General features: G+C 67.8%; 44 protein-coding genes and 1 tRNA gene (2 of these 45 running past the window's edge). 18 read left to right on the top strand and 27 right to left on the bottom strand.

Annotated elements, in window-relative coordinates:
- From ACI1V7_RS08220 to ACI1V7_RS08205, 4 genes are all read right to left on the bottom strand, one after another.
- On the bottom strand, nucleotides 1–287 hold the 5' portion of the coding sequence (locus ACI1V7_RS08220; RefSeq protein ID WP_404531262.1) for a hypothetical protein. Its footprint begins 2,023 nt before the window's first position; only the first 287 of its 2,310 coding nucleotides appear in the window; its start codon is at nucleotides 285–287; the stop codon falls past the left edge of the window.
- A 371-nt stretch (nucleotides 288–658) separates the two neighbouring features.
- Complete coding sequence (locus tag ACI1V7_RS08215) at nucleotides 659–1,993, bottom strand: sigma-54 dependent transcriptional regulator (RefSeq protein WP_404531261.1); 1,335 nt, start codon at nucleotides 1,991–1,993, stop codon at nucleotides 659–661.
- Between the two features lie 390 nt (nucleotides 1,994–2,383).
- On the bottom strand, nucleotides 2,384–2,848 hold the full coding sequence (locus ACI1V7_RS08210; RefSeq protein WP_404531260.1) for a hypothetical protein: 465 nt from the start codon (nucleotides 2,846–2,848) through the stop codon (nucleotides 2,384–2,386).
- Between the two features lie 69 nt (nucleotides 2,849–2,917).
- The gene (locus ACI1V7_RS08205) at nucleotides 2,918–4,888 is read right to left on the bottom strand and encodes a peptidase U32 family protein (RefSeq protein WP_404531259.1); all 1,971 of its coding nucleotides are present in this window, start codon (nucleotides 4,886–4,888) and stop codon (nucleotides 2,918–2,920) included.
- Nucleotides 4,889–5,404: 516 nt separating this feature from the next.
- Between ACI1V7_RS08205 and ACI1V7_RS08200 the strand changes: the two genes are divergently transcribed.
- Nucleotides 5,405–7,714: a sensor histidine kinase gene (locus ACI1V7_RS08200; RefSeq protein ID WP_404531258.1), complete on the top strand. Its 2,310-nt coding sequence runs from the start codon at nucleotides 5,405–5,407 to the stop codon at nucleotides 7,712–7,714.
- Here ACI1V7_RS08200 and ACI1V7_RS08195 read toward each other — a convergent pair.
- The gene (locus ACI1V7_RS08195) at nucleotides 7,711–8,499 is read right to left on the bottom strand and encodes a helix-turn-helix domain-containing protein (RefSeq protein ID WP_404531257.1); all 789 of its coding nucleotides are present in this window, start codon (nucleotides 8,497–8,499) and stop codon (nucleotides 7,711–7,713) included. The two genes, ACI1V7_RS08200 and ACI1V7_RS08195, sit on opposite strands and share 4 nt — an antisense overlap.
- Nucleotides 8,500–8,669: 170 nt before the next feature.
- Here ACI1V7_RS08195 and ACI1V7_RS08190 point away from each other — a divergent pair, with 170 nt between their 5' ends.
- The 4 genes from ACI1V7_RS08190 to ACI1V7_RS08175 are packed head-to-tail and all read left to right on the top strand — an operon-like array spanning nucleotide 8,670 to nucleotide 13,275.
- Nucleotides 8,670–9,185, top strand: a complete 516-nt coding sequence (locus ACI1V7_RS08190; protein WP_404531256.1) for a Csu type fimbrial protein — start codon at nucleotides 8,670–8,672, stop codon at nucleotides 9,183–9,185.
- Nucleotides 9,185–9,931, top strand: a complete 747-nt coding sequence (locus ACI1V7_RS08185; RefSeq protein ID WP_404531255.1) for a fimbrial biogenesis chaperone — start codon at nucleotides 9,185–9,187, stop codon at nucleotides 9,929–9,931. Before ACI1V7_RS08190 ends, ACI1V7_RS08185 begins: the two co-directional genes overlap by 1 nt.
- A gap of 15 nt (nucleotides 9,932–9,946) precedes the next feature.
- Entirely contained in the window at nucleotides 9,947–12,283 is a 2,337-nt protein-coding gene (locus tag ACI1V7_RS08180) for a fimbria/pilus outer membrane usher protein (protein ID WP_404531254.1), read from the top strand.
- Nucleotides 12,280–13,275, top strand: coding sequence for a Csu type fimbrial protein (locus ACI1V7_RS08175; RefSeq protein WP_404531253.1), 996 nt, complete (start codon nucleotides 12,280–12,282; stop codon nucleotides 13,273–13,275). Before ACI1V7_RS08180 ends, ACI1V7_RS08175 begins: the two co-directional genes overlap by 4 nt.
- Before the next feature lie 45 nt (nucleotides 13,276–13,320).
- Here the strand turns inward: ACI1V7_RS08175 and ACI1V7_RS08170 are convergent, their stop codons facing one another.
- The 8 genes from ACI1V7_RS08170 to ACI1V7_RS08135 form a co-directional block, all read right to left on the bottom strand.
- Entirely contained in the window at nucleotides 13,321–13,644 is a 324-nt protein-coding gene (locus ACI1V7_RS08170) for a hypothetical protein (protein WP_404531252.1), read from the bottom strand.
- A 260-nt stretch (nucleotides 13,645–13,904) separates the two neighbouring features.
- Nucleotides 13,905–14,279: a response regulator gene (locus ACI1V7_RS08165; protein WP_404531251.1), complete on the bottom strand. Its 375-nt coding sequence runs from the start codon at nucleotides 14,277–14,279 to the stop codon at nucleotides 13,905–13,907.
- Nucleotides 14,272–15,846 carry a GAF domain-containing sensor histidine kinase gene (locus tag ACI1V7_RS08160; RefSeq protein WP_404531250.1) on the bottom strand — a complete coding sequence of 525 codons (1,575 nt, stop codon included), beginning with the start codon at nucleotides 15,844–15,846 and terminating at the stop codon, nucleotides 14,272–14,274. The genes ACI1V7_RS08165 and ACI1V7_RS08160 overlap by 8 nt, the downstream gene beginning before the upstream one ends.
- Before the next feature lie 47 nt (nucleotides 15,847–15,893).
- Nucleotides 15,894–16,520: a response regulator gene (locus ACI1V7_RS08155; RefSeq protein WP_404531249.1), complete on the bottom strand. Its 627-nt coding sequence runs from the start codon at nucleotides 16,518–16,520 to the stop codon at nucleotides 15,894–15,896.
- Between the two features lie 392 nt (nucleotides 16,521–16,912).
- The gene (locus ACI1V7_RS08150) at nucleotides 16,913–18,583 is read right to left on the bottom strand and encodes a DUF7507 domain-containing protein (RefSeq protein ID WP_404531248.1); all 1,671 of its coding nucleotides are present in this window, start codon (nucleotides 18,581–18,583) and stop codon (nucleotides 16,913–16,915) included.
- 17 nt (nucleotides 18,584–18,600) lie between these two features.
- Nucleotides 18,601–23,550: a hypothetical protein gene (locus tag ACI1V7_RS08145; RefSeq protein ID WP_404531247.1), complete on the bottom strand. Its 4,950-nt coding sequence runs from the start codon at nucleotides 23,548–23,550 to the stop codon at nucleotides 18,601–18,603.
- 82 nt (nucleotides 23,551–23,632) lie between these two features.
- Complete coding sequence (locus ACI1V7_RS08140) at nucleotides 23,633–24,937, bottom strand: hypothetical protein (RefSeq protein ID WP_404531246.1); 1,305 nt, start codon at nucleotides 24,935–24,937, stop codon at nucleotides 23,633–23,635.
- 39 nt (nucleotides 24,938–24,976) lie between these two features.
- Nucleotides 24,977–25,471 (bottom strand): hypothetical protein, encoded by a 495-nt coding sequence (locus ACI1V7_RS08135; protein WP_404531245.1) that lies wholly within the window; start codon nucleotides 25,469–25,471, stop codon nucleotides 24,977–24,979.
- A 429-nt stretch (nucleotides 25,472–25,900) separates the two neighbouring features.
- Between ACI1V7_RS08135 and ACI1V7_RS08130 the strand changes: the two genes are divergently transcribed.
- From ACI1V7_RS08130 to ACI1V7_RS08115, 4 genes are read left to right on the top strand one after another with little or no spacing between them, the layout of a single operon-like run.
- Nucleotides 25,901–27,598, top strand: coding sequence for a methyl-accepting chemotaxis protein (locus ACI1V7_RS08130; RefSeq protein WP_404531244.1), 1,698 nt, complete (start codon nucleotides 25,901–25,903; stop codon nucleotides 27,596–27,598).
- A gap of 8 nt (nucleotides 27,599–27,606) precedes the next feature.
- The gene (locus tag ACI1V7_RS08125) at nucleotides 27,607–28,425 is read left to right on the top strand and encodes a CheR family methyltransferase (protein WP_404531243.1); all 819 of its coding nucleotides are present in this window, start codon (nucleotides 27,607–27,609) and stop codon (nucleotides 28,423–28,425) included.
- Nucleotides 28,422–28,988 (top strand): chemotaxis protein CheD, encoded by a 567-nt coding sequence (locus tag ACI1V7_RS08120; protein ID WP_404531242.1) that lies wholly within the window; start codon nucleotides 28,422–28,424, stop codon nucleotides 28,986–28,988. Before ACI1V7_RS08125 ends, ACI1V7_RS08120 begins: the two co-directional genes overlap by 4 nt.
- Nucleotides 28,985–30,604, top strand: coding sequence for a chemotaxis protein CheW (locus tag ACI1V7_RS08115; RefSeq protein WP_404531241.1), 1,620 nt, complete (start codon nucleotides 28,985–28,987; stop codon nucleotides 30,602–30,604). Before ACI1V7_RS08120 ends, ACI1V7_RS08115 begins: the two co-directional genes overlap by 4 nt.
- Nucleotides 30,605–30,696: 92 nt before the next feature.
- Here the strand turns inward: ACI1V7_RS08115 and ACI1V7_RS08110 are convergent, their stop codons facing one another.
- Both ACI1V7_RS08110 and ACI1V7_RS08105 read right to left on the bottom strand, forming a co-directional pair.
- Nucleotides 30,697–31,131, bottom strand: a complete 435-nt coding sequence (locus ACI1V7_RS08110) for a PPC domain-containing DNA-binding protein (RefSeq protein WP_404531240.1) — start codon at nucleotides 31,129–31,131, stop codon at nucleotides 30,697–30,699.
- Between the two features lies 1 nt (nucleotide 31,132).
- Nucleotides 31,133–33,442, bottom strand: a complete 2,310-nt coding sequence (locus ACI1V7_RS08105) for an FdhF/YdeP family oxidoreductase (RefSeq protein WP_404531562.1) — start codon at nucleotides 33,440–33,442, stop codon at nucleotides 31,133–31,135.
- Between the two features lie 189 nt (nucleotides 33,443–33,631).
- Between ACI1V7_RS08105 and ACI1V7_RS08100 the strand changes: the two genes are divergently transcribed.
- Entirely contained in the window at nucleotides 33,632–34,741 is a 1,110-nt protein-coding gene (locus tag ACI1V7_RS08100) for a catalase family protein (protein WP_404531239.1), read from the top strand.
- A 17-nt stretch (nucleotides 34,742–34,758) separates the two neighbouring features.
- Nucleotides 34,759–35,145, top strand: a complete 387-nt coding sequence (locus ACI1V7_RS08095; protein ID WP_404531238.1) for a hypothetical protein — start codon at nucleotides 34,759–34,761, stop codon at nucleotides 35,143–35,145.
- A gap of 15 nt (nucleotides 35,146–35,160) precedes the next feature.
- Here ACI1V7_RS08095 and ACI1V7_RS08090 read toward each other — a convergent pair.
- The 7 genes from ACI1V7_RS08090 to fdnG all read right to left on the bottom strand — a co-directional run bounded on the left by ACI1V7_RS08090 (nucleotide 35,161) and on the right by fdnG (nucleotide 44,409).
- Nucleotides 35,161–35,253 (bottom strand) — tRNA-Sec (locus tag ACI1V7_RS08090).
- Between the two features lie 60 nt (nucleotides 35,254–35,313).
- A complete protein-coding gene (selB, locus tag ACI1V7_RS08085) occupies nucleotides 35,314–37,203 on the bottom strand; it encodes a selenocysteine-specific translation elongation factor (RefSeq protein WP_404531237.1) in 1,890 nt (629 codons plus the stop codon).
- A complete protein-coding gene (gene selA / locus ACI1V7_RS08080; protein ID WP_404531236.1) occupies nucleotides 37,200–38,657 on the bottom strand; it encodes an L-seryl-tRNA(Sec) selenium transferase in 1,458 nt (485 codons plus the stop codon). Before selA ends, selB begins: the two co-directional genes overlap by 4 nt.
- Entirely contained in the window at nucleotides 38,654–39,682 is a 1,029-nt protein-coding gene (gene fdhE, locus ACI1V7_RS08075) for a formate dehydrogenase accessory protein FdhE (RefSeq protein ID WP_404531235.1), read from the bottom strand. The genes selA and fdhE overlap by 4 nt, the downstream gene beginning before the upstream one ends.
- Before the next feature lie 75 nt (nucleotides 39,683–39,757).
- Nucleotides 39,758–40,411 carry a formate dehydrogenase subunit gamma gene (locus ACI1V7_RS08070; protein ID WP_404531234.1) on the bottom strand — a complete coding sequence of 218 codons (654 nt, stop codon included), beginning with the start codon at nucleotides 40,409–40,411 and terminating at the stop codon, nucleotides 39,758–39,760.
- Complete coding sequence (gene fdxH / locus ACI1V7_RS08065) at nucleotides 40,401–41,321, bottom strand: formate dehydrogenase subunit beta (RefSeq protein ID WP_404531233.1); 921 nt, start codon at nucleotides 41,319–41,321, stop codon at nucleotides 40,401–40,403. The genes ACI1V7_RS08070 and fdxH overlap by 11 nt, the downstream gene beginning before the upstream one ends.
- Before the next feature lie 16 nt (nucleotides 41,322–41,337).
- Nucleotides 41,338–44,409: a formate dehydrogenase-N subunit alpha gene (gene fdnG, locus ACI1V7_RS08060; protein ID WP_404531232.1), complete on the bottom strand. Its 3,072-nt coding sequence runs from the start codon at nucleotides 44,407–44,409 to the stop codon at nucleotides 41,338–41,340.
- Between the two features lie 245 nt (nucleotides 44,410–44,654).
- On the opposite strand from fdnG, the gene fdhD reads away from it, so the two are divergent.
- The 3 genes from fdhD to ACI1V7_RS08045 all read left to right on the top strand — a co-directional run bounded on the left by fdhD (nucleotide 44,655) and on the right by ACI1V7_RS08045 (nucleotide 47,691).
- Nucleotides 44,655–45,428, top strand: coding sequence for a formate dehydrogenase accessory sulfurtransferase FdhD (gene fdhD, locus ACI1V7_RS08055; protein WP_404531231.1), 774 nt, complete (start codon nucleotides 44,655–44,657; stop codon nucleotides 45,426–45,428).
- Between the two features lie 270 nt (nucleotides 45,429–45,698).
- Nucleotides 45,699–46,772, top strand: a complete 1,074-nt coding sequence (locus ACI1V7_RS08050) for an AI-2E family transporter (protein WP_404531230.1) — start codon at nucleotides 45,699–45,701, stop codon at nucleotides 46,770–46,772.
- A 118-nt stretch (nucleotides 46,773–46,890) separates the two neighbouring features.
- A complete protein-coding gene (locus ACI1V7_RS08045; protein ID WP_404531229.1) occupies nucleotides 46,891–47,691 on the top strand; it encodes an N-acetylmuramidase domain-containing protein in 801 nt (266 codons plus the stop codon).
- A gap of 109 nt (nucleotides 47,692–47,800) precedes the next feature.
- On the opposite strand, the gene ACI1V7_RS08040 is transcribed toward ACI1V7_RS08045, so the two are convergent.
- Nucleotides 47,801–51,007, bottom strand: a complete 3,207-nt coding sequence (locus ACI1V7_RS08040; protein WP_404531228.1) for a di-heme oxidoredictase family protein — start codon at nucleotides 51,005–51,007, stop codon at nucleotides 47,801–47,803.
- 107 nt (nucleotides 51,008–51,114) lie between these two features.
- On the opposite strand from ACI1V7_RS08040, the gene ACI1V7_RS08035 reads away from it, so the two are divergent.
- Nucleotides 51,115–51,294, top strand: coding sequence for a hypothetical protein (locus ACI1V7_RS08035; RefSeq protein ID WP_404531227.1), 180 nt, complete (start codon nucleotides 51,115–51,117; stop codon nucleotides 51,292–51,294).
- A 133-nt stretch (nucleotides 51,295–51,427) separates the two neighbouring features.
- On the opposite strand, the gene ACI1V7_RS08030 is transcribed toward ACI1V7_RS08035, so the two are convergent.
- A complete protein-coding gene (locus tag ACI1V7_RS08030) occupies nucleotides 51,428–52,564 on the bottom strand; it encodes a GGDEF domain-containing protein (RefSeq protein ID WP_404531226.1) in 1,137 nt (378 codons plus the stop codon).
- A 117-nt stretch (nucleotides 52,565–52,681) separates the two neighbouring features.
- Nucleotides 52,682–53,032, bottom strand: a complete 351-nt coding sequence (locus ACI1V7_RS08025; protein WP_404531225.1) for a hypothetical protein — start codon at nucleotides 53,030–53,032, stop codon at nucleotides 52,682–52,684.
- Between the two features lie 183 nt (nucleotides 53,033–53,215).
- Between ACI1V7_RS08025 and ACI1V7_RS08020 the strand changes: the two genes are divergently transcribed.
- The 3 genes from ACI1V7_RS08020 (at nucleotide 53,216) to ACI1V7_RS08010 (ending at nucleotide 55,232) form a co-directional block, all read left to right on the top strand.
- On the top strand, nucleotides 53,216–53,623 hold the full coding sequence (locus ACI1V7_RS08020; protein ID WP_404531224.1) for a patatin-like phospholipase domain-containing protein: 408 nt from the start codon (nucleotides 53,216–53,218) through the stop codon (nucleotides 53,621–53,623).
- Between the two features lie 104 nt (nucleotides 53,624–53,727).
- Nucleotides 53,728–54,804 carry a serine hydrolase domain-containing protein gene (locus ACI1V7_RS08015; RefSeq protein WP_404531223.1) on the top strand — a complete coding sequence of 359 codons (1,077 nt, stop codon included), beginning with the start codon at nucleotides 53,728–53,730 and terminating at the stop codon, nucleotides 54,802–54,804.
- The gene (locus tag ACI1V7_RS08010; protein ID WP_404531222.1) at nucleotides 54,801–55,232 is read left to right on the top strand and encodes a GNAT family N-acetyltransferase; all 432 of its coding nucleotides are present in this window, start codon (nucleotides 54,801–54,803) and stop codon (nucleotides 55,230–55,232) included. The genes ACI1V7_RS08015 and ACI1V7_RS08010 overlap by 4 nt, the downstream gene beginning before the upstream one ends.
- Nucleotides 55,233–55,360: 128 nt before the next feature.
- On the opposite strand, the gene ACI1V7_RS08005 is transcribed toward ACI1V7_RS08010, so the two are convergent.
- Nucleotides 55,361–56,533, bottom strand: coding sequence for a zinc-dependent alcohol dehydrogenase (locus ACI1V7_RS08005; RefSeq protein WP_404531221.1), 1,173 nt, complete (start codon nucleotides 56,531–56,533; stop codon nucleotides 55,361–55,363).
- Between the two features lie 10 nt (nucleotides 56,534–56,543).
- Nucleotides 56,544–56,976: the 3' portion of an SRPBCC family protein gene (locus ACI1V7_RS08000; protein ID WP_404531220.1), read on the bottom strand. It continues 299 nt past the right edge of the window; the window shows 433 of its 732 coding nt (coding positions 300–732); its start codon lies beyond the right edge, outside the window; the stop codon is at nucleotides 56,544–56,546.

The raw sequence follows: 56,976 nt of genomic DNA, 5'->3' as shown, positions 1-56,976 counted from the left end.
GTGTTCGTGTTCGTGCTGCTGTTGTTGCCGCTGTTGCTGCTGTCCGTCGACGCGGTGCTGGTGTTCGTGTTGGTATTCGTGTTGGTGCTGCTGTTGTTGCCGCTGTTGCTGCTGTCGGACGAGGTGGTGTTCGTCGCGGTGTTGGTGCTGTTGTTGTTGAAGCTGTCCGTGGAGCGGGTGGTGGTTTGCGTCACCGTGCTGCCGCCGCGGCCGACGACGGAGTCATCCGCCTGTGCGCTCAGCGAGAAGGCAAGCGAAATGGCAGTCACGAGCAAAGTCTTGTTCATTCGAGTTTCCCCTCTGGGTTTGATGGTTGGTTGGGCCGGCTGCGCTGTCGCGCCGACGTTATCTTCTTTGCACGTTTGGTGCCAGCACCTGCCCGGGCATGTCTAAGCCCTTGTTTTTGTTGACTTTGTGCGGCTCGTCCTACGCGGGCGTCAGAGAAAATCCTGCACGATTTGCCAAATTTACCGAAAATGTGTGCCAGAAACGGAACAGTTGTGTAACGCAGGGTTATCCGTCGCACCTTGCGGCCGGACAGATATGTACCAAGTTGTGCCAGCCTGTCGGCAAACGGTTGCGCTCAGCCATGCAAAAAGCAGAAGGGCGGCCATTGGCCGCCCTCCGACATCGGATGACTAAATGATGAAATCGCCTTTCAGGCGGGGCGCATACCGTGCTTGCTGAGAAGACGGTACATGGTCGTGCGCGACACGCCGAGGTCGCGCGCCGCGCGGCTGACGTTCTGGCCGCTGCGGTCCAGGCACTCGCGCAGGGCGCGCCGTTCCGTGCGCAGGCGCGTGTCGTCGAGCGCATCGGGCGGCGCGATGGCGATCGCGCGTGACAGGCCCAGGTCCTCGGGCATGATTAGGCGGCCGTCGGACATGACGAGGGCGCGCCGCACCCGGTTGATCAGTTCGCGCACATTGCCCGGCCACTCGTGTTCCAGGATCGCCTCGATGGCCCGGTTCGAAAAGCCTTTCAGGCGCGGCGACTTCTCGCTGGAATAGGCGTGGAAGAAGTGCTCGGCCAGGACAACCAGGTCGTCGCGGCGCTCGCGCAGCGGCGGCACCGTCACGGGCAGCACGGCGAGGCGGTAGTACAAGTCCTCGCGGAAGGCGCCGCTGGCGACGGCCTGCTGCAGCTGCACGTGCGAGGCGGCGACCACGCGTACGTCGACCCGGATCTGGCGCGTGCTGCCCAGGCGGCAGATCGTCTTCTCCTGCAGGAAGCGCAGCAGGTTGGCCTGCAGGTCCTTCGGCAGGTCGCCGATCTCGTCGAGGAACAGGGTGCCGCCGTCGGCCGATTCGATCAGGCCGGCCTTGCCGCGGGTGGCGCCGGTGAAGGCGCCGCGTTCGTAGCCGAACAGTTCCGAGTGGATCAGGCTGGGAGAGATGGCGCCGCAGTTGATCGGCACGAACGGGCCACGCGCGCGTTCGGACCGCGCATGGATCTCCTGGGCCGTCAGCTCCTTGCCGCTGCCGCTCTCGCCCCAGATCAGTACCGGCGCCGCGACCTTGGCGACACGGTCGACCTGGGCGCGCAGGCGCACGATGGCATCGCAGCTGCCGATCAGCGGCGAGTCGGCGGCGTCGGCCGACGCAGTGGCGGGCCGCCGCAGCATGGCCCAGCCGTGCGCGTGGCCCAGCGTGTGGGCCAGGCGCACCGGGTCGACCGGCGTCGTATGGTAGTCGCACAGGTGCTCGACGACGAGGTCGCGGCAGGGCGCCTGCTCGAGGTCGCGCCGCCGGAATACCCCGACCCACTGCATGTGGCCGTGGCGGCGCAGGAAGGTGTCGACGTCGGCGGGGCGCTGCAGTTCGCGCCCATGCATCAGCAGGCCGACGAGGTAGCGGTCGCCGCGCAGTTCGCGCCCGGCCTCGGCCAGGGTCGCCACGCTGCGGATCTCCCAGTCTTGCATCGCCTCGCTCAGCAGGGCGAGCGTCTCCGTCTCGTCCGGTGCAATGCACAGCAAACGCTTCTTGTGGGTCATCCCTCTCTCCATCGGTTATCCGTCATCCTGCGCGTACAGCGCAGACGGGGACCGGCTTATAGTTTTGCGAGTGTAACCAACGGTAAGAAATGCCGGAGTTCTCTAGCCCGTTGGCAAGTTCTTAACATTCGTTGAAGTTCAAGTAACATTATGCCATTTATGCAACCTTTATGGTTTCAATCGTGCGCGATGAAACGTGTATATGCAGCGGATGCGCCAGGCGTGGCTGGCGATGCGGCGCGCGCGCAGCCAGGCACGGCCCCTGGCGGCTGGAAGAGGCAGCGGCGCAGCCGTGGACGCGCCTAGCTCGGCAGTATGTACCCGGCGGTTACAAGGGGGAGGGAGGTGACGCGGATGCGCGCTGGCGCATCCGGGAGGATCGCAGGCGTGTCAGCGCACGCGCTTGACCTTGGCGGACTGGTTAGTGCCGGGGAATTCGATGAACATCGTGCCGAACATATTGCGGCTGATGCGCACCTTGGGATCGGTGACGGGGTCGAGCATGCCCGAGCTGCCGTCGCTGACGCGCCAGACCTGGCCGTTGGCCAGCTTGAACTGGGTGTTCGGGCCCCAGCCGTCGATGCGGCCGACGAGCGTGCTGTCGATCAGCTTGGGCGCTTCCGGACGGCGCACGTTTTCCAGGCCGAAGCTCTGGACGGGGTCGCCCGGGGCGGCTGCAGCGGCAACGGCCGCGCGCGCGCGCGGCGCGCCGGCATCCGCGGGGATGGCGTCGTAGCAGGCAAGGCGGGCCGGGTCGTCGTCGAGCTTGCGGCAGGCCAGCAGCGCCGCATCGTCGGCCAGGGCCGTGCCGGACGCGCACAGCAGGGTCAGCAGCAGGGGCAGGGCAGGTTTCATTGCATCCTTTCGTACATTTCAATCGCGCAAGATTATAGCCGGCTTCGCCGCCACGCCGTGCGCCGCCCTTCAGGCACGGGGACGCTGGCGGTGGAACACGAGCGGGCTGTACGGGATGGCCGACGGCGGCGGCGACTGCAGGATGTTCGGTTTCATGGCGCCGATGATGTGCATCTCGCAGGGCTTGCAATCGAACTTCAGCGTGTAGCGTTCCTCGCCCGACACGAGCGTCATGGGCTCGGCGCGGACCTGGCCCTGCACGCCTTGCACGCCCTTGGCCTGCTTGGGGCACAAGTTGAAGGAAAAGCGCAGGCAGTGCTTGGTGATCATCAGCGAGACCTCGCCCGGCTCCTCGTGCGCCTCGTAGGCCGCGGCGATCAGCTGCACACCGTGGCGGTGGTAGAAGGCGCGTGCCTTCTCGTTGTAGACGTTGGCCAGGTAGCTCAGCTGGGTTTCCGGGTAGGCCGGCGCCGGCTGCGCGGGCCGGGCCCGCTCGGGACGCCGCCAGGCCGCCAGGCGGGCCGCTTCCTGGGCGGCGACGGCGTCGCGGCGCAGCGCATTGATCGTGCTGGACGGCACGAACCACGGCTGGGCCAGCGCCAGTTCGATGGCGCCCGCCTCGAACATGGTATTGCCCAGCTTGCCGAGGCTGGCGCGCAGGCCGGCCAGGGCTTGCTCGGCCTGCTGGGCCGGCTGCAGCACCACGGCGGCCGTCGTGGTCGTGGCGATGCCATCCTCGTCGGTGAGGGTCAGGGCCAGGCCGCCGTCCGTGTCGGCCAGCACCATGTCGAGGCGCACGCGGCGCTCCGAGGATTTCTTGTTCAGCGCCGCTTCCCACTGGTGGTCGCGGTTGCGGCTGACGACGGTGCCCACCTTCAGCCCGGCCAGGCTCGACACGGGCTCGTTGGGGAACACGCGCCAGCGCTGGCCGTCCGCGTCCTCGCCCAGCTTCTGCACCACGTTCGCCTGGATACCCACCGTGTCGCGCTTGTGCATGTAGTTCAGGCCGTCGCCATTGGCCATGGGCGCATTGGTGACGAGGTCGATGTTGTCGCCGCCCACGCGCACGACGGTGCCCAGTTCCACGCCTACGTACTTGGGCGAATCGAAGGCGCCGATCGTCTGCTGGCGGCCCTGGGCGAAATAATCCGTATGGCCGCGGTGGAAGTTCTTGTCGACGTCGGGCGTGAAGTTGACCTCGGTGCGGCCGCTGGAGGCGCGCGCCAGTTCCGGACGGCGCTCCAGCAGCTCGTCCAGCAGCAGGCGGTAGTGGGCCGTGATGTTCTTGACGTAGCCCATGTCCTTGTAGCGGCCCTCGATCTTGAACGAGCGGATGCCGGCGTCGACGAGCGCTTCCAGGTTGCGGCTCTGGTCGTTGTCCTTCATGGACAGCAGGTGCTTTTCATAAGCGACCACGCGGCCCTGGCCGTCGGACAGCGTGTACGGCAGGCGGCAGGCCTGGGAGCAGTCGCCGCGGTTGGCGCTGCGGCCCGTGTCCGCATGCGAGATGTAGCACTGGCCCGAAAAGGCGACGCACAGGGCGCCGTGGATGAAGTATTCGAGCGGCGTATCGACTTCGGCGCGGATCTTGCGGATCTGCTCGATCGTCAGTTCGCGCGCCAGCACGAGCTGGGAAAAGCCCACCTGGCCCAGGAACTTCGCCTTCTCCGCCGTGCGGATGTCGCACTGGGTGCTGGCGTGCAGCTGGATCGGGGGCAGGTCCATTTCCAGCATCGCCATGTCCTGGACGATCAGCGCATCGACGCCCGCATCGTACAGCTGGTGGATCTGCTTGCGTGCCGTTTCCAGCTCGGCGTCGTGCAGGATCGTGTTCATCGTCACGAAGATGCGCGCGCGGTAGCGGTGCGCGAACTCCACCAGCGCGGCGATCTCTTCCAGCGTATTGCTGGCGTTATGGCGCGCCCCGAAGGCCGGTCCGCCGATATAGACCGCGTCGGCGCCGTGCAGGATGGCTTCGCGGCCGATCTCGGCGGTTTTGGCGGGGGACAGCAGTTCGAGCTGGTGGGGAAGGAGGGACATGGCGGAATCCTGGCAAACGAAGGCGGAAATTATAGCCATATCAATGGCTTATGTCACCGCTTGGGGCCATCGATCGGACACTCCGCATGTTCTTGCAGCAAGCGTTTCTTTTGATTATTATGAGATGGAAACTTTTCCCCGCCTTCCCGCTAATGATTGCGCACACAATGGTCGTCGCCATTTTGTGATTGCAGGCGCAACGATAGCTTGGCCTGCCCGAGCCACGTCGAGAAAAACCGTTTTACTACACGCTCGTAGTCACTCCGCCCCTTCAGGCATTGTCCGTTTGTGCATCCGCACATATTTCTCGTTCGCACGACAGTCGATCGGCGCCGCACCCTCATCCACCAGTAAGCCGCCTGCGCACGTCTCGAACTACGCTTTTCCTTCCGGAAAGCACTCCTCGAATCGCACTATCCAAATGTGTCGTAAACGCCGCAGCGATGTGTCCGATGCTGGGCGCATGCTCGAACGTATGTTACTGTGCAGCAAAAACCTTTTCGACCATTTGTACAAATGTCTGTGTTCAAATCGGCGTTTCCCTTTCCCCGCGGCCTGGCCGGCTACATGGCCCTGGCCTTTTCGCTGCTGTCCGTCATCCTGACTTTCGTCATCGTGGAAGTGGTGGAGCACAAGGCGACGCAGCACGTGGAAGACACTATCGGCCGCGGGCTGGCCGAGCTGGCCCTGCAGACGTCGGACAAGCTCGACCGCGGCATGTACGAGCGCTACCGGGAAATCGCGCTCTTGGCACGGCGCGCCGAACTGGGCGACGATGCGCGCCCCATCGCGGCGCGGCGCGTGATGCTGGACGACGTGCTGGGCAGCTATCGCTTTTACGGCTGGATCGGCCTGGCCGGCCTGGACGGCAAGGTCAAGGTTGCCGCGAAGGGCTTGCTGGAGGGGCAGGACGTCAGTGCGCGTCCCTGGTTCGGCCGCGCGCTGAAGGGCCGCCACGTGGGCGACGTCCACGAAGCCCTGCTGCTGGCCAAGCTGCTGCAGCAGGAGGGCGGGGAGCCGATGCGCTTCGTCGATGTCGCCTTTCCCTACCACGGTCCGGACGGCCGCGTGAGCGGCGTGCTGGGCACCCACCTGTCCTGGGCCTGGGCGCGCGACGTCGAGGAATCGATCATCGCGCCGCTGGAACGCAGCCGCCAGGTCGAGGCGATGATCGTCAGCGCGAGCGGCGTGGTGCTGCTGGGTCCGGACGACCTGCAGGGCAAGCGCCTGCCGACGTCGCTGCTGGCCATGGCCGACCCCAAGCAGCCGTCGTGGCGCCAGGAAACCTGGCCCGGCGGCACGCGCTACCTGGTGGGCCTGAGCCGCTCCAAGGGCTATGACGACTACCCCGGCCTGGGCTGGACCGTGCTGGTGCGCCAGAAGGTGTCCACCGCCTTCGTCCCCATCGACCTGCTGCGCCAGTACGCGCTGGCCAGCGGCATCGGCCTGGCGCTGCTGTTCTCGGTCGCCGGCGCCGTCGTGGCGCGCATGATCACGCGCCCCCTGAAACGGCTGGCACGTTCGGCGCGCACGCTGCAGGAAGGGAGCGCGAAGGCGTCCGTCATCGAAGGCGGCGCCAGCGGCTACGAGGAAGTGCGCGAGCTGGCCGATTCGCTGAACCACCTCGTGCAGGACCTGATCCGCAGGAGCGCCGAACTGGAATTGCTGAACGCGACGCTGGAACGCCGCGTCGGCGAGCGTACCAACGAGCTGGCGGCCGCGCTGGCCCAGGTGCAGGCCAACGAGCAGCGCATCCATACGATCATCGACACGGCCCAGGACGCCTTCATCGGCGTCGACCTGGACGGCCGCATCGTCGACTGGAATACGCAGGCACGCGCCATGTTCGGCTGGAGCCGCGGCGAGGCGATCGGCAAGCCGGTGGCGCTGACCGTGCCGGAGCGCTACCGCTTCAGCGTGGAAAAATCGCTGGCGCGCTTCGCCGAGACGGGCGAACTGGGCCTGCTGGGCCAGCGCGTCGAGCGCATCGTCAGCGACCGCAACGGCAACGAGATCCCCGTCGAGCTGACGCTGGGCCTCGTCGCCAGCGGCACGCGGCCGTTCTTCAGCATCTTCCTGCACGACATCTCGCTGCGCAAGAAGGTCGAGCGCATGAAGGACGAGTTCATCGCCACCGCCTCGCACGAACTGCGGACGCCGCTGACGTCGATGCGCGTGTCGCTGTCGCTGCTGGCGCAGGGCACGGTCGCCACGCTCGAGCCGGAGGTGCAGGAACTGGTCGACATCGCGCACCGCCATTGCGAACGCCTGGTGCGGCTGGTCAACGACATGCTGGACGTTCAAAAGATCGAGGCCGGCGGCTTGAAGCTCGACAAGCGCCGCGAGGCGGTGCTGCCGCTCGTGCAGGAAGCCGTCGCCGCCATGCGCGGCTTCGGCCAGGAACGCCACATCGCGCTGGAATGCGAATGCCCGGGCGGCTGCGCGGAACTGGAAACCGAGCTCGACCGCGATCGCCTGCTGCAGGTGCTGACCAACCTGCTATCGAATGCCATCAAGTTCTCGCCCACGGACAGCCGCGTCGTCGTGCGCATCGAGCGCCTGCCGGAGATCCTGCGGATTTCGGTGATCGACCATGGCAGCGGCATCCCCGACACGTTCCGCGAGCGCATCTTCCAGCGCTTCGCGCAGGCCGGCAGCGCCGGCGGCAGCGGCCTCGGCCTGTCGATCTGCAAGGGCATCGTCGAGGAACACGGCGGCAGCCTGTGGTTCACGAGCGTGGAGGGCAAGGGCACGAGCTTCCACGTCGACCTGCCGGCCGGGGCGGCGGCGACCGTCGTGCCCCGTACCGGCGTCGAAGCAGCCTAGTCCCGTCCTTTGTCCGCCGCCCCGTCATGGGCGCGGCGGCGCCACGCGCCGGGCGCCAGCCCGGTCCGCTCCCTGAACGCCGTCGAGAAATTCCGGGCATTGCGGTAGCCGACCGCGTCGGCCACGTCGTTCACATCCATCTCCGTTTCGCGCAGCAAGCGCTCGGCGCGCGCGAAGCGCCGTTCCCGCACGTAGTCGAACACGCTGCAGCCCAGGCGCTGGCGGAACACGGCATTCAGGCGCTCGCGGTAGGTGCCCGCGGCACGCGCGATGTCGGCCAGTTCCGGCAGGTCGGACAGGTTGGCGTCGATCAGGCGGCAGGCCGCCGCCAGAACCAGCGCGTCCAGGTCCATCGGCAGCGCGGGCGCGGCTGCCGGCGGTGCAGGCGGGGCCGCGCGCGGCACGAGTCCCAGGTGCACGCGTATGCGCGCCAGCAACTCGTCCGGGTCGCAGGGCGCGACGAGGAAGTCCACGGCGCCCAGCGTCAGTCCCGTCACCCGTTCGCGCGGCCCGGCGTCCGTTCCCAGCAGGATCAGGGGGATGAAGCGCGTGGCGGGATCCGCCTTGAGCAGCCGGCAGCAGGCGTAGCCATCCATGTCGGGGAGGGCGACGTCGGCAACGATCAGCTGCGGCTGCTCGAGCGCGGCCAGGCGCACGCCTTGCACGCCGCCCGCCGCCCAGGCGACACCGTAGCCGGCCCGGCGCAGCAGCGTGCCGTGGACGGCGCGGCGTGCCTCGTCCGGATCGACCAGGAGGATGCTTGTCGTGAAAGGCGTGAATGGCATGGTGACGGGCGTTGTCCCTGAGCAGCAATCCTAGCGGTTTTATCGAGATTTCACGTGCAACAGAGCCTTTTTCTCCCCTGGAAGATGTTTCGTATTTGCAGTATTTGCCGGATTTTGCGATAGTTGTCACACGGCAATAACGCAGCAATCACCCCATAAGGAGAATCATCATGTTGACCTCGACTTCGAAACTGGCAGCCCTCGGCCTGGTCGGCGCCCTGTTCGTCCCGCTGGCCACCCAGGCGGCCACCTACAGCCAGTCGAAGACGGCGAATTTCGATGTCACGATGAAGATTGTTGCAGATTGCACCATCGCTGCCAACAGCATGGACTTCGGCCAGAACCAGGGCGTGCTGAGCGCGGCCGTCACGGCGAATTCGACGATCAACGTCACCTGCACCAATACCACGCCGTACAACGTCGGCCTGAACGCCGGCACGGGGACGGGCTCGTCGGGCACCAACCGCTACCTGAGCGGCACGGGCGCCAATACCGGCACCGTGCGCTTCAACCTGTTCCAGTCGCCGGGCTCGGGCCTGTGGGGCAACACCCAGGGCACCGACACCATGTCGGGCGTCGGCAACGGCAACCTGCAGACCCTGACCGTGTACGGCGAAATCCCGGTGCAGACCACCCCGGCGCCGGACAGCTACAAATCGACCGTCACCGCCACCGTCTACTTCTGATGCAACGATTCCTCCGCACGCCGCGCATCCTGTCGGCCGCCGCCGCGTTCGCGTCGACGGCGCTGCTGCTGGCCGGCGCGCCGGCCGCCGCCGCCAACCTGCAGATCTCGCCCGTCTCGATCGCCTTCCAGCCGGCCCAGGCCGCGTCCGGCATCAACCTGCAGAATTACGGCGACACGCCGCTGTACGGCCAGGTGCGCGTGTACGCCTGGGACCAGAAGGACGGCGTCGACGTCCTGACCCCGACCACGGACCTGGTGGCGAGTCCTCCCGTCATCGAAGTGGCGGCGCAAAGCGCCCAGACCATCCGCCTGGTACGCCGCGCCGGCGCGCCCGCTGCCGTCGAGCGCACCTACCGTATCCTGATCGACGAGATCCCGCGCGGCGATGCCGCCGCCGGCGTCGCCATCCGCCTGCAGTATTCGGTGCCCGTGTTCGTCGCCGGCGCCAGCGCCGCGGCGGCGCCGGCCGTCACCTGGACGCTCGTGCGCAAGGACGGCGAGACCGTGCTGCGCGCGGCCAACGGCGGCACCTTGCACGCCCAGCTGGGCGCGACCCGCGTGCGCACCGAGGCGGGCCAGGACGTCGAGATCAGCAAGGGCCTGCTGGGCTACGCGCTGGCCGGCCGCAGCCGCGACTGGAAGCTCGCACAGGACAAGGCCGCCGGCCTGCAGGGCAAGCTCACCGTGATCACCACCGTCAACACGCGCGAAGAGCAGTTCCCCGTCGCGCCCGGCGGCAACTGATCCGGCCCGGATCCGATGGGATTGGGGCGCGCCAGCCTGCCGCTGGTTCTCCTTGCGCTGCTGCCGTCCGCGGCCGCGGCGCAGGACGGCCCTGGCGGCCCGTCCCATGATGCGATCCCGGCCGAGCCTGCCGCCGTCGAATTGTTCCTCGAGGTCAGCATCAACGGCCAGCCGACGGGCATTGTCGCCTCGTTCATGCAAGGGCCGAAGGGGCTGCGCAGCCCCGTCCAGAACCTGGTCGACCTGGGCCTGGACCCGCGCCGCTTCGGCGTGGCCGGCCAGGAGGCGTTCGAGCTCGACGCCGTGGCCGGCCTGCGCTACCGCTACGACGCGGCGGGCCAGCGCATCGACCTCGTGCTCGACGACAGCCTGCAGGCGCCGCAGGAACTGCGCGCGCGCCGCGTGCAGGCGCCGGCGCTGCCGAGCGGGGATGCGGGCCGCGGGCTGCTGCTGAACTACACGCTGCACGGCCAGTCCGGCTACGGCACGGCCGTGAACGCGATCACGGAGCTGCGCTACTTCGACGCCAACGGCGTCGTCAGCAATACCGGGGCCGCCGTGCTGCGCGGGACGGACACGGGCTATGTGCGCTACGACACCACCTGGGTCCGCGCCGATCCCGTCTCCATGCGTTCGCTGGAGGTGGGCGACGTCATCGCGCCGTCGCTGAGCTGGTCGCGCGCGATGCGCGTGGGCGGCATCCAGTGGCGGCGCAATTTCGCGCTGCGTCCGGACCTGCTGACGTATCCGGTGGCCAATTACGGCGGCTCGGCCGTCGTGCCCAGCAGCGTCAGCCTGTACGTGAACGGCATCCGCCAGTATCAGTCCGCCGTCGCCGGCGGTCCGTTCCAGCTGCGCGACATCGCCGGCTTCAACGGCGCCGGCCAGGCCACCGTCGTCACCGAGGACGCGCTGGGCCGCACGGTGACCGCCACGCTGCCGCTGTACGTGGACACGCGCCTGCTCGAGACGGGCCTGACCGACTATGCGCTCACGCTGGGCGCGCCACGGCGCGCGTACGGCCGCAAATCGTTCGACTACGCCGCCACGCCGGTGGCCATGGGCTCGCTGCGCCACGGCTTCACCGACGCGCTCACGCTGGAGGCGCACGGCGAAGCCGGGCGCGGCCTCGTGCACATCGGCGCGGGCAGCCTCGTGCGGCTGGGCCAGGCCGGCGTCCTCAGCACCTCGGTGGCGGGCAGCGCGGGCCGCCTGCGCGGGGCCCAGGCCAGCCTCGGCTACCAGTACGTCGCCCAGCGTTTCGCCATCGACGCCGAGAGCCTGCGCAGCACGCGCGGCTACGGCGACCTCGGTTCCCTCGACGACGCGCCCGCCGTGCGCGCCAGCGACCGCCTGAACCTGAGCGTGGCGCTCGCGGGCGGGCGCAACGCCGGCCTCAGCTTCATCAACTACAAGCTGCCGGACCAGCCGGCCGCCCGCATCGTCTCCGTGTCGCTGGGCAGCCAGCTCGTCTATGGCGTGCAGGCCAGCCTGTCCGCCTACCGCGACCTGAACCGCGACGAGGCGCGCGGCATGCAGCTGACGCTCAGCTTCCCGCTGGGCGGCCACGCGGGCGGCAGCGCCGCCGCCGGCAGCCAGAACGGCGTGCGCACGACGAACCTGTCCGCCTCGGGCGCCCCCGATTTCGGCGGCGGCTTCGGCTGGAACGTGCAGCGCGGCACGATCGGCGACCGCCGCTACGACCAGGCCCAGGTGCAGTACCTGGGCAGCGCGGGCCAGCTCAGCGCGACCACGCAGAGCGCCGGCGCCACCCGTGCCACCACGGTCGAGCTGACGGGCGCGCTGGTGGCGATGGATGGGGCCGTCTTGCCGGCGCGTTATGTGGGGCGGGGCTTCGCGCTGGTCTCGACGGGCGTGGCGGACGTTCCCGTACTGCAGGAAAACCGCATGATCGGCCGCACGGACGGCGCCGGCCGCCTGCTGGTGCCGGACCTGATCCCGTACACCCGCAACGAGATCGGCATCGACGTGACGGCGCTGCCGGCCGACATGCGGGTGGCGTCGACCCGTGCGGCCGTCGTGCCGCGCCAGTCGGCGGGCGTGGCGGCGCGCTTCGCACTGGAGCGCTACGCGGCCGCCACCGTGATCCTGCATGGCGCCGGCGGCAAGCCGCTGCCGGTGGGGACGAAGGTGGTGCTGGAAGGCGGCCCGGAGACGGTGGTCGGCTACGACGGCATCGCCTTCGTCGAAGGATTGAAACCGAATAACAGGCTGGTGGTGGGCGAGGGCGCCGGCGCCTGCACGCTGCCGTTTGCCTATGCCGCCGCCGGCGGCGCGCTGCCGACCATCGGCCCCCTCGTTTGCGACACCCTGACGGAGAAGATCCCATGACATCGACCCTGGCCGCCTTCCTGGTCCGCCTGACCGCCATCTTCGTGGCCTTGTGGCTGCTGGCACCCGGCGCCGCGCGCGCCGACGACTGCACGGCGGCGATGACCGACGTCGTGTTTTCCAACGTCAATCCGATCGCCGGCGCCGACGTGTACGCCAGCGGCACGCTGACCGTCACCTGCTCGTTCACGCTGCTGACGCCCAATACGGTCCTGCCGACGGCCTCCATCTGCGTCAGCCTGGCCGGCGCCGGCGGCACCTGGCGCACGATGACGAACGGCGGCAACACGCTGCCGTTCAACCTGTACGTCGACAGCAGCTATTCGGCGGCGGCGATCTGGGGCTCCGCATCGGTGCCGGGGACGTCGCAGTTCAAGTACTCCGGCGGCGGTTTGCTGGGGATCGGCTCGGCGAGCAAGACCTATACCGTCTACGGCAAGATTCCCGGAAACGCCTTGTCGTCCGTGGCGACGACGGGCAGCGGCGACACGCTGTACACCGCCAACTTCGCCGGCCAGGGCACCATCCAGTACGCTTTCAGCGGCCTGGTCACGCCGTCCTGCACGGCCGGCGCGAGCAGGACCTTCTCGTTCCAGGCCAAGGCGACCGTCGTCAACGATTGCCAGATCAGCGTCGGCCAGCTCGCCTTCGGCACCTCGCGGGTGCTGAGCGCCGCCGTCAGGGCGAGCACGAGCATGAACGTGGTGTGCACGGCGGGCAAGGCTTACCAGGTGTCGCTGAATGCCGGCAACAACGCCAGCGGCGGGCTGCGCCGGATGAAGAACGCGGCGACGGGCGAGACGGTGGCCTACCAGCTCTCGAGCACGCTGGACGGCGTTTCCTGGGGCGACGGCGGCAGCAGCGGCGTCGCCCTGGGCCGTACCGGCACGGGATCGAACCAGTCGATCACGGTATATGGCCGCGTGAGCCCGCAGACGACGCCGTCGCCGGGCGACTACAAGGACACGGTCACGGCCACCTTGTATTTTTGACGGATCGGCGAGTTGCACGCCGCGCGCGGCCGCGTGCCGGGAAGTTCAGAAACAGATGGTGACGACCGCCGGCGCGTCGGTCTCGGCCGGCGGCTCGGCACGGCGCGGGGCCGTTGCGGAAAGGGAAGACGAAGCGGCGGCAGTCGTGGCGGCGTCGTTCGGGACGATCTGGTACGGGGTCCGGTATTGGCAGCTGACCTGGGCAGCCTGGCCAGGGGCGGCGCTGCCGCTGCCACTGCTGCTGCGTATGGAACACGCTTCCTGCAGACGGAAGCTGACTTCCATGGAGGCCGAATGCGTCGCCGCGCAGGCTGCCGGCGCATTCGCCACTGCCATCGCTGCCACCGCTGCTGCCAACCATTTGTTCATTCTGCCCCCTCGATTTGCCGTGGCCGTATTATCGGCCAGCGCATCGGCACGTGCAAATACGGCAGGGTGGGGTCGGCCGACGGGCGGGAGGGCCGATCGCAGCAGGGAATTTCCGGTTTGACGGGTTTGGCGGGCGAACCAAATAAATTCTTATGAGAAATATTCAGTTCCCATGGGAAACATCGATTGAACGTTTCCGGTTTTGCCGGATACGCCGCAAGCAATGGCCTCTAGAGGAACTCCTCTAAAGCGAGTGGCGCTCAACCTTGCAACAACTCGCTCGCCGTCCGCACCAGAACTTCCGGGCTGAACGGCTTGACCACGTAGCGGTCGGCGCCGGAGGCGAGGCCGGCCTCGACGTCGCTTTGCTGGCCGCAGGCGGACAGCAGCAGCACCTTGATGTGGCGCGTCGCCGGATCGCCCTTGAGCCGGCGGCAGATGTCGAGGCCGCACATTTCCGACCCCAGCCAGACGTCCAGCAAGACCAGGTCGGGACGCTCCTGGGCGACCATCTGCATGGCGCCGACGGGCTCCGACGCCGTGACGACGCGCCCCAGGTGCTTGACGGTCAGGCGGATCAGGAGGCGCAGGTCGTCCTGGTCCTCGATGACGAGGATGGTCTTCGGTTCACTCATCGGCCGCTCCGATCGCAGGCAGGATCATCGTGACTTCGGTCCCCGCGCCGGGGGCGGAGCGCAGCTCCACGGTGCCGCCGTGCAAGTCGATGATTTCCTTGAAAATCGTCATGCCCAGGCCGCTGCCCTGGACGCTCGAGCTCTTGTCGGCGCGGTAGAACGCGTCGAAGATCTGGGCCTGCTGTTCCGGCGTCATGCCGATCCCGCTGTCCTTCACCCGCAGGGCGACGGTCGGCTGTGCGCCGGGCGCGACCTGGAAGGCGCTCACTTCGATCGGGGTATCGGCCCCGGAGTACTTGATGCTGTTGCTGACGATGTTGGTCAGTGCCTGCTGCAGTTTCTGGACGTCGCCGGACACGTTGGGCAGGCCGGGTTCGATGTGCACGGCGATGCGGTGCCCCTCGCCCAGGCCGACCAGGCCGGCCAGGGTCTGTTCCAGCAGCTCTCCCACGGCCAGGGGACGGAAATCCAGTTCGTCCTTGCCGCCGGCCTCGATGCGGGCCAGGTCGAGCAGCTGGTTGATCAGGTCCACGAGGCGGCTGGCCTGGCGGTGGATGATCTCGATCAGCTCGCGGCCGGTGGCGATGTCGAAGTCGCGCTTGAGCAGCAATTCGGAAAAGCCGAGCACGCTTGCCATCGGGGTACGCAACTCGTGCGTGGCGGTAGCGAAATACTTGCGCCGGCGCTCGTCGGTGGCGCGGTAGCGCTCGTCCGCCGCGCGCCGCATCGAGATGTCGCGCACGATCGCGACGACGCGCTTCTCGCCGCTCAGGATCAGCCGGTTGACGGTGAATTCGAGGGGAAACAGGCTGCCGTCGGTCCGGCGGCCGATGCTTTCGTAAGGGGTCAGGTTGATCAGGCCCGTGTTCGCCGCCAGTTTCTGCGGATCGTCGGCGAGCAGCGACTGGCCGCGGCGCTCGACGAGTCCGGCCGAAGCCGTGTCGAAGATGCGTTCGGCGGCCGGGTTCACCCACAGGATGGTGCCGGCCACGTCGAGCATCAGCACGCCTTCCGGGATGTGTTCGAGGAGGGCGCGCATGCCGGCCTCGCTGTCGCGCTGGCGCTGCATGGCCCAGTTCAGTTCGACGGATGCGACCTCGTTGGCGGCGATGCTGCCCAGGTCGCGCAGCAGGGCGCGCTTGGCGGCGTCGAAGCGACGCGGCCGGCGGTCGAGCACGCACAAGGTACCCAGCCGGCTGCCGTCCTGGGCGGCCAGTGGAAAGCCCGCGTAGAAACGCAGGCCCGGTTCGCCCGTCACGAGGGGATTGTCGGCAAAGCGCGGATCCTGGGCCGCATCCTCGACGACGAAGACGTCGTTCTGCAGGATGGCATGGGCACAGAAGGAGATGGAGCGGTCGGTCTGGTCGAGGTCGAGTCCGACGCGCGACTTGAACCATTGGCGGTCTTCATCGACGAGGGAGACCAGGGCGATGGGAACGTCGAACAGGCGGGTGGCAATCCGGGTGATGCGGTCGAAACGCTCTTCAGGAGGCGTATCGAGGAGATTCAGGTCCTTGAGGACTTGTAGCCGGTGGACTTCTTCTGGGTGCGTGGGCGTTCCTGGCATGTTCGCTCGGTAAATACATCACGTTGGCTTTTCTTCTTAGAAATTGCTTAAGCCGCCGGACGGAGCACATGGTCGACTGCGCGATGCAGTTCGGCAAATGGAACCGGTTTGGAAAATACGGGAATATCTTCCGGCAGACCCATGGACTTGATGGTAGCACGGTCCAGGCCACTGATCACGATGATTGCCATGTTCGCGTACGCCTGGTCGTTGCGCAGCGTGCGGATCATGCGGAAACCATCCATGCCGGGCATGCTCAGGTCGCTGATCAGGAGGTCGGGGCGGGTTTCGCCGATACGGATCAGCGCTTCGAAGCCATTGCTGGCCTTCATCACGTCGAGCGGAAGGTCCCAGCCCGCCATCTCCAGCTCGTACAGGCGCAGCATGGTCGCATCGTCGTCGACCAGCAGCACCTTGCGGCCGGTATCCGCGGCCTGGCTGGCGGCGGGACCGGCAATCGCGTTGCTGCGCTGCTCGACCAGGCGGTTCACGGACGACATGGCGATGCGCCGGTGGCCACCTGCCGTTTTCCACGCCTGCAGCACGCCGCTTTCCACCCACAGCTGCACCGTGCGATGGGATACCCCGAGCATCGTCGCTGCTTCCTTGGTGGAGCAGAACTCGGATGCGTCGTAGCTATGCTCACGCGCGTTTTGGCTGCTGTGCAATTTCATATTTTCTGATTTTACGTGGTCAGGTGATGCTGTCAAGCATTATTCAATGGCACTGGCCATGTTGCTGGGCCATGTTGCGCTGCGGTCCGGGATCATCGCCGTTTCGTGGTTTTCGCCAAGTGGTGCTTCGCTGCACCGCGCATGCCGACCAACATTATGCCCGCAATGTTTATTTTAAGCACGTGGTTCGTACAAATGCTCAGTCGCGGGCCCGTATTTGGTGTAAAAGCACACAATTAACACGATGTCTTGAATCTATCAAATTATCACACACGTAGGCGAGGGCCGCTGCAGCGCGTCAATATTTTGTATAAATACTGCCCCGTCGGATGATGATAAAACGCAACAAATTCTCCGGGCCGTTTATCGAAATTGCGGTTTCAGCTCCGTTGTCACTGTATGCGCACGGTGACGTTGACGCTGCCGTTCGCACCGGGGGACAAGGTGCCCGTGAACCGCCACTCGACGGTTCCCGTCGCTCCTGCTGCCGGCTGCGTCGCGACGTTGCAGCCCGTCAGGCCTGCGCCAAGGGTGCCGCAGGCGCTGCCGGCATACGTGGTGAAGGCGGGGGTCGGATCCGTGATCCTCAGGTCGGAGAGCGTCGTGTTGCCCGTGTTCTGGTACGAGATCGTATAGGTGATCGTGGCGCCGGGCTGGGCGTCGGCCTTGTCCGCCGACTTCGTCAGCTTGAACGAGGCGCAGGCGTCGCAGATGCCGTCGACCGTGACCGTCATCTGGCCGAGGCCGATGCCGAGCAGGTTCAGCAGGGGATCGGCGACGCCGGTCAGCACCGGCGTCAGCACGGGACTGAGCGTGTTCACGACGAGCGTCTTGAGCACGGGGGAGACGACGGAGTCGAGCAGGCCCAGCGTCGGCGTCGTGCGCACGGCCATGTTCGATGCGAGGCTGTTGGCCATGCTGGTGGCGAAGGCCGTGCTGGTGCTGACGGTGCGCGTTTGAGGGAAGGTGCCGGACATGGTGACGCTGGTCGTGAACGGCGCCTGGCCGCGCGTCGTGCTCTTGACCTCGATCGCGAACACGGAACCGTTCAGCACGAGCGAGCCCACCTGGCCATAGCCGACGTCGGCGGCGGACAGCGTGCGCGAGCGGTTGAAGAACACGCTGTCGTCGATCGCGCCGATATAGGCGTCGGCGACGCCCGGCGCGACCTGCAGGGTCACGGCGCGGCCGACGGCGTCGACGGCCGCCAGCGTGCCTTCGCCGCGCGCGACTTCCAGGTAGACGTCCAGCTTGCTGATGGCGACCGAGGCGCTGGAGACGCCGGGCAACACGGTCAGCACGCTCGTGACGGGGCTCAGCGTCACCAGGTCGAGCTTGAGCTTGATGCGGATCGCGGCCGAGCGGAAGGCCGAGCCGGTAGGGCCGCACACATACACGGGCGGTTCGATGACCTGCGCGTACAGGGCCACCGAGTTGATCAGGCCGGCCTGGCCCAGCACGCCGCCGGAAATGCCGACCGGTTTCGGCGTCGTCAGCACGTTGCGGGTGTTATAGAGCTGCACCAGGCCCGTCAGCATGTCGAGCGCGTTGACGGTCGTCGTGCCGAGGGTGCCGGTGTCGGCCGTCAGCTTCAGCAGGTCGCCGACACGCACCGTGGCGCCGGTGCCGCTCAGTTGCGAGGCCAGCGTCTGCAGCGCGCCGGACAGTGAGGTATTCGCCTGGGCCTGGGCCTGCACGCCAAGGGCGGCGGCGATCTGCGCGAGCGTCGCGTTGGCGGCGAGCGCCTGCGACGGTGTGGACGTGTTCGTCGATGCCTGCAGCGCGTTCAGGAAGCCGAGCAGCTGGACGTTGCCCGTCGCCAGCGAATTCCAGTCGGCCGCCGTCAGCGACAGGCTGCTGCCGAGGAGCCCGCCGAGCAGGGGATTGAGCAGGGCGCTTTTCTGCGTATCGACGCTGGCCAGGCGCGGTCCCGCGCTAATGCACGCGCCTACCGTGCAGGCGGCCTGCGCGGGGACGCATACCGCCAGCAGGGCGGCGCAGGCGAGGGCAGCGGCGGCGGCCAGGCGGAACAGACGGACAAAACGGTTGCGGGAATCAGTCATGATGCGGACCCAGGCGATTATTGAAAGAACTTCGGCGACAGCAGGTTCTCGAGCGTGCGCTCGTCGAACTTCATGCGCAGGCGCACGTACAGGCCCTTGGCGGTGGCGTCCGCGCCGGCCAGGTCGCGTTCGCGGAAGCCGAGCAGATTGTAGCCGGCCGACACCCAGGTATTGGTGCGCAGCTGGTAGCCCGCCTCGATGCCGGCGCCGAACTGGCGCGCCTTGCTGGCGCCGCTGACCAGCACCTGGGCGACGGCGCCCACGTCCCAGTCTGCGGCGATCTGGTGCGTCACGCGGGCGCTCAGCAGCTGGCCGGTGGCGCGGCTGGGGCTGCCCGCCGAGCGTTCCAGTGCCAGCTTGGCGGCGTAACGGGCCGAGAACACGGTCTCGCGGGTCGGTTGCCAGTTGGCGTTGGCGGCGAGCGTGTGCACCTGGCGGCGCTGCTCGGACAGGTTGTCGTCGCGCTCCAGTTTGTATTCGTACTTGGCCAGGCCGTTCCAGCCCAGCGACTCCAGCGCGCGGTACGCCAGGCCCGTCTGCATCAGTTCGTTGATGCGGATGGCGTCGTTGGCGCGGCTGCGGCTGGCGGCCAGCGTGTTCTTGCCCAGGAAGGCGACGGTATCCGACAGGCGGTAGGCCAGGCCCACGGTGTTCAGCACATTGTCGCTGTCCTCGGCGTGGCGCAATTCCAGGCGGGCGTTCACGCGCAGCTCCGGGGTGCGGCTGTATTCGATGGCGCCGGCGGCGGCCACGGCTTCATTGCCGTTGGCGCCGGACAGCACGCGCACGCGTTCGAAGCTGGTGCTGCCGCGCACGCCGTCGGCGATCTGCCACAGGTTGCGCAAGCCCAGCGCCGCTTCGGCCTGGCGGCTGCCGATCGCGCCCAGGTCGCTGCCGCGCGCACGGTATTCGGAGAACACGCGGCCATCCTTCATATAGTCGGAATCGATGCCGAACACGGTGGCGTTGCGCTGCTGGCTGTCGTTGAGGGCGTAGTTCGAGCCCAGGCTGCTGATCAGCTCGTGGCGGCCGTAGAGGCGGCTGCCGCCCGGCAGGCGGTAGTCGCCGCCCAGGGCGACCATGCGGCGGCCGCTGTCGCGCACGTCCTGCTCGGCTTCGGCATACACGCCGGCCTGCGGCAGGCCCGGGACCTGGGCCGCGATCTTGCCGCGCACGCTGGTCAGGTCCGGTTGCGACAGGACGGTATTGCTATTGCCCGCTTCCTCATGGGCGCGGCGCACGCCGGCCTCGACGCGCACGCCGTTGCCGAAGGCATAGCCGCCCGACACCTGCACACCGTCGCGCTTGGCACCGGTGGTGAGGTCGGCCGTGTGCAGCGCCTCGACCTGCAGGGTGGCCTGCTCGGTGGCCTGCCAGCGCAGGCGGGCGCCGCCCTCGACGCGGCCGCGCGGCAGGCTCGAGGTCGGGTTGTCGAACACGGTGTCGGCACGGCCGCCGTAGATCCGGCTTTCCAGCTTGCCGTCCACGCGCACCGCCTCGAAACGGGCGGCGCGGCCGTCGTCGCCGGCCTTGTCCATCTGGGCGCCCTCGACGATGATCGTCGTCTTGTCGTCCGGGCGCACGGTGGCGTTCAGGCTGGCCAGGGTGGTCGGGGCGGCCGGGTTGCGGTCGTCGACGTAGCTGCCGCCGATCTCGACCTTCTTGCCGAATTTGTACTGCGCCGCGACACCGGCGACCCAGAAGCGCGGGTTGCCCTGGTCGATCTCGTAGGCGATGCGGATCGACTGCGGGTTCAGGTCGGCGTCCAGGCTGGCGATCGGGCGGCGGAACAGGATGCGGCCCGTCAGCGGCTCGATGTCGTAGTCGACGTAGCGCTGCTGCGCGGTACGCTTGAGAATGAGGCCGGTCTGGTTGCGGTCGCGCACGATGAGTTCGATCCGTTCGCTGTTGATGACCATGACGCCGCCGCCCGTCAGGTAGGGGCCGGACGTGCCGTTGGCGGCGACTTCCTCGACCATCTGGCGGGTGCTGTCGTAGCTGGCGAAGGTGTCGACGGTGAGGCCGTGGTCTTCGTAGTGGCCGCGCATGCCCGTCAGGTTGCGGTTGTAGGCCCCGAGGTTGCGGGCCGGGGTCACGCCCGGCGGCGTCATGTCGCCGTACAGCAGCCAGGATTTGTCGCGGTCGGCGCGCAGGTACAGGCGGCTGGTCGACTGGGCGTCGAAGCCGCGCTGGGCGTCGTCGCCATAGGTCGGGTAGTAGGCGTTCGGGTCGAGGTCGCGGAACAGCTTCTGCTCGGCGACCTTGTCCGAGTCGTAGGACATGGTCAGCAGGGTGTCGTAGGCCACCTTGCCTTTGGCGAACATGGCCGCGCGGGCGCCGGCGTCGGTCGAACCGGTCGAGAAGTGGCGCAGTTCGTCCTCGAAGCCGTCGAAGGAGCGCACGGGGTCGGTGACGTTGCCCTTGATGTGGTTCAGGTTGACGGCGGCGTCGACGACGCCGGCGGCGACCAGCGGGCGCAGGTCCGGCACGAAGGCCACGTCGGCCTGCGCGCGGATGGCGCCGCTGCCGGCCTCGATGGCGACGTCGCCTGCTTCCAGCGGGGCGCGCAGGGCGAAGTCGGCGCTGCCGCCTTCGACGAAGGCCTGCAGGCCGGGCTCGCGCGCGTCGAGGTCGTTCTGCAGCCACTGGCCGCGCACGGCCTGCAGCGTCAGCGGGGTGCGCTCGGCCACCGGTACGCCGTGCTCGTCCTCGACGTGCACGCGCAGCATGGCCAGCGAACGGCCGTCGGCGGCCACCTGCGCGCGATCGAGCTCCAGGCGGATACGCGCCAGGGCGCCGGGTGCCGTGACGGCGATGGTCTTGCTGCCGCGCGCGTTGCCGAACTGGTCTTTCTGGCGCAGTTCCAGCACGTTGCGGCCCGGCGCCAGGGCGACGCCGACGAATTCCCAGCTCTGCATGCGGTTGGCGGCCACGGTGTTGCGCTCGCCGATGCGCGCCTCGCTCACTTCTTCGCCATTGGCCAGCAGGGTGAAGGTCGAGCCGGCCGTGCCCTTCACGCGCACGGTGGCCTGGGTGCGGGCCAGCACGGCGCCGTCTTCCAGGCCGACGAAGCCGAGGCTGTTGTCCAGGGTGTCCAGGGCCACGGCGGCATCGGCGGCGGTGGCTGCCTTGGCGGCAGCGCCGGCGGGCAGCTGCTCGCCGGACTTGGCCGTCGCTTCCAGGGCGGCGCGGGCGGCCGCGCGGCGGGCGGCGATGGTGCCGCGCAGCTCGGCGCTGCAGCCGGCGACGGCGAAGTCCGCCTTGGCCAGTTCGCCATCCTTCAGGTCGACGAAACGGCTGGCGGCGTCGCCGCTGTTGCGCTGCGAGGTCGTCACCAGTTCGGCGCCGTCGGGGATGGTGGTGCCGTCCACCTTGGCCACGTGGGTGCGCGGACGCAGTTCGGCGAAGCTGTAGCGGCCTTCGGCGTCGGTCACGGCCCAGCTGCCGTCTTCCAGGTAGATGCGGACGCCCGGCAGGCCCGGCTCCCCCTTGCCGCGCAGGCGGTCGCCGTCGCAGTCGGCGAACACGCTGCCCACGAGGAAGCCTTTTTCGCTGAACACGCCGGCCTGCACCTTGACCTTGGCGGCGGCGACGCTGCTGACGAGAACGAGGGGGGCGCCGCTGGTGGCGCGGGCGCGGTTGATGCCGTCGCCCTGCAGCGCGCCGGCGCCGATGCGCACGCGGTAGCGCACGACGGAGACGCCGGCGGCCGGGATCGTGCCGACGTCCATCTGCAGCCGGGCGCCGGTAGCGCCGCGCGGGTCGGCCTTGGCGACGCCGTCGATGCGCAGGCTGCCCGGCTCGAAGCGGAAGCCGGCCGGCAGGGTGTCGTCGACGGTCACGCCGTGCAGGTCCTGGTCGGCGGCATTGTGCACGCGTACCGTGTAGTCGACGAAGTCGGTGATCTCGGCATTGGCGCGCGACGCCGCTTTTTCCAGGTAGAGCATGCCGGGCACGGGATCGAGCGGCAGGTCGAGATGGACTGCGCCCGTTTCGGCGCTGACGGTGAAGTCGCCGCCGTAGGAGCCGTACAGGTGGATGTCGCGCGCGGACGAGAGCTGGGCCACCGGTACCTTGGACGGGAACGTGTAATTGGTCGGCGCCACGACCTGCAGCTTGTACAGGCTGGGCGCGACGAGCGGGAAGCGGTAGTGGCCGCCGTCGTCGCTGACGACGGTGCTGGGCCACGGGGTGACGCCGTCGACGTCGAATACCTGGGCCGGGCCGCCCGGGTTGCCGCCGTTGCCGGCGCCGGTGACGTCGATCAGGGTGACGCTGGCGCCCGCCAGCGGCAGGTTCGACTTGCTGTCGAAAACGATGCCGCTCGGGTCGACCAGGATGCTCGTCTCGATGGTGCTCTGGCCGCAGCCGTCGATCGAGGCGACCAGCGTGTCGTCGGCCACGGCCGTGAACGAGCCATCGTTGGGTACGGCGGCGCTGCTGCGGGTGGTGGTGGTGGTACTGCCGCGAACCCTGCCGGGGCCATCCTCGGCGGTGTCGGCGGTGTCGGCGGCGGAGGCAGCGGCGGTGCCTTGCGGGGTGGTCATCGGGTCGATGCGGAACCGCGCCGTATTCGTGCCGGTCTCGGTGGCCGAGAAGGTCTCGACGTCGCCGCTCTTGGTGGAGCGGACGGTGATCCGGATGCGGTCGATCGCATCGGGATCGACATTGCATTTTGGCGCGCTGGCCTGCAGGTAGAGGCGGGCGCCGGCGCGCGTCACGCGGGCGCGCTTGCTGTATTCGGCACTGGTGAAATATTCGATCGCGTCGACGGTGGCCGCCAGGACCGTGTCGTTGGAGGGGGTGGTGCCGCGCGCCGCCGTCACCGTGTTCGAACGCAGCGTCAGGCTCTGGCCGGACGGACCGGGGTAGCTGGCGCTGGCCTGGTTGCTGATCTGCGCGCCGGCGACGGGTGCCAGCAGTGCCAGAAGGCAGGCGAAAACGAAGCGGATGGACGGGTTTTTCATGGCGGCGGCAAGAAAAAGGGCGAAAACCGCCCCGCCGCCGCCCGTGGAGGCGGCGGTCAGGGCACTTCCTGGGCTACGGAAATTACTGGTTGATGCGCACGCCGAACTCCATCGTGCCCGACTGGTTCGGCGTCAAGGTCGGAATGGCGGTCGTCATCGTCGATACCTGGCCCGTCAGGACGGTCACGATCGAGCCGAGCGAAGCGCTCACGGGATTGTTGCCCGCGTAATACGTGGTATTGGCCGGGATGTCGTCGTTGATCGTCACCGCCGTCACGTTGGTGGTGCCGGTATTGGTGGCCGTGATCTTGTAGCGGATGCAGGCACCCGGCAGGGCGCCCGTGGTGATCGGCGCCGCGCTGTAGGCGGTGTCGGCGGTGCCGTCGCAGTTGGCGTCCAGCGCCTGCGTCTTGACCAGGCTCAGCTGGGTGGCGGCCGGGTTCACGATCACGGCGTCGTGCAGGATGTCCTTGACGTTGGTGGTCGGCGACAGCGCGCGGAAGTAGAGGTCGGTGGTGCCCGCGGTGGCGCCGGCCGGCGGGGTCACGTCCGCGTAGACGACGGTGGTCGAATTCGGGTTGACGGTGGCGCTGGTGATCACGGCGCCCGTCGAATCGCGGAACACGACGGTCCAGCCGCTCGGCAGCGTCGTGCTGCCGAAGGTGCCGTCGGTGCTGGCGGCCAGGTTGAACGTGTCGGCGATGCCGCCGCCGTTGTTCAGGTTCAGCGTGAAGCGGGTGGTGGTGCCCGGCGCCGTCGTGTTGGTCACCACGGGCGACGCTTCCGCGCCGGCCCCGGCGCCCAGTCCGGAACCGTTGGCGGTGATGTCCATGGTCGAGCCGGCGCCCACGTTGGTGGTATCGGTGCTGCTGGTCTTGACGGTGGCGGTGAAGTTGCTGGTGGCGGTCACGACCAGGCTGTTGCTGGAACCGTTGGCGGCGTTGGCAGGCAGCGTGGCGACGGCGACGAACTGGAAGGTGGCGCCGGCGGCCAGGCTGGGGACGGCGGTGAGCGGGGTGGCATTGTCGGCCACGCCGTTGCCGTCGGCGTCGGCGAAGAACTGCACGTTGGCGATCGTGAACGCGCCGCTCTGCGTGCTGCTCAGGGCAAAGGTGTCGGCCCCGTTGCCGGTGTTGGTGATGCTGTGGGCGAACACGACCTGGGTGCCGGCGGCGGCGGTCTTGGTGGTACCGGCCGTCATGGTCAGGCTGGCGACCTGCTGCACCGTGGTGATCACGGTATTCGACGTCGCGGTCTTGGTGCCGGTGCCGTCCGAATAGGTGGCGGTGGCGGTATTGCTGATCTGCGTGCCGGCAGGCGTGGCCGCCTGGGCGCCATGGGCGGCGGCCAGCATCAGGGTAGCGAGGACGGTCAAGCGGGTTTTCATGTCGGGGTCCTTTCTTAATTAGAAGACATGAGATGTGGATCAGGAGCGTTTCCCGGCATCGCCGAGGCGCATGCGCGAGGTGACGGTGACGGACTGGCCCGGGGCGAGTTCGCCCAGGTCCCAGCGCAGGAAGCAGTATTCGGAAGCCGGCACGGTTTCGCTCTGGCGGCGGCCGTTGCGCACGAATTCGCGCTTGAGCGGGGTCGGGGCGAAGGTCTTGCCGTCGAGGCTGGCCAGAAGCGTGGCCGGGCTGGCAGTGCCGTCGACGTAGGCCATGCCGCCTTCGGGAACGGGCAGCGTGGCCAGCACCTGCTTCGCCGGCGCCTTGCCGTTGTTCCGGTAGGTCACCTGGTATTCGATGACGTCGCCAGGGTTGGCCTGGGTGGTCGGCACGAGGCGGGCGTCCTTGCCGCTGCCGACGACCTGGAAGGCGTGCAGGGTGACGGCCACCTGGTCGCCGTCGGCCGCGAAGGCGGCGACGCCGCTCAGCCCCAGGGTCCAGAGTAAGACGATGTTCAGGATGGTTTTGATCATGGGATTCCTCTCGTGTCGTAAGGGCATCGCTGCCGGGTTTCGAATTTACCGAATTGCTTCTACGAAACCAAAGGTATCACTTTTGCCGAGTTCCGGTAAAGAAACTTTTTTTGCGGAATTTGCTGATGTGTTGTGTACGGGAAACGCTTAGTGTAGCCAGCACCGCATAGGATTTTTTCTATGCAGTGATAGGAAAAATCCTTCTGGATGTAGAGGTGTATAAGAAAAAACCTATAGCGAATCGTCTTGGGTACTGGCGCGTAAAAGGAGAAATATCTGGAGCACAAGTAGGTGTTGTCCTACAGCTACACCGTGCTCCAATTTTTGCTGAATTCCGTTTTTTCTGAATTTACAAGGGGAAATTTTTGATTCATGATGGACGTCAACTTGGCACTCGCCATCACTTTTGCAACTTTGACGACTTTGACCATGGACATGACCATTCAGGACTCCCAGGCAGACCTGCAAGAAATGCGCGCCGCCTATGCCGCCCTCGACCGCGCCCAGGCGATCATCGAGTTCGGCCTCGACGGCATCATCCACCGCGCCAACGACAACTTCCTGGCCCTGACCGGCTACCGTGCCGACGAGATCGTCGGCCGCCACCATGCGATGTTCGTCGAGAAGGAGTACGCCGCGTCCAGCGAGTACGCGCGCTTCTGGGAAGACCTGGGCACCGGCAAGATCGAGCGGGCCGAGTACAAGCGCCTCGGCAAGGGCGGCCGCGAACTGTGGATCAATGCGTCCTACAACCCCGTCGTCGATGCCGACGGCCGGGTGACCAAGGTCATCAAGTTCGCCACCGACATCACGGGCCAGCGCGTGCGCAATGCCGAATACGTCGCGCTGGCGGCCGCCATGCACCGCGCCCAGGCCGTCGTCGAGTTCGACATGGAAGGCCACCTGCTGAGCGCCAACGAGAACTTCCTCGACCTGCTGGAGTACGAGCTGGCCGAGGTGAAGGGCGAGCACCACCGCGTATTCTGCGAGGACGACTACGCCGCCAGCGCCGCCTACCGCAAGTTCTGGCAGAAGCTGAACCGCGGCGAGTTCGACGCGGGCCGTTACAAGCGCCTCGGCAATAACGGCAAGGTCATCTGGATCCAGGCGACCTACAATCCGATCTTCGACCTGAACGGCAAGCCCGTCAAAGTCGTCAAGTTCGCCACCGACATCACCGAGCAGGTGCGCCTGGAGCAGGCCAGTGCCGCCCGCGGCGACGCCGAGCGCCGCAAGGTCGACGGCCTGCTGGCCCTGGTGGCTTCGGCTGCCCGCGGCGACCTGACCGGCACCGTGGCCGTCGAGGGCGACGAGCCGCTCGACCAGCTGGCCGGCGGCGTGCTGGGCATGATCGGCGACCTGCGCTCCGTCATCGGCGGCGTCGTGCAGTCGGCCGGCAAGCTGTCCGACTCCTCGCGCACCATCGCCGAGCGCTCGAACACCGTGGCGGCCAGCGCCCAGGCGCTGGGTGCGACCGTCGAGCAGATGAACGCGTCGGTGGACGGCCTGACGGCGTCGATCGAGACCATCGCGCGCAGCACCCAGGACGCCAACACGCTGGCCCAGGCGACGCACGACGAAGCGGAGCTGGGCGCCAAGGCGATCGCCAAGTCGATCGAGGCGATGGGCATGATCAACCAGTCGGCCGAGGACATCGGCGAGATCGTCAAGGTGATCGGCGAGATCGCCAGCCAGACCAATATGCTGGCCTTCAACGCCGCCATCGAGGCCGCGCGCGCCGGCGAGCACGGCCTGGGCTTCTCCGTCGTCGCGGACGAGGTGCGCAAGCTGGCCGAGCGCTCCTCGCAGGCGACCAAGGAAATCTCCAAGCTGATCAACGAATCGGTGCGCCGCGTGGCCCAGGGCAGCGAGATCTCGCGCCAGGCCAGCGAAGCGTTCGACCGCATCACCCAGGGCGTGTCGCGCACCTCGCTGGCGATCGCCGACATCTCGGCCAGCGCCAACGAGCAGTCGCTGACGGCGAAGGAAGTCAGTGTGGCGATCTCCTACATCGCCCAGGAGACCGAGCGCTCCGCCGGTTCCTGCGACAGCATCGCCCGCTCGACCGAAGGCCTGAACGAGAACGCCGAGCAGCTCAACCGCGCAGTCGGCCGCTTCGCCGTATGAGGATGGGCATGGAACTGGGCGACGACAACCTCGATGCCGTGATCAAGCTGGTGCGCGAACACACGGGCATCGCAATGAACGAGAACAAGCGCGTTTTGCTGCAGGGCCGCCTGCTGCCGCGCATGCGCGCACTGGGCCTGTCCTCGTACGAGGACTACATCGCCCACTTGCGCCGCGGCGGCGACGAGGTGAGCTCGTTCATCAATTCCGTGACGACCAACGACTCCGCCTTTTTCCGCACTCCGGCCGTATGGTGGTACCTGAACGACGAATTCCTGGCCGACTGGCACGAGCGCAAGGGCGCGACGCCGCTGCGCATCTGGTCGGCGGCCGCCGCCACCGGCGAGGAAGCGTATTCGATGTCGATGCTGTGCCTGGAATTCCAGCGCCAGCACCCGGCGTTCCGCTTCAGCATCGACGCCACCGACATCTCGAGCCAGGCGCTGGACGCCGCCCGGGGCGCCACCTACCGCGGCCGCACCGTGGAACGCTTCGAGCTGACCCGTCCGGCGCTGTTCCGCCGCTACCTGTCCGGCGGCCCGGACCGCTACAGCGTGGCCCCGGAAGTGCGCCAGCACGTGACCTTCGGCGGCCACAACCTGCTGGCGCCGGCGCCCAGGCGCGAGCACTACGACCTGGTCCTGCTCCGCAACGTCCTGATCTACTTCGACGAGGACAACCAGCAGCGCATCCTGGGCCAGATCCGCGGCGCCATGCGCGCCGACGCCCGCCTGATCCTGGGCGAGCAGGAATCGATCACCCGCCTGAACACCCCGTTCGAATTCGAACAAGCCCACGTCTATCGCATCGCAGGAGGCCAAGCATGAACGCGCAAACGATGTTCCCGAGCACCCCCATCCCAGCGCCCCTGGCCTCGGCGCGCACCATGCGCCACATGCCGCGTCCCCGTCCGGACGCCGCGCACACGCGCCATGTGTGGACCGGCCAGCTCGAAGTGGCCGAGGGCGACCAGGTGCTGACGGCGCTGCTGGGTTCCTGCGTCGGCATCGGCATGATCTGGAAGGACCGCGGCCGCTGCGGCCTGGCGCACTGCTTCCTGCCCGAGGGCGCGGGCATCGGCAAGGCCGCCGCCCGCTACGTCAGCGCCGCCGTGCCGGCCCTGCTGGCCGAGCTGGGCGTCAAGCGCGAGCACTACGGGGAGGTCGAGGTAGTCGTCGCCGGCGGCGCGCGCATGCTGCACCTGCCGGGCGGCGACGGCGCCATCGGCCGCCGCAACATCGCCGCCGCGCACGCGCAGCTGGCTGCGCGCGGCCTGCACGTCGAGTACGAGGACGTCGGCGGCAGCCATGGCCGCCGCCTCTCGATCGATTGCGACAGCCGGACCTGGTCCGTCGTGCGCGTCGGCATGGCCGAGGGAGCGTTCGCGTGAACGCGGCGGTGCTGGCGGAGCAGCTGGCTCCGGACGCGCTGGCGGCGTCGACCGAGGTGCGCCAGGCGCTGGCCGCCGCCGACGCGGCGCGCGCCATCAAGGCCGAGGCGCTGGCGCGCGCGGCCGGCACGGCCCTGTACGGCAGCTTCTGGCTGGGCGGCCAGGAATACGCGCTGGACCCCGCCTGCATCCGCGAGGTGGTCGGCATGCCGGAACGGGTCATGCGCCTGCCGCTGTCGCCAGCCTGCCTGGAAGGCATCTTCACGCTGCGCGGCAGTGCGATCCCCATGATCAACCTGGCGCGCGTGTTCGACCCCGCCGCGCCCGCGGCCGGCGCGGAGCAGCGCGTGGCCATCCTCGAGCACGATGAAGTGCTGGTGGGCCTCGTGTTCGACGCCACCGGCGAAGTGCTGCGCGTCCGTCCGGAACAGCGCACGGCGCTCGCCTATGCGGCCGGGGCCGGGGGATCCGTGCTGTCCGGCGCCCTGACGCTGGATGGCGGCGCACGCCTCGTGCAGCTGCTCGATCCCGCCGCGCTGATCCGCATCGACAACGTGCCCCAGGTGCGCGCCCAGAGCGCTGCGCGCGACGCCGAGCGCCTGCGCTTCCTGCGCCGCGCCCAGGGCCGCAAGGCGCTCGCGTTCCGCGCCGGCGGCATGGCTTTCGCGATGCCGATCGACGCCGTGCAGGAAATCATCCGCGTGCCGGAACTGCGCGCGTCCGTCATGCTGGGCAAGCTGTGCAAGGGCTGGTTCGACCTGCGCGGCACCGTGGTCGGCGCCGTCGACCTCGGCGCGCTGCTGCAGTGCGCGTCCAATCCGGACGTGCGCGACGAGGACCGCCGCGTGATGATCGTGCGCGCCGGCACCGACCTGCTGGGCTTGCTGGTCGACGGCGTCGACGACATCCGCCCGTATTTCGATGCCGACGTGCTCGCGATCCCCATGCTGGGCACGCGCCGCGCCGCGATGTTCCGCGGCGTGCTGCCGGATGCGGACCGGGGCGATGCGCTGTTCCTCGACCACGCCCACCTGTTCTCGGAAAGCGAGGTGGCCGAGATCTGCGCCGGCCACCGCCGCCTGTACCAGCACGAGCTGGACGCCGCGCCGGGCCGCGGCGGATCGAAGAACACCCGCCGCCAGGTCTATCTCGCGTTCACGCTGGACACGGCCTGGGCCACCGACATCGGCCAGGTGCGCGAGATCGTCGCCTTCGACGGCGCGATGACGCGGCCGCCCGGCATGCCGGACTGTGTGCACGGCATGATGCAGCTGCGCCAGCAGATGATCTGCGTGATCGATCTGCGCCGCATGTACGGCATGCCGGCCCAGGAATGCGTCGATGCCGGCGCCGAGAGCGAACGCCGCGTGCTGGTGCTGGACCACGGCGACGAGCGCTACGGCGTGATCGTCGACCGCGTCGACAGCATCCTGTCGCTGCCGGACAGCCAGCGCCGCCCGTCGCCGGCGCTGCTGCGCCTGAACGGTCCGGACGACATGCGCCGCGATGCGGGAGAAGTACTGGAAGTGCCGGGCGAGGGCGGCAAGGAGACCGTGCTGACGCTGTTCGACAAAGGCCGGTTCCTGGAGACGCTCAAGGGGCGTTTGAATGGCTGACGGGGCATGAACCGTCGCCCCTGCGCAGGCAGGGGCCTAATGTCGCGAGCGCATCACGGAAATTGGGCCCCTGCCTGCGCAGGGGCGACGCTTTAGAATAGCTGCAGCACGTTCGCCCCGATCCGCGGATCTTCCTTCCGCTCCAGCCGCTGCGGATGCACCGTCAAGGTCACCTCGAGCGAGCCTTTCCCCACCGTGAGCGCCAGCAAATGGCCGCCGACCACGCTGAAGTCCTTGCCGCCGCCCACGCCGTGCGCGTGCAACGACGGCTTGCCGTCCTTCCAGGCCAGCGTCCCCGTGATGCCCGTCATCTCCCGGTTCTCGAACGTGGCCGGGTCGTAGTCCTTCTTGCCGAAGTCGTAGAAGCCGAAGGTGACGCTCCCGGCGAAGCCGAACGCCGTCAGGCTGGCGGACGTCAGCTGCTCGTTGGTGGCCAGCCGCTCCAGTTCCTTGAACAGGTCGTCGCCCTCGGTCAGCACCATCAGGTAGCCCGTGTGGGTGCGCAGGTATTTCGGATCGGCCGCCATCTCAGTGCATCCTCGCCGGGTCGGTCGGTGTTCCGCGCTTGACGATCACGATGTCGACCGACTTGGCGGCGGGCACCTTGCTCTCCTTGGCGTAGTGCCACAGGGGGATCAAGGGGTTCAGTTCCGGGTAGTAGCCGGCCACGCAGCCGGCCGGCACGGGGAATTCGATCACGCGCAGGGCTTCCACGCGGCGCGCGACACCGTCGTCGACCGCCGTCGACGCCGTGACGATGTCGCCATCGGCCAGGCCGCGCGCATCCATGTCCTCGCGCGCCATGAACAGCACGTCGCGCCGCTCGGTGCCGCGGAAGCGGTCTTCCAGGCTGTAGATCGTCGTGTTGAACTGGCCGTCGCTGCGCACCGTGAACAGGCGCAGCGCGTCCGGGTGGGAGGGCATGTCGGGGTCTGCCTTCAAGCCGGCGGGCGTCGTGAAGTTGGCCTTCTTCGTGTCCGTGTTCCAGACGCGCTTGGCGGCCGCCAGGGGCTTGCGGAAGCCGCCCGGCGTCCACATGCGCGCGTTGAAGTCGTGGAAGATCTCCGGATAGGTCTCGGCGATGGCGTCGCGGATGCGGCCGTAGTCCGCCACCCAGGCGTCCCAGTCCAGGCGCGGGTTCGGCGCCAGCAGCGCCTTGGCGATGCCGGCGACGATGGCCGGTTCCGACAGCAGCGTATCGGCGGCCGGTTCCGCGCGCCCGCGCGAGCCGTGCATGCAGGCGGTCGAATCCTCCATCGAGACGGCTTGCTCGCCGCCGCGCTGGCGGTCGATCTCGATGCGGCCCAGGCAGGGCAGCAGGTAGGCGTCGCGCCCGTGCACGAGGTGGCTGCGATTGAGCTTGGTGGCGATGTGCACCGTCAGCGGGATGTCGCGCCACGGCTGCTCCATCTGGCCGTGGTCGGGCACGGCGCGCACCAGGTTGCCGCCCAGGCTGACGAGGGCCTCGACCGTGCCGTCGCGGATCGCCTCGCACGCTTCGATCGTGTTCATGCCCTTGTCGCGCGGCGGCTCGAAGCCGTACTGCTCCTTGAGCTTGTCCAGCGGGACCAGTTCCGGCTTCTCGCTGATGCCGACGGTGCGCTGGCCCTGCACGTTCGAGTGGCCGCGCACGGGGCAGATGCCGGCGCCCGGCTTGCCGATGTTCCCGCGCAGCAGCAGGAGGTTGACGAGCATCTGCACGTTCTCCACGCCGTTGCGGTGCTGGGTGATGCCCATGCCGTAGACGATCATGCAGGCCTTGGCGCGCATGTACTCGCGCGCCGCCTCCTCGATCTGCACGCGCGGCAGGCCGCTTTCCTGCTCGATCTCGTCCCAGCTCGTGGCGCGTGCCTTGGCGGCGAACGTGTCGAAGCCGTGCGTGTGCTCGGCGAGGAAGGCGGCATCGAGCACGCGCGTGCCGCCGCTGGCCAGGGCCGCGTCGTCGGTCGCGATCACGGCCTTGCAGATGCCCATGATCGCGGCGCCGTCGCCGCCCGCCTTGAGCTGGTGGTACTGGGTGCTGATGGCCGTCTCGTGCCCCGTCAGCATCTCGGCGGGCGACTGCGGGTTGACGAAGCTGACGAGGCCCCGCTCGCGCAGCGGATTGAAGGTGACGATGGGCACGCCGCGCTTGCGTACGTCCTGCAGCTGGTGCAGCATGCGCGGGCTGTTCACGCCCACGTTCTGGCCGAAGAACAGGATGCAGTCCGTCTTGTCGAAGTCGTCCAGCTGCACGGTGCCGACCGGCACGCCCAGCGACGCCTGCAAGCCCACCGACGTGCTCTCGTGGCACATGTTCGAGCTGTCGGGCAGGTTGTTGTTGCCGTACATCCGTGCCAGCAGGCCGTACATGTACGACGTTTCCAGCGAGGCCCGCCCGGAGCTGTAGAAGACGACCTTCTTCGGATCCAGCGCTTTCAGCTTGGCGCCGATCTCCGCGAAGGCCTGCTCCCAGCCGATCTCGACATAGCGGTCCAGCGCGCTGTCCCAGCGCATGGGCACCGTCAGCCGGCCCGCATCCTCGAGCTCGTGGTCGTGCCAGGATTCCAGCGCGCGCAGCGTGTGGCGGGCAAAGAAGCCGGGATCGACGCGCTTGCTCGTGATCTCCCAGGCCGTCGCCTTGGCGCCGCTCTCGCAGAATTCGGCCGGGTGCGGGTGCGCCGGCTTGGCCCAGGCGCAGCTCGTGCACATGAAGCCGTCCGGCTTGTTCTGCTTGAGCAGCAGGGCGCCGCCCTCGACGGGAACGTGCTGCTTGAGCAGGATGGTGCTCACTTCCTTGACGGAACCCCAGCCGCCGGCGGGGAGTGTCGGTTCGTTGGTCTTGCTGCGTGTATTCATGGTCGTCTCGCTGCGCTTGGCGTGGATGTGTCGATATGACATCAAGGTATCCCAGCTTGTGCGCAGGGGGCGCACGTGTCTGTTCGGAATCTCACGCCTGGAAATTTGTCGATTTTGCGTGCGGCGGGGCACAGAACGGCCGCGCTTGCCGGTTCATCATCGTGGCATAGTCAACAACAAGGCAACGACATGAACGATCCCGCGACCATCCAGCCGATCCCGTACCAACCCGCATTCGAGGTGCCCGAGGAGGACGAGGCGCAGACGACCTTCGAGCTGAAGGACACCATGCACCAGATCTCGGCCAAGACCTTCGAGGACGGCGGCCGCGCGATCCGCAGCGTGCACGCCAAGACCCACGGCCTGCTGCTGGGCGAGCTGACGGTGCTGGACGGCCTGCCGCCGGCGTACGCCCAGGGGCTGTTCGCGAAAGCGGCGACCTATCCGGCCGTCGTGCGCCTGTCCACCACGCCCGGCGACATTCTGCCGGACGACGTCTCGACCCCGCGCGGCATGGCCGTCAAGGTGATCGGCGTGCAGGGCGAACGTGTCGCGGGCAGCGAAGACGATGTGACCCAGGATTTCGTCACGGTCAACGGCCCCGTGTTCAGCGCGCCGACCGCCAAGAAGTTTGCCGGCAACGCCAAGCTGCTGGCGTCCACCACGGACAAGGCCCCGAACCTCAAGCGCCTGTTCTCGGCCGTGGCGCGCGGCACCGAGAAGGTCGTCGAAGCCGTCGGCGGCGAGAGCACGACGCTCAAGGCCCTGGGCGGCCACCCGGAAACCCACCCGCTGGGCGAAACCTTCTTCAGCCAGGTGCCGATCCTGTACGGCCCCTACATGGCGAAGGTGCAGATCGCGCCCGTGGTGCCGGAACTGACGGAACTGAAGGACGCGCCGGTCGACCTCACGGACAAGCCGGACGGCCTGCGCGACGCCGTCGTCGGCCATTTCGCGGCCAAGGGCGGCGAATGGGAAGTGCGCATCCAGCTGTGCACGGACATCGAGAAGATGCCGATCGAGGACGCATCGAAGGAATGGCCGCAGGACGAGAGCCCGTACGTGACGGTGGCGCGCCTGCGCGCCGCGCCGCAGCCGGCGTACAGCGAGGAACGGGCGCGCCGCATCGACGAGGGCATGCAGTTCAATCCCTGGCATGCGCTGGCGGCGCACCGTCCGCTGGGTTCCATCATGCGGGTACGCAAGGAAGTCTATGCGATGTCGAAGCGCTTCCGCGCGGAGCGCAACGGCGTGCCGGTCCAGGAACCGAAGGATATCGAAGCGCTCAAGGGCGCGTGAACGAAAGGAGCAAGATCATGATGAAGCAGATCAGCGCAGCCGTGGCCGTCGCGGCCGCCATGCTGGCCGCAGGCGGCGCCGCCGCCCAGAGCCATTCGACCACCAATATGGCCAATCCGCCCCAGGCCGAGTCGGACACCAAGGCGGGCACCAAGGCCACGCCGGGCCACACGGCCACCGCCGACCGCCAGGATGCGCGCAACCAGTCGTCCAACAAGCCGAACGGCGAGTGGAAGCCGCCCGTGCGCACGCCGCTGGACGACAAGGGCAAGGTGCGCAACGACATCAGCGCGGCGCAGGCCGGCAACGAGGCCAAGGAAACGATGCAGGGCGATCCGTCCGAAACCCAGGTCGAGCCGTCGGCCCGCCATGCGCTCGACGTGTCGGCGAAGGGCAAGAAGTAAGCAGGGAAGAGGGGGCGGAAGGCAGAAAGAGTCGAACTTACAGGAGAGCGGCTGACGCCCCCCACCGGGTTTGAAGCCCGGCCCCATCACCGGATGAGAATGCCTTCCATTTGACGCCTGCGGGTGAAACCCGGGTCAGGGCCCACCCGGGTAAACCGGGCTCCGACCCTAGCGCCAACTGACGTTCGGCCGCACCATGTGGCTGTTGCGGACGCGGCGAGTATAGCCGACGCGGTCGAAAAACTCCAGGATCTGGATCGCGCGCTTGCGACCCAGGCCCGTGGCGTCGCGGAAGCTCGCGGCCTGCGCGTCCGGCAGTTCGCCCACGACGCGCGCCAGTTCCGCGAGCGGCGCCGGATGGTAGAACAGGTCCTTCACCACCTGGCTGACCTGGCCGGCGCGCGCCAGCTTGCGCAGCAGCTGGCGCACGGCGTCTTCCTGCAGGCCGTATTCCCGCGCCAGGTCGCGCACCCAGGGCGGATCGAACCGCCCCTTCTCCAGGGCGGGCAACAGCAGGGCGGCGGCGCGCTGGTCGGCTTCCGACAGCGCCACGCTGTGGCCCGGCAGGTGCAGGCTGTGGCCTGTGCGGGCGATGCTGCCCTCGTCCAGCATGCGGGCCGTCACGCCCGTCCACAGCGCATCGCTGGCATCCGGCGCGGCGATCCGTTTCAGGCGCCACAGTTCCGGCCCTGCCTCGTCCGGATGGCGCGCATGGAAGTCGTCCAGCGCGGCCAGCACGCGGGCCTGCAGCGGCGCCAGCATCGCGGGGTCGATCAGCAGCGTGTCGCCGCCCGCCAGCGGCAGGCGCAGCGTCTCCGTCTTCAGCGCGATGTCTTCCAGTGGACGCTGGGCCAGGCGCATCAGGGCGCTGCCTTCCAGGCCGGTGGGACTCGCCGCCACGAGGGCCGCCGCCTGGCCGTCCTCGATGAAGGCGGCCAGCGCATCCAGCCAGGCCAGGCGCGCCGCGCTGCGGCGGCGCCGCGCCGCGCCGAACGGATCGAGCACGACGCCCCCGCCGATGGTCTGCGTGGCCTGCGCATTGCGCACCACGAAGCGGTCGCCCGGCACGGCGTGCAGCGGCGCATCGAACACGATCTGCACGCGGCCGCGCGCGCCCGGCTGCAGCGTGTCCTCGAGCAGCGGCACCACGTGCGCCGTGCGGTGGGCGGCGCCGATGTGCACGTGCACGGGGCTCCAGGCCTTCAGCGCACCGCCAGCGTCGGCCAGCAGCGTCAGTTCCGCATCGATGCGTTCCGAGCATGCCGCCATGCGCGGGTCGACGATCCAGCTGCCCCGTTCGAGGTCTTCCTTGGCCACGCCGGCCAGGTTCAGTGCCAGGCGCTGGCCGGCCTGGCCCCGTTCGGCGGCGCGGTTCTGGGCGTGGATGGCGCGCACGCGCGCCTGGCGGCCCGAGGGCGCCAGCGTGACCGTGTCGCCGATCGCCACGCTGCCCGCCAGCGCCGTACCCGTGACGACGGTGCCCTGGCCGGACAGCGTGAACACGCGGTCCACGCCCAGGCGGAACAGGCGCGCCTCGTCGCGCACGGGCAGTCCCGCCTCGAGGCCGTGCAGGTGCTCGCGCAGGGCGGCCACGCCGGGATCGCCCGGCGCGGTGGCCGCCGTGCGGAACACGGGGCTGCCCGCGAACGGCGTGGTCGCGAGCAGGGTCGCGACGTCGCGCTCCACGGCCGCGATGCGTTCGGCGTCCGCGCGATCCGTCTTGGTCAGCGCGACGACGCCGCGGCGCACGCCCAGCAGGTTGAGGATGGCGAGGTGTTCGAGCGTCTGCGGCATGATGCCGTCGTCGGCGGCCACCACCAGGAGCGCAACGTCGATGCCCGTCACGCCCGAGGCCATGGTGCGGATGAATTTCTCGTGGCCCGGCACGTCGATGACGCCCAGCACGCGGCCGTCCTCGCTCGGCAGGTAGGCGTAGCCCAGCTCGATGGAGATGCCGCGCGCCTTTTCTTCCTTCAGGCGGTCCGTGTCGACGCCCGTCAGGGCGCGCGTCAGGGTAGTCTTGCCGTGGTCGATGTGTCCTGCGGTACCGACGATCATGCGTTCGAATCTGCTTTCGGTTGGTTCAGTTGGGCCAGCTGGGCCACGAAGCCGTCGCGCTGCCGGTCTTCCAGGCAGCGCAGGTCCAGCCACAGCGTATCGTCGGCGATGCGGCCGATGACGGGGCGCGGCAGGGCGCGCAGGCGGCGTTCCAGCACGCCCAGCGGATTGCCCCGGACGCCGGCGGCGGCGCGCACGGCCAGGCCGTAGCTGGGCAGGCGGTCGACGGGGAGGGCGCCGCTGCCGATCTGGCTCGTCACCGGCTCGGCGCTGACGACGTAGCCACTGCCGACGGCATGCTGGAACGGCGCCAGCAGCGCCTCGGCCGCCGCCCGCATGGCGCCGGCGGGACGCGTGAGCAGGCGCAGCGTGGTCAGGCGCTCCGGCAGCAGGTCCGGCGCGCGGTACAGGTTCAGCACGGGTTCGAGCGCGGCCAGCGTGAGCTTGGACACGCGCAGCGCGCGCTTCAGGGGATTCTTCTTGATGGCGGCCACGAGGTCCTTGCGGCCCGCGATGATGCCGCACTGGGGGCCGCCCAGCAGCTTGTCGCCGCTGAAGGTGACGAGGTCGGCGCCGGCGGCGATGGTTTCCTTCACCGTCGTCTCGTGCGGCAGGCCCCAGCGCTCCAGGTCGACGAGCGTGCCGCTGCCCAGGTCCACGGCCAGCGGGATGCCCCGCTCGCGCGCCAGCGGCGCCAGCTCGGCCACCGTCACTTCCTTGGTGAAGCCCGTGATCGCGTAGTTGCTGGCATGGACCTTCATCAGCATGGCCGTCTGCGGCCCGGCGAATTCGGCATAATCTTTCAAGTGGGTCCGGTTCGTCGTGCCCACTTCGCGCAGGATGGCGCCGGCGCGCGCCATGATGTCGGGGATGCGGAAGGCACCGCCGATCTCGACCAGCTCGCCGCGCGAGACGACCACCTCGCGCCCGTCGCCGAGCGCGTTCAGCATCAGCAGCACGGCCGCGGCATTGTTGTTGACGATGGTGACGGCTTCGGCGCCCGTCAGTTCGCGCAGCTGTTCCTCGACGAGGTTGTCGCGGTCGCCGCGCGCCCCCGTCTCGATGTCCCATTCCAGGTTCATCGGCCATTGCAGGGCGTCGACGACGGCTTGCACGGCCGCGTCGGGCAGCAGCGCGCGGCCCAGGTTCGTGTGCAGCACGGTGCCCGTCAGGTTGTAGACGGGGCGCAGCTTCGATACGTTCGCAGCGCGCAGGCGCTCCGCCAGCTGCGCCAGCAGCGCCGCGGGCGCGGCGTCGGCGTCCTCGCCAGCGAGCAGGCGCGCCCGGGTGGCGTCGAGCACGCCGCGCAGGGCGGCCACGGTCTGTTCGCGGCCGTATTCGGCCAGCAGCGGCGCGCAGGCCGCGTCGTCGAGCAGCACGTGCACGGCGGGCAGGCGCAGCGCGCCGGCCTTCCGTGCCGAACCCGGCGCGGACCCAGGCACCGGAGCCGTCATGCGCCTTCCTTCAACCAGAGCAGCGGATTGCCGCTGGCGCGCGCATAGCCGGCCTCGGAGACGAGCACGTCCAGCATCATGCTGGCCAGGTCGTCGGCCACGGGCTCGACGTGGAAGTCGTGTTCCTGGTTGAAGATCTTGCGGTAGGTGCCGCAGTCGTCGCAGGTCTCGGCGCGCGCGACCTTGGTCGGGTCGTTGGCCTTGTCGAGCGTCTTGCCCTTCCCGGCGGCTTCCTTGTTCTCCGCGACCGGGTCGGCATCCTTGTCGACCAGGCCCTGGTAGGCGACCTTGGCCGTCGATTCGCAGTGCGAGCACTTCACGCGCACCATGTGCCATTCGGATTCGCACACGCTGCAATGCAGGTAGCGGTAGCCCTGCGACTGGCCGCCGATGCGCACGACGCTGGCGACCGGATGCGAGCCGCACACGGGGCACAGGGTGCCGGTGACGAGCGGCTGGGCCCAGGCCGGGTCCAGCTGGCCGGCCATCACGCTCCAGGTCACCTGCAGCGCGGCGGCGACGAACGGGGCACGCAGCGGGTCGGCGCCTTCGTCGAAGGTGCCGAGGATGGCGTCGGCGATGCCTTCCAGCTCGGCGCCTTCGGTCGCGCGCAGCGTGTCCAGCGCGGCGGCCAGCTGCGGCGGCGCGTCCTTGGCGGCGGCCAGCACGTCCAGCAGGCGGGCGAAGACGTCGCGCCAGGCGGCCGGGCGGGTGCCCGTGGCCGGCAGCGGCGGCATATTGTGTTCGTGGGCCAGGGTCATGGCCGATTCGTCCGGCAGCGGCACGCCGTCGCGGCCGAGGTCGGCCACCACGACGGCCTGGGCGTCGGCGACGGTCGCCATCAGCGACAGGTAGCCGCGCAGCGCTTCCTCGACCGGGATGCCGTGCACGTTGCCGGCGGCCAGGTTGCGCAGGCGCTCGGCGCGCGCGGAGAACAGGGAGCCCGGATGCGGCAGCAGCAGGCGCGGGATGGCGGTATGGTCGAGCGATTCGATCTCGCCCGGTTGGAGCAGACGTTGTACCAAGATAATCTCTACAAAAGAAAAGGCCGGGTCGCCTCGGCGGACCCGGCCTATTTTAGATCAAGGAGGAACCGCGTGTCAGTGACCGCGCTTTTCGTTCCCCTTCATCACGGCTTCGAACCACTTCGGATGGTGCTTGCGCGCCCAGCCGTAGGTGACGGTGCCGCGCACCATCGCGCCGATCGAGCCCTTGATCCACAGGCCGGCATAGATGTGCACGATGATGGCCATGATGATCACGAACGCGAAGAACGCGTGCAGCAGCGACGAGAAGCGGCGCAGGCCGATCGGGAAGAAGGCCGAGAAGTACTCGCGCCAGATCACAATGCCCGACAGCAGCAGGGCGATCATGCTGACGATCAGTACGAAGAACAGCAGCTTCTGGCCGGCGTTGTACTTGCCGATCTTGGGCAGCTTGTCCTCGCGGTTGGCGAGCACGTCGTCGATCTGCTTGAGCCACTGCTTGTCGCCTTCGTCGAAGCGGTTGTGGCCCCACATGCGGATCGCCAGGAAGGCGAACGACACGAACATCACGATCCCGAAGAACGGGTGCAGGATGCGGGTCCACTGGCCGCCGCCGAACAGCGCGGCCATCCAGGCCGTGGCCGGGTGGAACATGGCCAGGCCGGACAGCGCCAGCAGGATGAAGGCAATCGCGGTGATCCAGTGGTTGCTGCGCTCGTTCGCCGAATAGCGCTGGATGAGCGGGTGGCCGTCTTTATCATGCTTCATGCTTCTCTCCCTTCAGCTGGCGGGCCGCGTGCAGCGCCTCGGCTTCTTCTTCCTTGCTGACCTCGTTCGGACCGACGCGGCTGTAGTGGAACCAGCCGGCCACCGCGGCCGCGGCCATGCCCAGCAGGGCCAGCGGCTTGGTGACGCCTTTCCACAGGCCGACCATCGGGCTGATGGACGGATCCTTGGCCAGGCCGTGGTACAGCGCCGGACGGTCGGCATGGTGCAGCACGTACATGACGTGCGTGCCGCCCACGCCTGCCGGGTCGTACAGGCCGGCGTTCTCGAAGCCGCGCTCCTTCAGGTCGGCGATGCGCTCCTCGGCGTGCACCTTCATGTCCTCCTTGGTGCCGAACACGATGGCGCCCGTCGGGCAGGTCTTCACGCAGGCCGGTTCCTGGCCAACAGCCACGCGGTCCGAGCACAGGGTGCACTTGTAGGCGCGGTTGTCCTGCTGCGAGATGCGCGGGATGTTGAATGGGCAGCCGGTGACGCAGTAGCCGCAGCCGATGCAGTTTTCCTGGTGGAAGTCGACGATGCCGTTGTTGTACTGCACGATCGCGCCCGGCGACGGGCAGGCCTTCAGGCAGCCCGGTTCCTCGCAGTGCATGCAGCCGTCCTTGCGGATCAGCCACTCGAGGTTGCCGTCGTCCTTTTCCACTTCCGAGAACCGCATCACGGTCCACGAATGCGGCGACAGGTCGAGCGGATTGTCGTACACGCCGGCATTGAAGCCGACGTCGTCGCGCAGGTCGTTCCATTCCATGCAGGCGGTCTGGCAAGCCTTGCAACCGATGCACTTGGAAACGTCGATCAGCTTGGCGACCGTGCCCGTCACCGGGACACGGGCCGTCGGCGGCTGGACCGTGGTAGCGGAAACCCGCTTGATATCCAAAGATTGTAGTGCCATATCAATATCTCCGCCGTTATGCCTTCTCGACCTTCACGAGGAAGGACTTGAATTCCGGCGTTTGCGAATTGCCGTCGCCGACCGCTGGGGTCAGGGTGTTGGTGAGGTAACCAGGCTTGGTCAGGCCCTTGAAGCCGAAGTGCAGCGGGATACCGATGGTGAAGGTTTCCTTGCCGTCGATGTTCAGGGCGCGGATGCGCTTGGTTACGACCGCTTTCGCCACGATGTGGCCGCGCTTCGAACTCACTTTCACGGTCTGCCCCGTCGAAACGCCGATCTGGGCCGCGTGCTTTTCGCCGATTTCGACGAACTGCTCCGGCTGGATGATCGCGTTCAGGCGGGCATGCTTGGTCCAGAAGTGGAAGTGCTCGGTCAGGCGATAGGTCGTCGCCACGATCGGGAACTCCTCGTGCGTGCCGAACTGGGCACGATCGCCCGGGAACACGCGTGCGCCCGGATTCGACGTGGCCGCCTTGTTCTTCGGATGCATCGGGTTGTAGCCCAGCGGGTTCTCGAATGGCTCGTAGTGCTCGGGGAACGGACCTTCGTTCATCATGCCGCGGGCGAAGAAACGCGCCACGCCTTCGGCATTCATGATGAACGGGTTCATGCCGTTCGCCGGATCCTCGTCCAGCTTGAAGTCCGGCACGTCCGGGCCGCTCCAGGTGGTACCGTTCCAGCCGATCAGCTTGCGCTTTGCATCGAACGGCTTGCCCTTGGTGTCGCACGACGCTCGGTTGTACAGCACGCGGCGGTTCGCCGGCCAGGCCCAGGCCCAGTTCAGCGTGTTGCCGATGCCGGTCGGGTCGCTGTTGTCGCGGCGGCCCATCTGATTACCGGCCTGGGTCCACGAACCAGCGAAGATCCAGCAGCCCGAGGTCGTGCTGCCGTCGTCGCGCAGCAGCGCGAAGCTGCCCAACTGCTCGCCCTTCTTGGCCAGCACCTTGGTCGGATCCTTCGGATCGGTCACGTCGGCCAGCGCCTTGCCGTTGAACTCCATCGCGAGTTCTTCCGGTTGCGGGCTGAACGGCTGTGCGTACGGCCAAGTCAGGTTCAAGATCGGATCCGGGAACTTGCCGCCTTCGGTCTGGTACAGCTTTTTCATGCGCAGGAAGATGCCCGACATGATTTCCAGGTCGCTCTTGGCCTTGCCCGGCGGCTCGGCGCCTTGCCAGTGCCACTGCAGCACGCGCGAAGAGCTCACCAGCGAGCCGCGTTCTTCCGCGAAGCAGGTGGTCGGCAGGCTGAACACTTCGGTCTGGATCTTGGACGGATCGGCCATGTTGAAGTCGCCGAACGACTTCCAGAACTCGGACGTCTCGGTTTCCAGCGGATCCATGATGATCAGCCACTTGAGCTTGGCAAGCGCTTCCAGCGTCTTCTGCTTGTTCGGCGCGGACGCCAGCACGTTGAAGCCTTGACAGATATAGCCTGTCATCTTGCCTTGGTGCATCAGTTCGATGGCTTGCAGCAGGTCATACGGCTTGTCCAGCTTTGGCAGGTAGTCGAACGCGAAGTTGTTTTCCTTGGTCGCGGCATCACCCCACCAGGTCTTCATGAACGAGACGTGGAACTTCTTGTAGTTGCTCCAGTAGCTCAGCTGGTTCGGACGCAGAGGCTTCGGTGCGCGCGCGGTGATGAACGCGTCGAAGTCCTGTTCGGCTTCGAACGGCAGCGTCATGTAGCCCGGCAGCAGGTTCGACATCAGGCCCAGGTCGGTCAGGCCCTGGATGTTCGAGTGGCCGCGCAGCGCGTTCATGCCGCCGCCGGCGATACCGATGTTACCCAGCAGCAGCTGCACCAGCGCGCCCATGCGCAGGGTCTGCGCACCGGTCGAGTGGTGGGTCCAGCCCAGCGCGTACAGGATGGTTCCGGCGCGGCCCGGCACGGCGGTCGAGGCGAGGGCTTCGGCAACCTTGTGGAACTGCTCCGGCGACACGCCGCAGACCTTCTGCACCATTTCCGGCGTGTAGCGCGAGTAGTGCTTCTTGAACAGCTGGTAGACGCAACGCGGATGCTGCAGGGTCGGATCGACCTTGGCGTAGCCGTCCTCGCCCATCTCGTAGTTCCAGCTGGCCTTGTCGGCGTACTTGCCGGCCTTGGCGTCGTAGCCCGAGAAGATGCCGTCGTCGAACGCGAAGTCTTCGCGGACGATGAAGGACATGTCGGTGTAGTTGGCGACGTATTCGTGCTGGATCTTGTCGTTCGTGATCAGGTAGTTCGCGATCGCGCCCAGGAACACGATGTCCGTGCCGGTACGCGTCGGGACGTAGTAGTCGGCGACGGACGCAGTACGGGTAAAGCGTGGATCGACCACGATCAGCTTGGCCTTGTTATGTGCCTTCGCTTCGGTGACCCATTTAAAACCGCAAGGGTGGGCTTCGGCGGCATTACCGCCCATAACCAGAATCACGTCGGCATTCTTGATGTCGACCCAGTGATTCGTCATCGCTCCACGGCCAAACGTCGGGGCAAGACCTGCCACCGTCGGACCGTGTCAAACACGCGCTTGGTTATCGAATGCCAGCATCCCAAGGGAACGGATGGTCTTGTGGGTCAGGTACCCGACCTCGTTGCTTGCGGCTGAAGCGGCCAGCATGCCCGTGGTAAGCCATCGGTTGACGGTTTTACCGTCTTCGGTCTTTTCGATGAAGTTCGCGTCGCGGTCTTCCTTCATCAGCTTGGCGATGCGGTCCAGCGCCTGGTCCCACGAGATCGGGGTCCATTCGCTGCTGCCCGGCTTGCGCACCTTCGGCTCGGTCAGGCGGCTCGGGCTGTGGATGAAGTCGATCAGCGATGCGCCTTTCGGGCACAGCGTGCCGCGGTTGACCGGGTGATCGGGGTCGCCTTCGATGTGGATGATCGAAGCGGCGGCGTTCTTCGCGCCGTCACCCAGGCCGTACATCAGGATGCCGCAACCGACGGAGCAGTAGGGGCAGGTGTTGCGCGTCTCGGTCGTGCGTGCCAGCTTGTACTGCCGGACTTCGGCGAGTGCCGTGGCCGGAGCAAAGCCAAGCACCGCAAGGCTCGAGCCAGCGATGGTAGCGCCGGTTACCCGAAGGAACTGGCGCCTTGACATTTGGTTCATGAATAAGTCCTTCTAACGGGAAAATATTGCTGCTGGAGTGTAACACTCCGTCCCTCTTTGATGAATGCTAAAATGTTGGCCTGTCCCACTTCTTCACCCAAAATACGTAGTTTCCACAACATAGTTTGTAGGACTACATCTCTCTGGGGTGTGAAAAATTGACGAACCTCATATTGCATCCGCATGGAAATGGTAACCCGGATTCGGGTTTGCCGCTGAGTGCAGCCCCACGAAAAGTGTTGCGCATGCGCACGGGACAGCTGTCCGAGGTCGAGGACATGGCCGTCGCCGAGGTCCCGATCGCCCTCGTGTATAACGGGATATCGCATGCGGTGATGATGGCCACGCCGGCCGACCTGGAAGAGTTCGCGCTCGGTTTTTCGCTCAGCGAAGGCCTCATCACGCACCCGGGCGAGTGCTACGGCATCGAGGTCGAGCAGGGTCCGGGTGGCGTGTCCGTGGAGCTGGAGATCGCCAGTTCCGCCTTCATGGCCCTGAAGGAGCGGCGCCGGACGCTGGCCGGCCGCACCGGCTGCGGCTTGTGCGGGGTGGACAGCCTGGACCAGGTGTGCCGTCCCTTGCCGACGCTGGCGCCGGCCCGCGGCTTCCATGCCGCCGGCGTGCGCCGGGCGCTGGCCGCGATCGGCGCCGAGCAGGAACTGACGCGCCTGACGGGCGCCGCCCACGCGGCCGCCTGGTGCGGCATGGACGGCGCCTTGCGCGTCGTGCGCGAGGACGTCGGCCGCCACAACGCGCTCGACAAGGTGATCGGCGCGATGGCGCGCGCCAAGGCCGATCCGCAGGACGGCTTCCTGCTCATCACCAGCCGGGTCAGTTTCGAGATGGCGCAGAAGGCGAGTCTCGCCGGGGTCTCCGCCCTGGTCGGGATGTCGGCGCCGACACTGGCGGCCGTCGAACTGGCCGAACGGGCGGGGATGACGCTGCTGGCGTTCGCCCGGGGCGATAATTTCGTGTGCTACACGCATCCGCAGTGCCTGGGCATCGATACGCCGGCGTGACCGGCGCGACCGCCGTCGGCGCCCGCGGCGGACGATTGTGCATGGCCGCGTCGCGGGCCTGCGGACCCGGCCGATCCGGGGCGGCAGGCAAAGCCTCGATTTTTCCGATGTGATCATCCGATAAACCCGGATTCATCCCGGCCGGCTTTGCCGTTATGCTTCGCCGGGGCAAACACGGCTGCAGAACAGGGCTGCAAAATACGGCTGCATGCGCACCGGCTTGACCCGGAACCAACGAAAATAACGAGAATAACGATCCCCAGGAAAAACATGCCGTACCGCTCCCTCGTGCCGCCGCTGTTGTTCGCCGCCGCGCTGGCCTTCCTGCTGCAGCACTTCGTCGGCTCGCTGGCCTGGGCCGGCCTGCTGGCCGTCATCACATGGCCGCTGCACCGGCACCTGCTGGCGCGCGGCTGGCCGCGCATGGCCAGCGCCGCCACGCTGCTGTTCCTGCTCGTGACCTGCTTCGTGGGCCCGTCGATCCTGCTGATCAACGCCCTGGGCCACGAGCTGGCCGGCGTCGAGCGCCTGTTCGCCCAGGTCAACGAGACGGGCGTGCCGCCGCCGCCGTGGCTGCTGCAACTGCCCCAGGTGGCGCTGGAGCCGGCGCTGCAGTGGTGGAACCAGCACCTGGCCGTGCCGGGCGGCCTGCGCACGCTGATCCGCAACACGGTGGGCGACTTCCTGCCGCACATGACGGGCACGCTGCGCGCCTGGGGTTCGACCATCCTGGCCAACGCCCTGTACCTGTTCCTCACGCTGCTGACGCTGTTCGTGCTGTACCTGCACGGCCCGGCCGTGGTGCGCCATGCGGACCGCGCCGGCATGCGCCTCATTCCCGCCCACTATCCCGTGTTCCGGCGCCTGCTGCCGCTGTCGGTGCGCGGCACGGCGCTGGGCCTGTGCTCGATCGCGCTGCTGGAAGGGATCGTGCTGGGGGCCGCCTACGCGATCGCCGGCGCGCCCGCGCCCGTGCTGCTGGCCGTGATCACGGGCTACCTGGCCCTGATCCCGGGCGGCGCGCCGCTGTCGTTCACCACGGTGTCGATCCTGCTCCTTGGCCAGGGCAATCCGGGCGCCGCGCTGGGCCTGTTCAGCTGGGGCGCCATCGAGCTGTTCATGGTCGATAAATTCATCCGCCCCAAGCTGATCGGGCACCGGGTCGACCTGCCGTTCCTCGCGGTGCTGTTCGGCCTGCTGGGCGGCGTGTCGACGATGGGCGTCCTGGGCCTGTTCGTCGGCCCGTTCATGATGGCGGTGCTGTTCTGGTGGCTGCGCGACGGCGACGTCGATGTCGTCGAGGACGGCGTCGTGTCCAAATTGAAGGACAAGCAGGTCCGCTAGGCGCGGCGAACGAAATCCCGGCGGATCGATCTTAGGGGATACGGGCGCCATCCGGCATCCGCGCATGCCTCGGCGGCCAGGGCGGCCAGCCCCGTCGTCACCGGCCTGGGAGTTCATCATGACGGCCTTCCGTGGCAACGCCGCGCCGCTGTCGAGCAGCGGGTTCAGGCGGACGATGGTGGCGCTCGCGACGGATCCCGCGTCGCTATGGGCATTGATCACCGTGGAGACCAGCGGCTTCGGCTACCTGCCGGACCGGCGCCCGAAAATCCTGTTCGAACGCCACGTCTTCCACCGCCGCACGGGCGGCAAGTACGGCAGCACGCACGCCGACATCAGCGCGCCCGCGCCCGGCGGCTACCTCGGCGACGCGGACGAATACACGCGCTTGGAACGCGCGCTGGCCCTGGACCGCCAGGCGGCGCTCGACAGCACGTCCTGGGGGCTGGGGCAGGTGATGGGCTTCCATGCCGCCAGCCTCGGCTACCCGGGCACGGAGGCGATGGTGACGGGCTTTCTGGAGGACGAGGACGCGCAGCTGGAAGCCGTGCAGCGCTTCATCGGCGCCCATGCCGCGCTGCGCCAGGCGCTGCGGCGCCAGGACTGGACCCGGGTGGCGTTCTTCTACAACGGCGCAAGCTACGCGCAGCACGGCTATCACCGCAAGCTCGAGCACTACCACGACCTGTACGCGATCAAGGGAACGCCGGACATCGCGGTGCGCACGGCGCAGGCCTGGCTGACGTATCTGGGCTACGCGCCGCGCGGCGTGGACGGGATCCTCGGACCGGCGACGGGGGCGGCCGTGGTCGCGTTCCAGAAGGCGCAGGGGTTGCCGGTGACGGCCGACCTCGACGACGCGTCCCTGGAACGGTTGCGCCTGGCGGCCGCCGCCGCGGCCGGACGCAGCGGCGCCTAGGCACACGAGCCTGGCCGTGTGACGCGTCACGAAAAAAACGGCGGCACGGCTTCGTGGGCCGTACCGCCGTGTCGTCATGCCGGGACGCGTGATCCCGGTTCAGGACGCCTTACAGCGAACGCAGGAAGGCCAGCAGCGCATCGCGGTCCGTCTTCGACAGGCCGGCGAAGCGGTTGCGGGACGTCGTGGCTTCGCCGCCGTGCCACATGACGGCTTCCGTCAGGTTGCGGGCGCGGCCGTCGTGCAGGTAGCCGACGTTGGCGCTGTTGCCCATCACCTTGTCGGTGTAGCCGATGCCCCACAGCGGCGCGGTACGCCACATATTGCCCTTGGCCTGGCCTTCGGCGAACTTGTCGGCCAGACCGTCGCCCATGTCGTGCACCAGCAGGTCGGTGTACGGGTGGATGGTCTGGTTGCGCAGTTCGGCGAACAGGTGGCCGTTGCCGGTCTTCATCTCTGCAGTGTGGCAGGCCGTGCAGCGCATGCCGTCGAACAGCTTGGCGCCGGCGGCGACTTGCGTCGGATCGACACGGTGCTCGTCCATCGGAGCCACGCCTTTCGGGAAGCCGCTGGCCAGGCTGCGCTGGGCCGGGACGGCGACGAGGGCCAGGTACTGCGAGATGCGCTGCAGGTCGGCTTCCGAGATGCCGGCCTGGGCGCCGCCCGACGCGCAGGCGGTCGGGCCGTTCAGGCAGGCACGGTTCGGGTAGATCGACGAGGTCACGCCCATTTCCTGCAGCAGCGACTCGGCGCTCTGGTGGCGCAGCGTCGCCTTCGATGCCTTCCAGCCGAAGCGGCCCAGACGCACGGCGCCGCTTTCCGGATCGAACACGAAGTTCGCCGTGCCCTTGACGCCGTCGGCGTCGGCCGTGGTGCGCACGCGCGCCAGGATGTCCGCTTCAGGCACTGCTTCCAGCAAGCCCATGCCGATCATCGGCTGTGCCGCGCGCAGCGAGGCGATCTGCGGGACCGGGCCCTCGAACGCCAGCTTCGGCTTGCGCAGTTCGACCGCGGTGCCGTCGGCCAGCTTGACGGTCTGGCTGTCGAAGCCGCCTACGCGCACGCCGGTGCCCCAGTTGGCCTTGCCGCCGCCGGACGAACCGTTCATCTGGATCGCGGTACCGTACTGCGGATGCGGGACCTGGTTGCCGTTGGCGTCGAGTACGGCGGCGCGCACGGCCATCGAATCGAGCTTCTGGTTCAGCGCGATCGGCGCCGGGCTGCGGCCGTTGTTGGTGTGGCAGGCGAAGCAGGACGACTGGTTGAAGTGGCCGCCCTGCAGGTTCGCGACCGGCAGGTAGGGGTCGTTGCCCGGTTCGTTGTGGGCGCCGGTGGTGAAGTTCGCGTGGAACACGCGGCGGCCCTCGACGAAGCGCTGGATGTCCTGCATGCCGACGTTGTTGACCGGCTGCTGGAACATGAACAGGCTGTTGTCCGAGTAGTTGTACGACACCGACGTGGTGCCGCCCGACAGCGTCGAGGCTGGCAACGGGGTCGAGTTCAGGCGCGGGAAGGTGCCGTAGTAGGGCAGGATACCCTTGCCCATCACGTACATGATCTCCGGACCGTAGTAGCGGCTGTTGCCCTTGTCGCCGATGGCGGCCAGGGCGCCGTCCTGGGCGAACATCGATGGCGCGATCTCGATCTCGTCGCCCGGCACCAGCGCGCGCGCCGGTATCGTCTTCCCGGTCGGGAAACCGGCGGTGTCGATCTCGCCGTGCTGCGGATACGCGATCAGCTTCATCGTGCAGCCGTTGTTGATGCCGTTCGCGCTGACCATCACGCCGTCGGCCGGATAGGCCATCGGCTTGCAGGTCTGGACGTTGTTGTCGGCCATCAGCGGGCCCGTCATCCAGCCGTAGTCGGTGACGTCAGGACGGTCCCAGCCGCGCACGAACACTGTCTGGCCCGGCTTCCACTCCACCTGGTTGTAGTTGTTGATGATCAGCTGGGGATTCGTGACGCCCTTGACGTTGCTGTTGTCGATGATCTCGACGCCCCAGGTGCGGTTCTGGAAGTATTCCGGCACGAAGGTCAGGTAGTTGCCCGGGCCCTTGTCGACGGGCAGGCCCGTGGTCAGGTCCACCGTCTCGTTCAGGCCGTAGCCGGCTTCGTTCCAGGCCTCGCCGCGCTCGCGGCCGTGGCGCGCCATGGCGCGCGCGCCGTAGCGGGTGACGAGGGTGCCGTCCGGCAGGGTGAACTGCAGCATTTCCGTCGGACGGGCGGCTGCCGGCAGCGGGGTCATGCCGCTGCCGCTGGCCGGGAACTTGAAGGCCGAGGTCGGGTTGTTCGGCAGGGTGTTGTCGCTGCCCGGCGACTTGAACTCGACTTCGAACAGCGAATAGCCATAGGCCGTGGCGCGGGCGACGCCCTGGATGCGGACGTAGCGCGCGTTCGCGTTCAGGTTGAAGAATTCCTCGGTGCCGCCGGTGCCGTTGCTCACCGTGCGCAGCTTCGTCCAGGACTGGCCGTCATCGGACACCTGCAGCTCGTATTCCTTGCCGTACGCGTTCTCCCACACGAGCTTCATGTAGCCGACCGGGGTCTTCTGGCCGAAGTCGAAGGTGATCCAGGCGCCGTTCTCGGACGTGCTGGACCAGCGGGTGCTCGTGTTGCCGTCGATCGCCTTGGTGGCATCGTTGGCGGGGTTTTCGTCGCCCGACGAGAATGCCGTGACGGGCTTGACGGCGACGCCCGGCTTGGACAGGTCGACGTCGCCCGGCAGCGGGTCCGGCGAGGTCGGGGTGCTCGCGCTCGTGCCCGAGAAGGCCTGGATCTCGAAGATCGAGTAGCCGTACTGGGTCGAGCGCTTGATGCCGTGCATGCGCAGGTAGCGGCCCTGGCCGTCGAGGTCGCTGAAGTCCTCGATGCCGCCGGCGCTGTCGCTGACCGACTTGATCGTCTTCCAGTTGACCTTGTCGTCCGAGACCTGCAGCTCGTAGGCGATCGCGTGCGCGTTCTCCCAGTTGATGCGGACCCGGTTGATCGACTTCGATGCGCCGAAGTCGAGCACCAGCGACTGGTCGTCCGTGAAGCCGCTGCTCCAGCGCGTGGTGTCGTCGTTGTCGACCGCGGCCTTGGCCGACAGGTCGCCCCGTTCCTCGCCGGTGGCGGAAACGTCGACCGGCGTCAGTACGGTCTCGGCCACCGCCATCTTGCTCGCGGTGCGGGTCATGCTGCCGGCCTGCGTGCCCGAGTCGCTGGACCCGGAGCCGCAAGCTGCCAGCAGGGCGGTCAGGGAAGCGGCGAGGGCGAGGGGGACCCTGCGGGCGGCGCCGCTTCGGTGTTGCTGCTTGGTTTGATGCCGATATGGCATGTGATTCTCCCAGTGATGTGGTCTGTTGCTTTGCTTGTCGACTTTCATCGCCGGCCGTCGCGCCACCTCGCAGCTCCTCTTTCCAACCTGCCAACAATGATGATAGTATGATCACCATCATGTATAAGATGAAAATAAAAGCTGCAAAAGCAGCGGTCCAGCCGTGTTTTTCCGTCATCCGCGAAGATGATTGCCCGCATTGGAATGCGTGTTCTACGCCCGCAGCCAGCCGCCCGTTTCCCTGCGACGGAAATCGGATGGCCGAAGCGGCGCGCATATTGTCGTAAAGATGAGCTCGGCTTGTCGCACGCTAGAACGTCCGTGCCTCAATCCTAAATTTCTTTACGGCAATATTGCGGCGACAATATCTTCACGCTCTTTAACTGTCAATCACTCCCCCTCCAAAAGCACGAGCGTTCGCTACCAGATCTGTAGCGCCTCGACCCGGTTGCGGCCGTTTCGCTTGGCGTGATACATCATCTTGTCCGCGCTCGAAATGAGTTCGCCCAGGGTATAACCGGGTTCCGCCCGGGCGAAGTCGACGGTCGCCACACCGAAGCTGGCTGTCGTGCGCAGGCTGGCGCTGCCGTCGATGGAGCGCGTGGCCGTGGCGGCAAACGCGCTGCGCAGGCGCTCGGCGAGCCGCACGCCGCCTGCCAGGTCCGTCTCCGGCAGCACGGCGAGGAACTCCTCGCCGCCATAGCGCACGACGCTGTCGACATGCTCGCGCGTCAGCGACTTGAGCAGGACAGCGAAGCTGCGCAGCACGGCGTCGCCGTCGGCGTGACCATGGGTGTCGTTGATGCGCTTGAAGTGGTCGATGTCGCACAGCAGCACGGTGAGGCTGTGTGCGAACCGTTCGGCGCGTGCCAGTTCGTTCCCCATCAGGTGCTCGTGCAGGTAGCGGCGGTTGTAGCAGCCCGTCAGGTGGTCGCGTTCGGCCGCATGCCTGAGTGCGACCTGGGAGCGGAATTCCTCGCGCGCGATACGGTTCAGGCGCCGTGCCGCCAGTACGCCGAACGTATTGGCCAGCACCATCAGCATGCCCATCGTCAGGGTGTCTGCGAATCGCATATGGCTCACGTGCTGTGCGATCGCGATGAAGACGGCGGTGCTGAGCCCCGCGAGCGCCAGTGCATGCCACAGCCGATTCGGGATGTACAGGTAAATAACGGCCAGCATGAGTGCCAGGGACATGGCGTGCCAGTGCATCTCGGTGGGCCTCAGAACGACGACCAGCATGAAGCAGCCCAGCGCAACCGTCTCCGCGACGATGGCGGCCAGGCGGGTGGCCCGTACCGACAGCGGGCGGCGCCATACCACCCAGGCGCAGCAGCCGGCAGTGACCGCGACGGCGAGACGTGCCGCCAGCAGTTGCCAGGCCGCCGGCACGGGGCCGAGCGCCGCCAGGTCCGTTACGGAAAAGAGCACGTAGAAAAGGGCGTAGAACGCCAGCGTGAAGGCGAGCTGGGAGCGGGTCTGCCCCTGTTTGGCATCGAGGTAAGCGGCCTCGTCGGCAGCCAGCGTGAACTCGCCGCTGATTCGGTTGAACTTCATGGGAGCGGTCGGGCTAAACGTCGTATTCTGCCAGCATATCTTGCCGGAATACTCACGTTTTGTCACTGCCGCTCGACCGGCTGCAGCGATCGTGCCGCGATCGACGCGCCCGTGCCATCAGCCCGACACCAGCGCCTGCAGTTCGCGCCTGTCGTCCGGGCGCTGGCACTGTCCCGTGATCCGGTCCCACAAGAGGAACATGCCGTAGGCCCATTGCGTCATCAATTCCGCCTCGCCGGCGGGGCGGCTGGCAGCGTCGCCCAGCAGGCGCGCGATGTCGTTGCGCGCCGTTGCCGTCACGTGGTCGTAATTCCACTCGTCCTTCGGCAGCATCTTCTGGCGCGCCCGGTAGCGCCGCGCACGCTCGGCATCGCTCAGCTTGTCCTGCTTGGGCGGGCGGCCGCGCTTCTTCGCCCTGGAGGGGTCGAGCGGCAGTTCGATGGTGCTGAGGTCTTCGGCTTGCTTCATGCGGGACACGGGCGTGATGGATGACGCGCCCATTATTCGTGACGCATTACATTAATGCAAGTCAAAATGCTCGGCTGTTCGTGACGCATCACGTTTAATCGGTGTCCAAGCCCATGCGAAAAAAAGCATCGAACAAGCCGACTCGCCTTGGAACCCCGGTCGCACCCGGCGAGCCTAAGGGCCATGAGCTTGCACATCGCGGGAGGATGCATCATGGCGGTGAGGGACATCGCGATCGCCTGCCAGGGGGGCGGCAGCCATGCGGCCTACACGGGTGGCGTGCTGCCGGTGCTGCTGGGCAGCCTGGACAACGTGCGGGTCGCCCGCGAGGCCGACGATGCGCTCAGGCTGCCGGGTGATCCCGACGCGCCCGTCCTGGTCGGGATCAGCGGCACCTCGGGCGGGGCGATCAGCGCCTTGCTCGGCTGGTACGGATTCATCACGGGCGGCGCCCAGGATGCCGAGCGGCGCCTGGACGCGTTCTGGGAAAGCAACTCGGCCCTGAAATGGACGGAATCCCAGGTCAATCGCATGGTGGCCTCGGCTGTGACGGGAGAGGCGCCGCCGATGGGGATCTGCGCGCATCCCTAGCGGCGCGTGGCGCCAGCGGCGGTAGCGGTCGCGGCGGCTTGTGTTTACGGTAAGATCGCGGGGTCCGGCACGAGGCCGTGCCGGTAACGCGCCAGGAGCCGTCCATGAACCGTCGCCAATGCATGGCCTTCGCCGGGCTTGCCGCCCTGTCCGGCGTCGTGCCCGTCGATGCCGTCACCGTCCCCTGCTACGAGGCCGCGCTGGCGGCGTACCCGGATTTCAGCGGCACGGTGGTCGCAGGCAAGGGTGCCGAGCTGCTGTTCGGCAGGGCGCTCGGTCGTTCCGACCCGCAGGCGGGCACGCCGATGGCCCTGGACACCCGCTTCGAGACGGGGTCCGTGTCGAAGTGGATCGCGGCCATCGTCGTCATGACGCTGGTCGACCAGGGCAAGCTGGCGCTCGACGCGCCGATCGTGCGCTACCTGCCGGACTACCGTGCCGACACGGGCGCGCGCCTGACGCTGCGCCACCTGATGAGCCATTCGAGCGGCGTCCCCAACGACGTGATGGCCGCGCGCAAGGCCGACCCGAAGGCCATGCCGGCCCGGCTGGACCAGATGGACGCCGTGCGCCGCTACGCCAGCGGCGACCTGGCATTCGCACCCGGCACCGACTGGGACTACGCGCATTCGAACTGGATCATCGTGCAGGCCATCGTCGAACGCGTCGGCGGCCGGCGCTACCGCGATGCCGTCGCCGCCTCGCTGACGGAGCCGCTCGGCCTGCGCGACAGCGGCATCTTCGACGGCGAATCGAGCGTCGTGCCGGGGATGGCGGTCGCTTATGCGGGCGCGGCGCCGCCCTGGGTGCGCAAGGTCAGCGCGATGCCCGATTACCTGGCCATGGCGGGCGGCTTCTACAGCAGCGCCCCGGACATGCTGCGTCTGATGGACGGCGTGCTCGGCGGCGACCGGATCCTGTCGGCGGCGTCGCGCGCGACCCTGATGCGGGTGCAGCGGCCGGCGCAGCGTTATGCGCTGGGCGGACGCACGCAGGTGGAGACGATCGGCGGCAGGGAGCGCGAGGCGGCATGGGAAGACGGCTCGAACGGCGGCTTCCGGCTCGTGGCGCGCCGCGTGCTGGCCGATGGCGTGAGCGTGATCGTATTTAACAACAGCAGCTACGACCATCGCAGGCTGGGCGAACTGGCCAGCGCGCTGATGGAAGCCGTGTACGCATGATCGCAGGCCAGGTGCGCACGCGCAGGGCGACGGCCGCCGACCTGGAAGCGGTGCGTGCGCTGTATGCCGCCGGCGGCTACGGCGGTGGCGTGGACGTGCGCGGTGCCGTCATCGTCGCCGTGCTGGACGATGCCGTGGTCGGCGCGGTACGGCTGTGTGTCGAACACGGCGTGCGCGTGCTGCGCGGCATGCAGGTGGGCGCGGGACACCGGCGCCGCGGCATCGGGCGTGCCCTGTTGGCTGCCTGCGACGAGGCGGTTGGCGACGAAGTCGCGTACTGCCTGCCATATGCGAACCTGGCCGCCTTCTATGGGCGGATCGGCTTCCGGCTTGCCGCAAGGGACGCGCTGCCAGCGTTCCTGCAGGAGCGGCTAGGGGGCTATGCCGCGGCCGGACAGCAGGTCATGGCCATGGTGCGCGCAACGTAATCAGGAGTCATCAGCGGCCACGATCAGGTTCGTCAGCGCGGTCCGGCTCCGCCTGCGCATCGGATCGGCAAGGCCGGGTCGCCTAACGACGCCGCTCGCCGTCGCCATCCAGCGGGCGGCGCCCACCGCTACGGCGCGAACACCGCGCGCACGCAGCCATCCTTCTTGTGCTTGAACATGTCGTAGCCGCGCGGCCCGTCCTCGAGCGAGAAGCGGTGCGTGGCCAGGTAGGCGGGGTTCAGTTCGCCCTTCTGCGCGTGCGCCAGCAGCCGCTCCATATAGGCTTGCCCGTGCTGCTGGGCGGTGCGCACCGTCATGCCCTTGTTCATCAGCGCGCCCATCGGGAACTTGTCGAGCACCCCGTACACGCCGAGCACGGATAGCGTGCCGCCCTTGCGGCAGGCCATGATGGCCTCGCGCAGCGCCTGGCCGCGGTCCGTCTCCAGCCGCAAGGCCTGCTTGACGAGGTCGTAGGCGTATTGCGGGCCCGTGCCGTGCGCCTCCATGCCGACGGCGTCGATGCAGGCATCGGGGCCGCGTCCGCCCGTCATCTCCTTCAGCTCGTCCAGCACGCTGTCGACCTGCGTGTAGTCGATGGTTTCCGAGCCCGCGTGCTCGCGCGCCATCTGCAGGCGTTCGGGGAAACGGTCGATGCCGATCACCCGCTCGGCGCCCATCAGCCGCGCGCTCTGCTGCGCCATCAGGCCGACGCCGCCGCAGCCCCAGACCGCCACCGTGTCGCCCGGCTGGATGTCGCAGAAATCGGCGCCCATATAGCCGGTGGGCGCCGCGTCCGACAGGAACAGCGCGGTCTCGTCGGCGACCCCGTCGGGCACCTTGAAGCAATCGTTGTCGGCGAACGGCACGCGCACGTAGTCCGCGTGCGCTCCCGCGTAGCCGCCGAACGCATGGGTGTAGCCATAAATGCCGGCCGTGGTGTAGCCGCCCAGCAGCGGCTCCTGCAGTTCGGGCTTGGGATGCGTGTTGTCGCACAGCGAGTACAGCGCGTGCTGGCAATACCAGCACTGGCCGCACACGATGAACGAGGGGACGACGACGCGGTCGCCTTTCTTGACGCGCTTGACCTCCGTGCCGACTTCCTCGATCACGCCCATGAATTCGTGGCCGATCACGTCGCCCGCCTTCATGGTCGGGATGTAGCCGTCGATGAAGTGCAGGTCCGAGCCGCAGGTCGTCGACAGGCCCACGCGCAGGATGGCGTCGTAGGGGTTCACGATCTCGGGATCCTTGACCGTGCCGACCCGCAGGTCGTTCACGCCGTTCCAGTACAGTGCTCGCATGGTGTGCTCCTCAGTGCGTATCGGCGCGCGCAGCCGGCTGGCGCGCGGTGGTCGGGATCTCGCCGGACTCGACGAGGTTCTTGAAGCGCCGCAGCGCGCCTTCGGCGACGATGCGCAGCGGCGTGGTCCCCAGCAGTTCGACGAGCCACTCGCCGAGCGCGCCGCCCGGCGGTTCGAACCGCAATTGCAGGGTGACCACCGTGCCGCGGCCGGCCGGTGCAGGATGGAAGCGGATCCATCCCTCGTTCGAGACCGCCCCGCCGGACACGGTACGCCAGCCGATGCCCTCGTCGGTGCGGTCCACCATTTCCGTGTCCCACTCGCAGGCGCGGCCGAGCGGCCCCTCGACCTTCCAGTGCATGCGGCCGTCGCCCGTCGAGCGCACGGTCGCGAAGTTGGACATGATCTGGGGCAGCGTCCGCGGGTCGAGCCAGTACTGGCGC

Origin of the sequence: Massilia paldalensis (assembly GCF_044901715.1) — a bacterium.
Taxonomy (GTDB): Bacteria; Pseudomonadota; Gammaproteobacteria; order Burkholderiales; family Burkholderiaceae_D; genus Telluria; species Telluria paldalensis.
Note: the sequence above shows the minus strand (reverse complement) of the source record. Positions and strands in the feature narration are given on the sequence as shown.

What these genes read in the sequence shown, in the direction of transcription:
- ACI1V7_RS08215 (WP_404531261.1), bottom strand. Translation starts at nt 1,993, where the DNA reads ATGACCCACAAGAAGCGTTTGCTGTGCATTGCACCGGACGAGACGGAG.
- ACI1V7_RS08210 (WP_404531260.1), bottom strand. Translation starts at nt 2,848, where the DNA reads ATGAAACCTGCCCTGCCCCTGCTGCTGACCCTGCTGTGCGCGTCCGGC.
- ACI1V7_RS08205 (WP_404531259.1), bottom strand. Translation starts at nt 4,888, where the DNA reads ATGTCCCTCCTTCCCCACCAGCTCGAACTGCTGTCCCCCGCCAAAACC.
- ACI1V7_RS08200 (WP_404531258.1), top strand. Translation starts at nt 5,405, where the DNA reads ATGTCTGTGTTCAAATCGGCGTTTCCCTTTCCCCGCGGCCTGGCCGGC.
- ACI1V7_RS08195 (WP_404531257.1), bottom strand. Translation starts at nt 8,499, where the DNA reads ATGCCATTCACGCCTTTCACGACAAGCATCCTCCTGGTCGATCCGGAC.
- ACI1V7_RS08190 (WP_404531256.1), top strand. Translation starts at nt 8,670, where the DNA reads ATGTTGACCTCGACTTCGAAACTGGCAGCCCTCGGCCTGGTCGGCGCC.
- ACI1V7_RS08185 (WP_404531255.1), top strand. Translation starts at nt 9,185, where the DNA reads ATGCAACGATTCCTCCGCACGCCGCGCATCCTGTCGGCCGCCGCCGCG.
- ACI1V7_RS08180 (WP_404531254.1), top strand. Translation starts at nt 9,947, where the DNA reads ATGGGATTGGGGCGCGCCAGCCTGCCGCTGGTTCTCCTTGCGCTGCTG.
- ACI1V7_RS08175 (WP_404531253.1), top strand. Translation starts at nt 12,280, where the DNA reads ATGACATCGACCCTGGCCGCCTTCCTGGTCCGCCTGACCGCCATCTTC.
- ACI1V7_RS08170 (WP_404531252.1), bottom strand. Translation starts at nt 13,644, where the DNA reads ATGAACAAATGGTTGGCAGCAGCGGTGGCAGCGATGGCAGTGGCGAAT.
- ACI1V7_RS08165 (WP_404531251.1), bottom strand. Translation starts at nt 14,279, where the DNA reads ATGAGTGAACCGAAGACCATCCTCGTCATCGAGGACCAGGACGACCTG.
- ACI1V7_RS08160 (WP_404531250.1), bottom strand. Translation starts at nt 15,846, where the DNA reads ATGCCAGGAACGCCCACGCACCCAGAAGAAGTCCACCGGCTACAAGTC.
- ACI1V7_RS08155 (WP_404531249.1), bottom strand. Translation starts at nt 16,520, where the DNA reads ATGAAATTGCACAGCAGCCAAAACGCGCGTGAGCATAGCTACGACGCA.
- ACI1V7_RS08150 (WP_404531248.1), bottom strand. Translation starts at nt 18,583, where the DNA reads ATGACTGATTCCCGCAACCGTTTTGTCCGTCTGTTCCGCCTGGCCGCC.
- ACI1V7_RS08145 (WP_404531247.1), bottom strand. Translation starts at nt 23,550, where the DNA reads ATGAAAAACCCGTCCATCCGCTTCGTTTTCGCCTGCCTTCTGGCACTG.
- ACI1V7_RS08140 (WP_404531246.1), bottom strand. Translation starts at nt 24,937, where the DNA reads ATGAAAACCCGCTTGACCGTCCTCGCTACCCTGATGCTGGCCGCCGCC.
- ACI1V7_RS08135 (WP_404531245.1), bottom strand. Translation starts at nt 25,471, where the DNA reads ATGATCAAAACCATCCTGAACATCGTCTTACTCTGGACCCTGGGGCTG.
- ACI1V7_RS08130 (WP_404531244.1), top strand. Translation starts at nt 25,901, where the DNA reads ATGGACATGACCATTCAGGACTCCCAGGCAGACCTGCAAGAAATGCGC.
- ACI1V7_RS08125 (WP_404531243.1), top strand. Translation starts at nt 27,607, where the DNA reads ATGGAACTGGGCGACGACAACCTCGATGCCGTGATCAAGCTGGTGCGC.
- ACI1V7_RS08120 (WP_404531242.1), top strand. Translation starts at nt 28,422, where the DNA reads ATGAACGCGCAAACGATGTTCCCGAGCACCCCCATCCCAGCGCCCCTG.
- ACI1V7_RS08110 (WP_404531240.1), bottom strand. Translation starts at nt 31,131, where the DNA reads ATGGCGGCCGATCCGAAATACCTGCGCACCCACACGGGCTACCTGATG.
- ACI1V7_RS08105 (WP_404531562.1), bottom strand. Translation starts at nt 33,442, where the DNA reads ATGAATACACGCAGCAAGACCAACGAACCGACACTCCCCGCCGGCGGC.
- ACI1V7_RS08100 (WP_404531239.1), top strand. Translation starts at nt 33,632, where the DNA reads ATGAACGATCCCGCGACCATCCAGCCGATCCCGTACCAACCCGCATTC.
- ACI1V7_RS08095 (WP_404531238.1), top strand. Translation starts at nt 34,759, where the DNA reads ATGATGAAGCAGATCAGCGCAGCCGTGGCCGTCGCGGCCGCCATGCTG.
- selB (WP_404531237.1), bottom strand. Translation starts at nt 37,203, where the DNA reads ATGATCGTCGGTACCGCAGGACACATCGACCACGGCAAGACTACCCTG.
- selA (WP_404531236.1), bottom strand. Translation starts at nt 38,657, where the DNA reads ATGACGGCTCCGGTGCCTGGGTCCGCGCCGGGTTCGGCACGGAAGGCC.
- ACI1V7_RS08070 (WP_404531234.1), bottom strand. Translation starts at nt 40,411, where the DNA reads ATGAAGCATGATAAAGACGGCCACCCGCTCATCCAGCGCTATTCGGCG.
- fdxH (WP_404531233.1), bottom strand. Translation starts at nt 41,321, where the DNA reads ATGGCACTACAATCTTTGGATATCAAGCGGGTTTCCGCTACCACGGTC.
- fdhD (WP_404531231.1), top strand. Translation starts at nt 44,655, where the DNA reads ATGCGCACGGGACAGCTGTCCGAGGTCGAGGACATGGCCGTCGCCGAG.
- ACI1V7_RS08050 (WP_404531230.1), top strand. Translation starts at nt 45,699, where the DNA reads ATGCCGTACCGCTCCCTCGTGCCGCCGCTGTTGTTCGCCGCCGCGCTG.
- ACI1V7_RS08045 (WP_404531229.1), top strand. Translation starts at nt 46,891, where the DNA reads ATGACGGCCTTCCGTGGCAACGCCGCGCCGCTGTCGAGCAGCGGGTTC.
- ACI1V7_RS08040 (WP_404531228.1), bottom strand. Translation starts at nt 51,007, where the DNA reads ATGCCATATCGGCATCAAACCAAGCAGCAACACCGAAGCGGCGCCGCC.
- ACI1V7_RS08035 (WP_404531227.1), top strand. Translation starts at nt 51,115, where the DNA reads ATGATCACCATCATGTATAAGATGAAAATAAAAGCTGCAAAAGCAGCG.
- ACI1V7_RS08030 (WP_404531226.1), bottom strand. Translation starts at nt 52,564, where the DNA reads ATGAAGTTCAACCGAATCAGCGGCGAGTTCACGCTGGCTGCCGACGAG.
- ACI1V7_RS08025 (WP_404531225.1), bottom strand. Translation starts at nt 53,032, where the DNA reads ATGAAGCAAGCCGAAGACCTCAGCACCATCGAACTGCCGCTCGACCCC.
- ACI1V7_RS08020 (WP_404531224.1), top strand. Translation starts at nt 53,216, where the DNA reads ATGAGCTTGCACATCGCGGGAGGATGCATCATGGCGGTGAGGGACATC.
- ACI1V7_RS08015 (WP_404531223.1), top strand. Translation starts at nt 53,728, where the DNA reads ATGAACCGTCGCCAATGCATGGCCTTCGCCGGGCTTGCCGCCCTGTCC.
- ACI1V7_RS08010 (WP_404531222.1), top strand. Translation starts at nt 54,801, where the DNA reads ATGATCGCAGGCCAGGTGCGCACGCGCAGGGCGACGGCCGCCGACCTG.
- ACI1V7_RS08005 (WP_404531221.1), bottom strand. Translation starts at nt 56,533, where the DNA reads ATGCGAGCACTGTACTGGAACGGCGTGAACGACCTGCGGGTCGGCACG.